This window comes from Paenibacillus sp. tmac-D7 (assembly GCF_006519665.1).
In the GTDB taxonomy this organism is placed as follows: Bacteria; Bacillota; Bacilli; order Paenibacillales; family NBRC-103111; genus Paenibacillus_G; species Paenibacillus_G validus.
Genome location: NZ_VIDW01000037.1, coordinates 1 through 46,933, shown reverse-complemented (window position 1 = coordinate 46,933; position 46,933 = coordinate 1). Strand labels below are relative to the sequence as shown.

Genomic DNA, 46,933 nt, shown 5'->3' with positions numbered 1-46,933 from the left:
CGTCAGCTTCGCGCTGCCCGCCGGAAGTGTCGCCGCGCTGATCGGCGAATCCGGCTCGGGCAAAACGACGCTGGCCCGCGCCTTGTATGGCCTCCTTCCCGCGGAGGCGTTGAAGGGGGAGGCCTGGATCGCCGGCAGGCCTATCTACGGAATCGCGGAAGGGCCGGCGATGAAGCGCTGGACGGATGCGGCCTTCATCTTTCAGGACCCTCGCCAAAGCTTCAATCCGCTGCTTACGCTCGGCGCGCAGTTTTCCGAGGCGATGCGGAGGAATCCGGCGCAGGGCCGCGAAGGGAAGAAGGCGGCGCAGGCTGCCGCTGCCGCCGCGCTGCGCGAGGTACAGCTGGACCCGAAGCTGCTGGGAAGCTACCCGCATGAGCTGAGCGGAGGCATGCTCAGCCGGGCGCTCATCGCGCTTGCGCTGATCAACAGGCCGGGCGTGCTCATTGCCGACGAGCCGACAGGCGCGCTTGACCCGATTGTGAAGCGGGAAATACTGGAGCTGTTGACGGTGAAGGTTCGGGAGCACGGGATGACGCTGCTGCTGATCACCCATGATCTTCAGGCGGCGGAAGCGGTAGCGGACCGCATCCTGACGCTTGCCGGCGGGGAGCTGACCGAAGACCGGCGCGTGGAACGGAAGCTCGGCTAGAGGCATGAAGCTCCTTCCTCCGCCGGGCCGGAGGTGTCCGCCTTTCCTCGCCTGTCCGTTGGAAACGGGGATAGGACAGGCAAAGGGGAAGGCGCGCGCAGCGCGGTTTCTTCCGGCAGTGTGACAGTGCAGGCGGAAGTAAAAGGAAAGGAGTCCGGAAGACGATGCTGGATGTGATCGAGGTAAGTAAGCGCTTTGAGGGGCGCAAGCAGGGCACGGACGCCCTGATGGACGTTTCCCTGTCTGTGGAGCGGGGGGAAATCTTCGCGCTGATCGGGGAAAGCGGCTCGGGCAAGTCGACACTGGCCGAGTTGATCGTGGGTCTGCAGCAGCCGACCCGCGGCGTCGTCCGCTGGCGGGAGGAAGCAGCGGCGGAGCGCGCGCCGGACAGCCAGGCGGCAGGCCGTTGCTCCGAACGGTCTGCGTGTCTGTACGCCGGAAGAGCGGCATCCGCAAACGCGCGGTCCCGGGTGCAGATTGTGTTCCAGAATCCGGATCGATCGATGAATCCGTATTGGAGTGTACAGCGCATTGTCACCGAGCCGCTGCTGCTTAATGGCGTAAACCGGACCGAGGCTGCGGCCAGGGCCAGCGAGCTGCTGGAGCAGGTCCGCCTCCCGCAGGCGCTGCTGGATCGGAAGCCTGCCGAATGCTCGGGCGGCCAGAAGCAGCGCGTCGCGATTGCGCGCGCGCTGGCCTTGTCCCCGCGGTTGTTAATCGCCGACGAGATTACCTCGGCGTTGGACCCCGGGACGGAACGGGAGATTTTGCAGCTGCTTCTTGCGCTAAGAGACGAACGACGGATGTCGATCCTGTATATCACGCACCGGCTGGAGACGATCGGCGGCTTCGCCGATCGTCTGGCGGTCATGAAGGACGGGCGGGTGGTCGAGACAGGGGAGACGGAGAAAGTGCTGGAGGCGCCGAAATCAGCCTATACGAAGCAGTTGCTGGCTGCCTGCTTATACCCGTAGCTGCTTGGGGGCGAAGTACTGCTGCATTTCGCGGCAGAACGACTCCTCAGCCTCGGTAAGCCGGGCGTCCTTGCGGATCACAAAGCCGTTCTTGCGGCGAATCTGGATGGAGGCGACCTGGCTGACGGCGAGCTCGCCCCGCCTCACTTCCTCCCGGATGACGGGATAGGGAAGGAACGCGATGCCGAGTCCGGCCTTGATCGCCTGCAAAATGACCGTGAAATTGCTCATTTGCAAAAAACGCACCTGGACGTTGAAACGCTCCAGATGGGTTTGAATATATTCGCTGATATAAAAGCTTTGCGGCAGCAGGACCGTAGTCTGATGCAGATCGCGGCTGTACAGCAATTTCCGTTCGGTCCACGGATGGCCGGCCGGTATGACGAGCGGAAGCTCGTCTTCGAACAGCTCGTAGGCGTCGAAACGGCTGTATACGGCCTCGTCCTCGGGATAGATGGGGAGGAAGGCGACGTTGGTTTTGCCCTCCAGCAGTGCCCGCTGCAAATCGGTGTAACAACTGGCATAGACCTCCAGAAGCTGCTCCGGAAACGCCTTGTGATAATGCGACAAAATGTCCGGCAGGTAGTAGTTGGCAATGTACTGGCTGATATAGACGGACAGGATGCTTTCCTGCCTTCGAAGGGATTGCTGGACCTTCTCGCCGGCTTCCCTTAGCAGGCGGGTCACTTGTCTAGTGTAATCCAGCACGATTTTCCCCTGCTCCGTCAGCTGTACCTGTCTGCCTTTGCGCTGGAACAGCGGCGCGCGGAACTGCTCCTCCAGCTGCAAAATATGGTGGCTAATCGTAGGCTGCGAGCAGTGAAGCCGCTTGGCCGCCTCCGTAAAGGAACCGCATTCGGCGAGGACCAGAAAGCTTTCCATCCTCTCGATTGTTTTCACAAGTATCCACCTCGTCAAGCATCTTGCGCAGGAACGCTTATTTTCACCACATTATATTTGAAAATGATTCTCATTGTCAACAGCTGTCGAATCATCTATGCTGTCTTCTCCGGCCGCAAACCGAAGCCGCCTGCCAGACCGTCGAACCTGCGGTCTTGAGCGCGCAAAACCGAAAGCGAGCATAACTCGTGCTGGGACAGCTGCGGTCATCTACCGCTTGCTGAAGGATGCTAATTGAATCAAATAATGTGGAAAAACCTCTCGGGAAGCAGTTTGCTTAACCTCAAGCTGCACCGAGAGGTTTTTTATTTGAAAATGTGTCTCAGCTTAAGTTAAAAATCAAGTGAATCCGAGTATCATAACACCCTGTGTCAACGAACACACACTTTCAATTCATGAATGGATTGAAGGGGCTTTTGTGTCAGGAAAATGATGGGGGCAGTATTGTTTCATTATTGAGGGTTAATTTGTGTCAATGGTGTAAGGCGACACGAACATAGATCCTTAATCGTGAAGATGATTCGATGGCCGTTTTTTTGTGTTGCAATATAAAGTATAACTGTATATAGTATAACTATATAGTTTGACGATATATAGTCATGCGATATAAAGTTTTTTACCAGGAGGGTAAGCATGGAAAGAGATAAACACTTGCCGTTGACCGAAACCGTTTATTACATTCTGTTGGCCGTGGTCGAACCGGCGCACGGTTATCTAATCATGCAGAAGGTGGAGGAGCTCAGCGGCGGGCAAGTTCGAATGGCCGCGGGTACCCTGTATGGCGCGATTGAGAATCTGGTAAAGCTGAATTTCATTCAGCCTGTGGCCAGCGAGGACAGCCGCCGCAAGGTGTATGCCATTACCAACAAAGGGTTGGAGATTCTGCTCCTTGACCTTGAGCGAATGAAGCACATGATTGCTGTGACGACAGATCGATTGAAATGAGAATGGAGGAACCGCGAATGAAAAAATATAAGTTCTTTACTAACTTCGACGAAGAAGAAAACTGGTTGAATGACATGGCAAGGCAGGGTTACCGATTCACAAAAAAGACGTCGTTCGGTTATGAATTTGAACCTGAAAAGCCAGAGAATGCAACGATAAAAATGGATTACCGCACCTTTAAAAAGCGGGAGGATTTCGAGGATTACTGTGCTTTATTTGAGGACAGTGGCTGGGAACATATCACGGGAACGAAAAGCTCGGGATATCAATATTTTAAGAAAGCAGACAAACAGGGAAGTGAAGAGATCTTTTCGGATGTCGATTCCAAAGCCGGCCGGTATAAGCGGCTGTCGGATATGTGGGCTGCGTTAGCTTGTTCCTTCATTCCTATACTGGCGGCACTCATTTCTACTGACGCGATCGATCCAGGAGTATTGCTTGATCCGAAATCGCTATATTATACTCCGGGACTATGGGATTTAAACGGAGCGGCTTTCTGGAGGGGCTTTCTCTTCGAAACGCCATTCGCCCTGTTTAGAGGCTTCTTCTGGCTAATCTTTCCGGTTATGATAATGACATATCTGTATTTCGCATTTAAGGCAAATAAACAATATAAGAAAACGCAAGAAGATAAAATCACCCGCAAATAAATACAACCGCCCCGATGCAGATTCATGTCTGCATGAGAGCGGCCTGCTGCCAGGAATAAATCGAGGATTGATTAAGCTATAGATTATGGTAGTTTTATGAAAGGAGGGAATAAAGATACTCCTTGTAGAAAAAAATGGACTATATGTAGACCGCAAAGTGAAAGTTCTCTCAGCACAAGTTAGAAGTTGTCGACTTGTTAGAACAATAATACCTGCAGCAGACGTCAGGTGGTGCCAACGAAGGCAACGAGCTTTTGGGGGTGATTAAACCGTTGGATCTCACCAACCTCAGAGATAATCGTTGCCGCGATTTTTCTCCGATACCGGGGATGGATTGGATAATCAGCATCTATTTGCTTTTCGAGGGTCGATAGATGCTCAACAAATGATATCTATCCTCGAAGATACTTACATGCTCGATGATAAACTCCTTGGTCTCAGGACTGTATGTATATTCCCTCTATAATCCTATTTTTCAAAATAACAAGCATATTGCCAAAATTAGTATTATGATGAGAGTTAATCCAGAAGTGATCATGTCTAAACGGGCTTTGATCGATCTGATAAATAATAAACCTGGAACTGGTGTGTTTTTATCATCGGGCTTTTTTATATTGCGATTTTGCAAAGCAGCCAACAACCAGAATTATTACAAGCATTGGGTAGATCATATATTCTGCTTTCGTATGGTAAAACTATTTTTAATTGTTTTAGATAGTGAAATCATTATGTTGTAACCAATTATTAAATAGGATACTGTTATTTTTAAACATAATTATTACCTACATAGAGTTTGCTGAATGTTAGAAGAACCTCATATTCACAAGTGTTTTCAGCCCTATTTGTCGAATTCATGTGCAAGGAAATCGGATGTGCTCCTGCTTGATACACGTGCACACCCGTCGGCGTGTCGTATCCGACGGAATTGAATCTACTGAACGAAGCGCGTGAGAGCTTCGGGGCATCATCGATAATTTGCATGCACCGTCTGTTGGTTATGCGCGCAAACCAAGAACGTATTGTCAGAAATACAAAATTGCAAGCGTTAACAATTTTAATTGGGAGTAGGGGATTTAATGAAAACCATCAAAATTGCTGTAATACCCGGCGATGGGATTGGTCAAGAAGTAGTGCCTCCTGCAATGGATGTTTTGAATACGGTAGCAGAGGTGCATGGAGGATTGAAATTTGGATTTACTGAGTTTCCTTGGAATTGTGAGTACTATGTAAAAAATGGGATAATGATGCCGGATGATGGATTGAAAGCGCTCTCTGATTTTGATGCCGTATTTCTGGGGGCAGTCGGCAATCCAGAACTTGTTCCTGATCACATTTCATTATGGGGACTTTTAATTAAAATACGCCGTGAGTTTCAGCAAGTTATTAATATTCGCCCAGCTAAATATTTTAAGGGATTGCAATCTCCACTGCTCAATCCAAACGATTTCGATTTAATTGTGGTAAGGGAGAATAGTGAAGGAGAATATAGTGAAATAGGCGGCCGAATACACCAAGGTGAGGACGAGATAACGATTCAAAATGCTGTTTTCACTCGTAAAGGGGTGGAGAGAGCGATGCGTTATGCTTTTGAACTGGCTATGAAAAGAAAAGGACATGTAACAAGCGCTACCAAGTCTAACGGTATTTTTCATTCAATGCCGTATTGGGATAGTGTTTTTAATGAAATCAAAGATGATTATCCGAATATTGCCACTGCGTCTTATCATATTGACGCCTTAACTGCATTTTTTGTTTCTCGTCCCCAAATCTTTGATGTTATTGTAGCAAGTAACTTATTCGGTGATATCTTGACTGATGTGGGTGGAGCAATCATGGGTAGTATTGGTATTGCTCCGGCTGCCAATATAAATTTAAACGGAAAGTTTCCTTCCATGTTTGAACCTGTCCATGGTTCCGCCCCTGACATTTGTGGCAAGGGCATTGCCAATCCAGTGGGCCAGATATGGACAGCCAAATTGATGTTAGACCATTTTGGAGAGATAGAAATGGGAAATACATTACTGGAAGTAATTGAAGGAGTCATCAGGGATGGCATTAGTACTCCGGACATTGGTGGAAAATGTAAGACAGTTGAAGTATCCGAGGAAATATGCAGAAGATTAAAAACAATATAAAAAAATACTTGAAGTTGTTTTAATAAATGAAACTTGGACGTTGTTTAAGGTTTCTAAAAGGTATAAATTGTAATTGTAATTAAATTGATAATGAAAAGGAGAAAGATGATTTATGGCTATCCGTAGTGGAATAGATTACATTAATGGTTTAAGAGATGGTCGTGAAGTTTGGATAGGAGGGGAACGAGTCAAAGACGTCACTACCCACCCTGCATTAAAACATGGAGTCGAATCCATTGCAAACTTGTATGACATGCAACATGATCCGAAATATCGGGATATTTTGACCTATGAGTCACCGGTTACTGGTGAGAGAGTAGGTATGTCCTTTTTAGCACCCAAAAGTGTTGAAGACTTAATTCGTCGCCGTAATGCATGCCGATTATGGGCAGATGCCACACATGGAATGATGGGAAGAAGTCCTGATTTCCTAAATACTACGTTAATGGTCTTAGCCTCATATCCTGAATATTTTAATCAGTGTGACCCGCGTTTTGGCCAAAATATTGTTGAGTACTATCAATATGTTCGCGAAAATGATCTTTCATTAACCCATGCTATTGTCGACCCTCAAATCGATCGTTCAAAACAACCTCACGAACAGGCTGATCCTTATACTTATCTTGGAGTCGTACGCGAAACGTCCGATGGATTGATATTACGCGGAGCCAAAATGTTGGCAACCCTTGCTCCGTATACAGATGAAGTCATAGTTTATCCGTTCCCTAACTTACGAAAGGGGGATGAAAAATATGCAGCGGCTTTCGCAATTCCGCTAAACACATCAGGCCTGAAGATTATTTGCAGAGAACCGTTAGACCTTAGTCGTGGTCTAATTGATCACCCATTAGGGGGAAGATTCGATGAAATGGACGCCGTCCTGATCTTCGATGATGTGTTAGTGCCTTGGGAACGCGTTTTTCTTAAAGGTAATGTTGATTTAAGCACTCGTATGCAAATTGCGCTTCATCTTCCAACTTTCACTGCTCACCAGACAAGTATTCGCGCCTTAGCAAAGACCGACTTTTTACTCGGGATAGCATTTTTGATTGCGGAATATATTGACATCAAAGATTTTCTGCATGTGCAAGAAAAACTCGGTGAAATGATAACCATGCGTGAAACGATTAATGCTTGTATACGGGCTTCCGAATCCGACGCGGTGTATTTAAAAAACGGTTTAATCAGACCGAGTGATCAGGCCTTACAAGCGGTAAGAATTTGGTTTCCGAAATTTTATCCCCGAATGATTGAAATATTACAGTTAATAGGTGCAGGTGGACTGATGATGACGCCATCACAACATGATTTAACAGGTATCATGTCGGAAGATATCAAAAAGTATTACCGTGGAGCTCATGTCAGCGCTGAAGATCGAATCGGTTTGTTTAAATTGGCTTGGGACCTTGTCGGTGACGGATTTGGATCACGTCAATTATTATATGAGCGTTACTATGCAGGCGATCCGGTCCGTTTAACAGCCCGTTCCTATTTGACTTACGACAGGGAACCCTATATGGATATTGTTCGGGACTTTTTGGATGAAACGCGTCAATTGCAATATCGTCGAGAATCTAATCTTAGAGCCGCAAAGTAATTCATTTCATAGGAAACGAACCGCTGAAATTTCCACTATAAACAGGTAAAGGAATGAAAAAACATGAGTACGGTATGGACGAATTTATCAGGACTTGAATTTTCGCAACGGTATGTAAATGCAGAAGGGATTCGTACCCGAGTCATTGAGGCCGGGAACGGAGAGGGAGATCCCCTTATTTTTTTACATGGCACCGGAGGTCACGCCGAAGCTTACAGTCGAAATATTAAAGAACATGCGAAACATTTTAAAGTTTATGTCATTGACTTTGTTGGACATGGGTATTCAGATAAACCGGATGTGCCTTATACCATTCCGGTATATGCGGATCATGTATTGAAATTTATGGATGCTTTAGGCATTCAAAAGGCGCATCTTTCGGGTGAATCTCTGGGCGGATGGGTAAGTGCGTGGCTAGCGATTCATCATCCGCATCGCGTTGCCAAGTTGGTTTTAAATACGGCGGGTGGGCTTATTGCAGATCCTAAAGTCATGGAACGTTTGAGAACGCTTACAAGACAAGCGGTTGAACAACCAACCCGGGAGTTTATAAAAATTAGATTGGAATTTTTAATGCTCAGTAAGACGAGTGTTACAGATGAATTGATTGATATCCGCTACGAAATATATTCCCAGCCGGAAATGCGTGAAGCTGTTGAAAATATATTAGTGCTGCAGGAGATGGAAGTTAGGGTTAAGAATATGCTCTCTGAGGAGGATTTAGCAAAAATAACAGCGCCGACATTTGTTATTTGGACTTCCCACGATCCGACGGCAGGAATCGAAGTAGGAGAACGTTTTGCCAAGGCTATTCCTAATGCCCGAATGAAGGTAATTGAAAACGCGGGACATTGGCCGCAATATGAACAAGCAAATGAATTCAATGAACTTCATATTAACTTTTTGAATGAAGGTGATAGGTAATGGCACATATTGTTGGTGGATATGCAGCTTCCCACAGTCCGTTAATGTTAACCTCATTTGGTAAAGCCGATCAGGACAAAGCTAACCTGGTTTTGAGCGGTTTCAATTATATTAAACAACAATTGGATGAGCAAAAGCCGGATGTCATTATCGTCATCTCAGACGATCATTTCAAATCTTTCTTCTTGGATAATATGCCTATGTTCTGTATCGGCGTTCATACCTGTAAGGGACACGGTGACTTTGGATTGCCGCAAACGGAAATCCCGGTTGATCAACAACTGGCCAATGATATTCTCAATACGGCCATAGTAGAAGGTTTTGATCTCAGTTATTCGTTTGAACTACAGCTTGATCACGGGCATATTCAACCGCTTTATTATGTTCGTCCTGAGTTTGATATTCCGATCGTCCCTATCGTGACCAATTGTTGTGCTCCACCACTGCCAACATTGAGAAGATGTTATCAATTAGGACAAATGATCCGAAAAGCGCTGGACAAATACTCCAATGAAAAACGGATCGCCATTATAGCCTCAGGCGCACTTTCACATTGGCCGCCTATCCCTAAAATCGATGTGAACGCAAATGATGAGGATAGTCTTCGGATGAAGAATATCATGATCAATGGAAAAACCACCTCAACAGAAGATGAAGAATTCAGAAAGAGCCGGGTAGTGAAGATTGCTTCTGGGCGTGTAAATCAAAGTTGGGATGAACAGATTTTGAATCGGATATTGGGAAATAAAATTGAGGATTTACTCTCAATGAGTTACGAAGAAATTGAAACAAACGGCGGTAACGGGGGACAGGAAATTCGGAACTGGATTACGTTAATGGGCATCATGGGGGGATATCAAGCTAAAGTTATAGAGTATCAGCCCGTTGCGGAATGGATCACAGGCATGGGGATTGTTGAGTTTATGGATGGCGCCCATTCGCAAAGCTAACTCTCTTTCATTTTAGGGGGATGTTATGTTGTCTACAGTTTCCAATGCTTTGCAAATTTTGAAGTTATTCCAAAACCAAAAAAATATGTTGTCCCTCACAAGTATTTCTAAAGAAATGGGTCTTAACAAAAGTACGAGTTATCGACTATTGTCCACGCTTGTCGAGGCTGGTTTCGTATATCAAGATCCGAAAAGCCGCCTTTATGGGCTCGGTTCCATGAGCTTTGAACTTGGAGGGCTGTTTCTTTCCCGCATTGATGTTCATAACGCTTCGAGAGGAAGAATAGAGGAGCTTTCGCAAATTACAAAAGAAACGGTTCATCTGGCTATTCTGGATCAAAACGAAATCCTTTTTTTAAATAAAATTAATTCTCCAACGTCAACGGCAATAAACACCAGGGTGGGCCTGAGAGTACCCGGGCATATAACTGGTTTAGGAAAGGTTCTGTTGGCTTTTCAGAATCAAACCAGAATGGAGGAAAGTATTCTAACGAAAGGCGTAACCGGAAAAAATAAAGAGGCTTTATTGCAAGATCTAACTTTAACCCGCAAAAGAGGTTATGCCATTGATAATGAAGGATACCAGGAAGGTGTAACCTGTATTGCGGTTCCAATTTGGGATTATACCAGGACCATCACTGCAGCAATCAGTATATCAGGGCCAAGTTTTCGCATGAATAAGGATTTAAACTGGTTAGTCATGAAAACATTGGAAGTAGGACAGCAAATTTCTGTAGAAATGGGATATTAAAGAGTAGCCTGATTGTAAGTCAAGGCAATGATTAATAAGTAGAAGTCAAAAGAATGAGGTGTTTTATAAATGAAATTTGTACAGCTTGAAAAACAAATCACGTGGCCGACTGAAGATTTTAGCAGAATACCGAGAAAGGTATTTGTTGAACCAGAACTTTTTGATATGGAGATGGAACGAATCTTTCAGGGATCAACTTGGAATCTTGTGGGTCATGTCTCGGAGATTCCTCAACCTGGGGACTTTAAGACAGGCTATTTAGGAAACATACCCATTATAGTGGTAAGAGATAATAAAAGTCCCCGTGTTATTAATGTATTAGTAAATACTTGCGCTCACCGTGGGGCCGAAGTGGAAAGAAGACCGTGTGGCAATGCTAAACAATTTTCATGTCTTTATCATAAATGGACATATAACCTTTCGGGCGAAATGATTGGGGCTCCATTTAAGGAAGATATCCCCCCAAATATAGAAAAAGAGGAGATGACATTAAAAAAATTAAATGTAGCCCAATTTCATGGTCTCATTTTCGCTTCTTTTCAACAAAATATGGTAAGTATAGATGAATATTTAGGGGATATTGGAGACGGCATTCGTAAAGGGCTAGGCGATAAGCCGCTTATCCCTATTGGAAATCAAAAAGTTGTTTATAACTGCAACTGGAAGCTATATTCCGAAAATGTAATTGACGGTTATCACACTGGATATTTGCATGCGGCTTTTAGAATGTTAAGGATGTTTAGTGCCGGAGGCGTCGGAACTACATCCAATTATGGAAGTGGGCAATTTAGTTATAAAACTCTGCCACTTGAAAAAAATGATGTGCTCAATGATTTATCGATACTAGAGAAAACCAATGAGACCAGCTTTATCATGAATTTTTTCCCTACTTCTGTGGTTTCAACGCATTTAGAAACCATTGGTATTCGATATGTGATCCCTCATAGTATAGATAAAACACTGGTATATTTTCAGTATTTTATGTGCGAAACGGATTCTCCTGAAAAAAAAGATTTGCGAATTAAACAAGCAAGTAATGTTCTCGGACCGCTAGGTTTGATTAGTTTGGAGGATGCTGCCGCCTTGGAGGCAATTCAAAAATCAGCGGTATCCGGAGGCCACAACATTATTTTAAAACCAAGTGACGGAGGAATCCCTATTCACTCTGAAGTAATGGTCAGAAATTTTTGGAAGCAATATCACGAATTAATGGGTTTATGAGTCAGGCAGTTTAAAGGAAAGGGATGATTTTAGTATGAAAGGAATTGTATTAGATTCCAGTAAAAAAGAGGCAATAATCAATCTAATATATGAATATGCTATGGCTGTGGATGATGGCGAATTAAAGAAATGGCCCGATTTTTTCTCAGAAAACGGTTCTTATTATGTGTATCCTAGAGACAATTACGAAAGTGGACTGCCAATAGCTTTAATAATGGATGATAATAAAAGCAAGATTAAGGATCGGGTAACTATAATAGAAAAAATATGGACATATAATATCCAGTACCAAAGACATATCATCTCCAATATCATTGTTAAAGAATCAGCGGATCGCCAGGTTAGAGCGTATTCTAACTTTGTCATTCATTTAACCGATAGGGAAGGGAATACGGACTGGAAATTGATCGGGAAGTATGTGGATACCATCGTTTTTGAGGATGAATCCCCAAAAATTGAAAAAAGGGAAGTCATTTTGGATACGTTTACGTTACCGAATTATTTCGTAAATCCATTGTGAGTACAATATGGCAAACGCAGTCGATGGTAAAGGAGGCCAACCATGATTGATTCAAAACAATTCAGAAATACAATGGGTAAGTTTGCTACGGGTATTACGATCATAACAACGGTTGAAAACTCGAAAGTTCATGGAATGACCGCGAATGCATTTGTATCTGTGTCGTTGGATCCCCCCTTAGTATGCGTATGTATTGATCATAAAGCGAAGATGGATGAATTATTGTCGAAAACAAAGAGGTATGGAATCAGCATTCTTGCGGAGAATCAACAACAAATATCACAGCATTTTGCAGGTCGCCCAATGGAAATAGCTCCATCTTTTATATGGGAAAAGGATTTGCCTTTTATCGAACATTCTATTGCCAACATGGCATGTATGGTTGTAGATAAACATATTGCCGGTGATCATACCTTATATATTGGTGAAGTCAAATGGTTGTCTAATTCCGATGAGGGGAAGCCGTTGCTTTATTATGGTGGTAAATACCGTTTAATCTCTTGAAATAACAGTCTAATGATTTAAAAAAAGGGGGTATTAACTTTTGGATTATGGATTAGATGGAAAGATCGTACTAATTACAGGCGGAGCAAATGGGATTGGAGCGGAAACGGCCAAAATATTCGCTGAAGAAGGGGCAAAAGTGATTGTCACTTTTTTATCAAGCTCCCAATCAGCTCAACAATTGGTACAAGAATCTTATGAAAAAAAGTACAGATATCCTATGCAGGCTAAATGTTTAAATGTGAACGATATGGAATCAGTCAAAAAATTAATATCGGATATTGAAAGCGAATCGGGAGCAATAGATGTTCTTGTTAATAACGCAGTCGCTCCTGGATGGTCGGATTTCGATATCATCTCAAGTGAACCTACAAAATTTACTGAGATGGTCCATACCACATTGAATGGTACCTATTACTGTACAGCCCAAGTAGTTCCCCAAATGAGAAAGAAGGGTTGGGGGCGAATTGTTAATATCTCTTCCAGTGTCGCATTAAATGGACGTAACGGTGCTTCTCACTATGGGGCTGCGAAGGCAGGAGTTATTGGTTTAACAAAGGGTCTATCTAAAGAACTTGCTCAGTACGGTATATTAATAAACGCTGTCGTGCCGGGACTAGTAGAGACAGCTAAGGCGAAATTTGAATTAAACCCAGTATATCGTAACGATATGGCGGAAAGAAACCCTACTAGGAGAAATGCAGCACCAAGTGATATTGCGGGCGTCATTCTCTTTGCTGGTTCAAATGCCAATACGTTTATGAACGGCGCGCTTTTAACTGTAGATGGGGGAATGTTTTGAATAAAATTTTGACCTTCGAAACCTATCATCTTATTCTGTTCGGACATACAAAAATTGGGGAGGTGTTACATATGTCAAGAAAACATTATTTGATTTCTATCTTTTTACTTTTGCTACTACTTGGGGCTTCCGGATGCGGTAATACGAAATCAAGCTCAACCGTCCAGAATGAACCATCAAATACGAATAGTTCAGATTCAATAAACATAGGGGTTCTTGTAGCCGAGACAGGGGCATCTTCATCTATGGGAAAACCGGGTTCTGAAGCTGTTAAATTAATTGATGATCAATTAAAGAAAAACGGCGGGATGATTAATGGAAAGAAAGTAGAAATTCATTTACAGGATTTTAAATCTGATGATCCCACTGCCATTTTAAAATTAAAAGATTTAATTTCAAAGGAAAAGATTGTTGCTGTAGTCGGTGCTACTAACCTGAGCGCCAGTTCTGCCGTTAGTACTGAAGCGGAAAAAAACAAAATTCCCATGGTGTCTTTAGCATCGTTGCCAAACGGCTATGGGCATTACATTTTCGGAGTAGTCCAGAAAGATATAGTTATACAATCTGTCATCGTGGATTATCTTAAGAAAAATAATATAAAATCAGTTGCTTTTATGCATGCCCGTGATGGATTTGGACAAAATGGCTTGAAATCATTTCAAGAGTTAGGAAAAGAAAATAATATAGACGTAGTAGCAGTTGAAAATTTTGAGGTTTTGGCATCAGATATGACCGTTCAACTGACCAAAATTAAAGCTAAAAATCCTGACGCCATCATTGTTTGGACGCGTCCGCCGGCATCGGGAGTTATAGCTAAAAATTACAAGCAATTAGGATTATCTATTCCAATGATCCAAAGTCATGCAACGGCTAATCAGACATTTTTAGATCAGGTCGGGACGGACGGTGAAGGACAACTGGTTGTGGGAAGTAAACTTAATACAATTAATCAGTTCCCCGATTCAAAGCAAATCAAAATATCAAAAGATTTCTCTGAAGCATTCTCTAAAAAATACAATTATGAACCCAATGTTTTTAGCGGATATGCTTATGATGGAGTTCAATTAGTTTTGGATGCTATTTCTAAAGGAAATGATACACCTGAGAAGATCCGTGATTATTTTGAAAATGGAATTCATAATTATCCTGGTATCACCGGAACAATATCATTCAGTAAAGATGATCACAGTCAAGTTGCTCCGGATGGGTTAGCTTTGTTCCGAATTCAAAACCAAAAATGGACGTTAGTCAAGTAAAAAGTTAAATTCGTTATCTCCAGTATAGTAAACAGATCTTATCCAATGGGGGATATCCCCATTGGATAAGATACATACACGGAAAGAGGGTTTAGGAAAATGCCCGAACAAATTGTTCAATTTACTATCACCGGGATACTTACTGGAAGCATTTATGCCCTTGTGGCTATAGGACTGGTTACTTTTTATAATGTGACTGGAATCCTAAATTTAGCTCAGGGTGATTTTGTTATGTTAGGGGGTATGATATTCGTTTCCATTTACAAATTAGGTTTGCCTTTACTGCCAGCGGCCGTGCTATCTATCATTTTAATAGCAATCATCGGAATATTTATAGAAAGAACTGCAATTTACACTGCCCGGAATTCACCTATAATCATTTTAATATCGATAACTGTTGGGTTAGGGATCTTTCTTCACGGATTGGCACTGATTATCTGGGGAACGTCTCCTCAATCCACTTCTTCCTTTATAGGAAGTGTACCAATTCGAATTTACGGCGCTGTATTGCCTCCACAGGGGATCTTGGTCATCATTTCTTTATTATTGCTTTTATTGGTTCTTTATATATTTTTTGAAAAAACAATACTGGGAACCTCATTAAAGGCGTGTATGATTAACCCGGAAGCTTCACAACTGGTGGGTATTAATGTTCGAAATATGTCAATGCTTTCTTTTACGATAAGTGCGGCAATTGGAGCTATTGGGGGAATCATAGTTGCCCCTATTTCAGGTATTACTTATGACATGGGGCTGATGTTAAGCGTAAAAGGATTTATGGCCATGGTTATTGGAGGTATGACTAATGTTTTTGGAGCGGTTGTCGGAGGACTTATCCTGGGATTGTTTGAATCTTTTACTGCCGGGATGATATCGACGATCTATAGTGACGCTATCAGTTTTGTCATACTTATTTTGTTCCTATTTTTATTACCCAACGGATTGTTTGCCAAATCAAAAGGAAAACGAGTCTAAAAGGAAGGTAATCATATGGATATCCGCAAGATTCTTTATAATGGCCGTTGGAAAAGTTTAATGACAATGCTTGCTTTAATTCTTATTGCTCCCTTCTTGTTTTCTTCTTCTTATTTATTGACTGTATTAATTTTAATCGGGATTTATAGTATTGTGACCCTTGGATTAAGTTTATTAACGGGCTACGCGGGACAGCTTTCACTTGGTCAGGCAGGTTTTTTTGCGATAGGCGCTTATACATCCGGTATTTTAACAACTGCATATGGAATATCCCCCTGGATTGCAATCATAATAGCGATGATTGTTACAGCAATTTTTGCATATTTGATGGGAATTCCAACATTAAAATTAAAAGAATATTTCTTTTCTTTGGCAACCATGGCTTTTAATATGATTGTGTTTATTTTAATTGTAGGCATGTATAATTTTACAGGAGGGGCTCAGGGGCTAATAGGAATACCGAAATTATCTGTTATTAACTTCCCCCTGGAGGGATTGTCCTATTATTTTCTTGTCTGGTCGATTGTTTTTGTGGTTACTTTATTTTCCATGAATATTATTCAATCTCATGTAGGCAGAATATTGCGTGGTATTCACAGCAGCGAAATAGCCACTTCAACGCAAGGGATAAACGTTGCAAAATATAAATTGCATATCTTTGTGATTAGCGCAGTGTTCGCTTCTTTGGCCGGAAGTCTATATGCGCATTTCTTTAATTTTATTTCTCCATTTTCTTTTCAGGTTAGTGTTTCGATCCAATTTCTTATTATGCTCTTTGTTGGTGGGGCGCGTTCTTCTTGGGGGGCCATCTTGGGGGCTTCTATCATGACCTTATTGGTTGAATTGATAGATTGGATTGTTTCTTCCTTTATGAACGGGGGAGGAGAGTTGGGGCTTCTGATATACGGGTTCATGTATATTCTTGTATTAATATTGATGCCAAGTGGGTTGGTTTCAATTATTACCAAAGTAACAGATAAATTGAAAACGAGATTTCAGACTCTTTTTTATAAAAAGGAGGAGGTAACAATTGGGGAAGAGCATATTGGAGATTGATGATCTAACAAAAAGATTTGGCGGCATACTGGCTGTCAATGATATCTCTTTTAATATAAATGAAGGGGAAATAGTTGCTGTCATTGGACCGAACGGGGCTGGAAAAACAACGTTGTTTAATATGATTTCCAATGTTATTATGCCTACCCAAGGGGAAGTCCGGTTTAAAGGAGAGAAGATTAGTGCAAGAAAAATTCATACCTTAGCCAAATTGGGAATGACAAGAACGTTTCAAAATTTACTTATATTTGAGAATATGTCGGTTTTAGAAAATGTTATGTTAGGGACACATATAAAATTAAACACAACTATATTGACTGCAGGATTCCGACTGCCAAGTGTGAAAAAAGATGAGGAAATGTCTTTTTATATGGCTTCAGAAGCCTTGGAATTGGTTGGTTTAAAAAGCAGAATGTATGAGAGAGCGGAAACACTTCCTTACGGTCTTCAGAAATTGTTGGAAATCGCAAGAGCGATTGTTTCAAATCCAACACTGGTTTTATTAGATGAACCCATGGCAGGTCTAAACGATAGTGAAAAGAATAAAATTACTCAGGTTATCTTAAATATGAGAAAAAAGGGGTATTCTTTTTTATTCATAGAACATGACATGAGGGTTGTCATGGAAATGGCGGACCGGATTATCGTAATGGATTTTGGAAATAAAATTGCTGAAGGCAGTCCTGAGGAAATACAAAAAGACCCCAAAGTAATTCAAGCTTATTTGGGAGAGGAGGTATTCTAATTGCTTGAGGTGAAAGAACTTGTAACCTATCACGGCTCTATTCGAACGATTGATTCGATCAGCTTCCATGTGAATACCGGTGAAATTGTATCCATAATTGGCGCCAATGGTGTTGGGAAAAGTACATTATTAGGAACACTGGCGGGGTTATATAGACCAAGTCAGGGCGAGATTTTACTTGATGGTGAATCCATATTCAGTCTCCCTGCCTATAAGATCGTAAGGCAAGGAATCAGCCTTGTCCCACAAGGAAGGCAAATTTTTTCCAGCTTATCTGTCCGTAAAAATCTTGTATTAGGTATGTATCATAACTATCAAAAAACGAAAAAAAACTTAATGAAATCAAAAATAGATAAAATGCTAGAAATTTTCCCCTCTCTTAAAAAACATCTTAATAATATGGGGGGAAACTTAAGTGGTGGGGAACAACAGATGCTTGCTATTGCAAGAGGATTGATGTCGGATCCAAAGATTATTTTGTTAGATGAACCCTCGATAGGCCTTGCACCAATAATTGTTCGTGAAATACTTGAAATTCTACAAAGTGTGAGAGATGAATTTGGAATGACCGTTATTCTCGTTGAACAAAATGTGAAGGCCGCTCTCAAAATAAGCGACCGTGCATATATAATGGATAAAGGCAAATTTGTATTAAGTGGTCATTCATACGAGTTAATAAATAATCCTATGATTCAATCTACCTATCTGGGTCTCAAAACATAGCATAAGAGAGGTGCACGAAATGGTTGATGCAATACGATTGGCTATTAGCAAGGATTAATTGAACTATCTTGAAAATAACTTATAACGTAAGTTCAAAAAAGACAGCACGAAACTAGGCGCAGCTTAAACGGTTTTTAATGGTTAATAAAAAGCGTATTGCGCTTATGCGGCATACGCTTTTTATTTTTTTGATTTTAGGACGACATTCGGCTACTGAATTAAAAAGATAAGTTTGTGTCGTCCGACGGGGCGGGTGTTGGTGTGGGTAATTGACGGAATGAAAAAATTATTCAACAAGCAACAAGAGTCATACTAACTTTATTCCATGACATATTCACAAAACCCGTATTTTGTACATATGTTTATAGTTCGATAAAACCCCTTGTATGTTAACCTGTCGGACGACACAAACATTATCCCATAAACGACACAAACATTGTCCGATTTCCCTCTTTTTCTTTTTGCAAAAAAGCAAAACAACACCTTTACCGTATTATCCAATTACAATAGGTGTTGTTGTTTTTCTCTACATGAGAAGTTTTTTCACGAAACCAATAGAATTCGATTTGACCTTCTGACGAACTAAGACACTTCCTTTGTAACGGAAGTGTCTTATTTATTGAATGCTACTAATTCTTTGTTGTATAATTTATGGCTTTATCCCTTTTATAATAGCCGAAACAATATAATTCTCCACATTCGCTCCTGGAACCCAATCTTTAATAAATGACTTGTTTACCTTAAACGAGTATGAGGCTACAGCATGATTCCGCGGCAGCCTCATTATGTCGTGCTCTTGCTTTCTGAGAAGCGATTGTCCATTGATAAAAAATGTTGGTTAAACTTTTTCATTAAATCCCTTTGTTTCTACATCCAAATAATTAACTATAGACTAACTCTTTTTTGCTTAGACCAAGCATCTCTGCTGTTGAAGTATGAATTTCGTGCAGAAGCTCTGGATTTTCCATTAGTGACACGCCATAAGAAGGAATCATTTCTTTAATTTTCGGTTCCCACTCTTTCATATGTTGCGGGAAGCATTTTTTTATTACCTCAAGCATAACGTGAACAGCAGTAGAAGCACCTGGAGAAGCACCTAGTAATGCTGCAATCGAGCCATCGGCGGCACTAATAACTTCCGTTCCAAATTGAAGTGTACCTTTGCCGCCAGCTTCAGTATCTTTGATAACTTGCACACGTTGGCCCGCTACTACTAAATCCCAATCCTCGCTTTTGGCGTTCGGGATAAACTCTCGTAACTCTTCCATGCGCTTTTCTTTCGATAACATTACTTGCTCGATCAGGTATTTTGTCAATGACATGTTTTTTGCACCTGCCGACAACATAGTTACGAGATTATCCGGTTTTACGGAAGTTACCAAATCAAACATGGAACCGGTTTTTAAAAACTTTGGTGAGAAGCCGGCAAACGGTCCAAATAGCAACGATTTTTTATTGTCGATAAATCTTGTGTCAAGATGCGGTACAGACATTGGTGGAGCTCCAACCTTAGCTTTGCCGTATACTTTTGCATGATGCTGCGCTACAACTTCCGGATTATTACACACCATGAATATTCCGCTTACCGGGAATCCTCCAATATGTTTTCCTTCAGGAATACCGGATTTTTGCAGTAAATGCAGGCTTCCTCCCCCGCCTCCGATAAAGACGAATTTTGCAGTATGGCGTTCGACGTTACCGCTATCGAGATTCCGCACTTTCAATTCCCACAAGCCGTCGCTAGTACGTTTAATATCATTAACACTATGTTTGTAGTTTATATCAACGTTTTTGCTCTTTAAGTGGTCAAACAAAATGCGCGTTAAAGCACCAAAGTTGACATCAGTTCCAGAGTCGATTTTTGTTGCCGCTATAGGTTCATTCGATGGACGGTTTTGCATAATAAGCGGAATCCATTCCATCAGTTTTCCAGGGTCATCGGAAAATTCCATCCCTTGAAACAGAGGATTATTTGACATCGCTTCAAAACGTTTCTTTAAAAACGTTACATTTTGTTCCCCTTGTACCATACTCATATGAGGCAATGGCATGATAAAGTCCTGTGGATTATGTATCAGCTTGCTGCTTACAAGATAAGACCAGAACTGCATTGAAACCTGAAACTGTTCATTAATTTTGATAGCTTTACTAATATCTACAGATCCATCCGGTTTTTCGACCGTGTAGTTAAGCTCGCACAGTGCCGCATGCCCCGTTCCCGCATTATTCCATTCGTTAGAGCTTTCCTCTCCTGATTTTGAGAGCTTCTCAAATACTGTAATTTCCCAGTCCGGTACTAATTCTTTCAGAAGTGTCCCCAAAGTCGCACTCATGATTCCGGCACCAATTAAGATAACGTCTGTTTTAGTTTCTCTGTTGCTCATTTTTACCTTCCTTATACATTTAAAATTCGCAGAAAGGATGTAGGCGCTCCTGCTTAGGAGTCACACCAAGCCAAGGCGCGACCTAGTCATACACCTTTTCTGTCTCGATTATAATCTTATAGATTAAAATATTTATATACTATTATATGATAGTTATAAGGTATACGACAAGAAGTGCGGCAAAGAAACCTTACCGGATAATCCTTATAGCGTGCAAATCAGCTTCCACTATAGCTAGTTTTTATAAAAATAGGTGTTACATTGTATTTGCACATATGTCTTGGCCTTCTTCTTATATTGTTATACACAAATATTAGTGCTATTTTGATTTAGTAAAAAAATAAGTGCCAGATCCCTATTTGGGATTTGTAAAATAAAAAGGACTAGATAATCTAGTCCAATCCAATCAATACTATAACGGTCCAAATAGCAACGATTTTTTATTTTCGATAAATCTTGTGTCAAGATGCGGAACAGACACACCATAAATATTCCGCTTACCGGGAATCCTCCAAATATGTTTTCCTTCAGGAATACCGGATTTTTGCAGGGGTACCCTTTCGTAACATCAATGCATCGGATTCATCGACGCATGGTTGACGACGACGCGGCGGATGAAGAACGCCGTGGCCAGACCGATCAGCGTCACAATCATCGCGAACAAGAACACGTTCTGGGAGCCTAACGTCATCGCGTTGGCCATCTCGGTCAGCTCGGTCGGCGCGGGGGAGTCGTGCAAATAATTCTCCATGCCGCTCATAAGGATACTGATCGCGATCGCCGTGCCGATCGCGCCTGCGACCTGCTGCAGCGTGTTCATGACCGCCGTGCCATGCGGATACAGCTCCGGTGGCAGCTGGTTCAGGCCGTTCGTCTGCGCCGGCATCCACACCATGGAGATGCCGACCATTAGGCCGATATGCAGGGCGACAATGAAACCGACCGAAGACGCCGGCGTAATGCCGGAGAAAAACCATAACATCGCTGCAACGACGACGAGGCCGGGAATGACGAGCCACTTCGGCCCATATTTGTCGAACAAACGCCCCATGTGCGGCGACAGGATGCCGTTCAGCGCGCTGCCCGGCAGCAGCATGAGCCCGGCGGCGAACGCGGAAAGTCTCATGCCGTTCTGCAGATACATCGGCAGAATAATCATGCTCGACAAAATAATCATCATACACGACAGCACCATAAGCAGCCCCACTAAGAACATCGGGTACTTGAAGACGCGCAGGTTCATCATCGGCTCGCGCATAAACGTCTGCCGCAACGTGAACAGCGCGAGCGCTACCAGCCCGATAACGATCGATGTGACCACGATCGCGCTGGTCCAGCCTTCTTCGCCTTCGCCCGCCTTGCTGAAGCCGAAGACGACGCCGCCAAAGCCGATCGTGGACAATGTGACGGACAGCAGATCGATGCGGGGCTTCGTAACGTCGGTGACGTTTTCCAAATACTTCAGCCCTATCAACAGCCCTATGACCAAAAACGGCAGCGAGAGCCAAAAGATGTAGTGCCATGTTAAATATTCGATCAGGAGACCCGCCACGGTCGGGCCGGTCGCCGGCGCGAACATAATGACGAGACCGACAAAGCCCATCGCAGCCCCGCGCTTCTCCGGCGGATAGACGACGAGAATCGTATTGAACATGAGCGGGATCAACAAGCCCATACCGGCCGCCTGCAGTACGCGAGCGACCATCAGCATTTCGAAATTGAACGCGAGCGCCGCGATCAATGTGCCGATGATCGAGCTCACGAGCGAGCCGATGAACAGCTGTCTCGTCGTAAACCATTGCAGCAGCAGCCCGGTCATCGGCATCAGAATACCGAGCGTCAGCAGGAACCCTGTCGTCAACCACTGAGCGGTCGCGGCAGAAATTCGGAACACGTCCATTAAATTACTGATCGCGATGTTGAGCGCCGTCTCGCTGAACATGCCGACGAAGCCGCATATGAGCAGCGACGCCATGATGGCCCGCGTATTGTATTGTTTCTTCATCGCTCCCACTTCCTCATCAGAAAAATGTCTATTTGTACGAGACCCTGTATTCGGTCCGCTCTCTGCTACAATAGTATTTGAAGTTACCCACGTCAATACCCGGAACATAAAATTTGTAAATCGAAAGAGAGTTGTTTGCGCGTTCCGTCAAGGATGGCATCGGGTGCTCGGCGCCTCGTCCGTGCCAGAAGCGGAGCTTGATCCCATCCCCTTCGGCTACGACGATCGCCGGGAAGTCGTGGCCCCGCTTACCGTTGACCTCGACGGGACTTAGTTACCGCGTAAAAAAACCGACCTCTCTTGCTTCCAGAAGAGGTCGGTCGTGTCAATTTCCTTACGGTGTTTAGGAATTTGCTCGTACAAGTTGGCTAAGAGCCTCGTGAATTGGCGTTAGCGGCCGACCAAGCAGCTTTTCGAAATCGGTGCTTTCGACATCCAATGTGCCTTCACGAATTCCTTGTTGGATCCCGACAAGAATCGGGATGACGAAGTCCGGTACACCAACATTTTTCATGATGTCGGCATAGGCGGCATCATCGACTTGCTGCACGGGAACTTCCTTATCCAGTACAGAGCTAAGAGCATACACCAATTGTTCCTGCGTGAGCGGCTTGCCGGACAACTCGTAAGTCTTATTCTCATGTCCGTTTCCTGTAAGAACGGTTGCTGCTGCATCCGCATAATCTTGCTGGAGGGCCCAGCCTACCTTTCCAGAACCCGCGGACGTCACCCAAGGCGCTCCTGCCAGTACGCCTTGAATGCTCGAAATTTCATTCTCCAGATACCAATTATTCCGCAGGAATGCGTAAGGAATTCCTGTTTTCAGAATGGCCTTTTCCGTGGCTTGATGCGGCGGAGCCATGAGATTCTTGCTTTCGCTTGCATTCGCGATGCTCGTATATGCAATGAAACCGACTTTCGCACGGGCAGCGGCTTCTACTGCATTCGTATGTTGACGAATTCGGGTGTCATTGTCCCCGTCAGCGGAAATGATCAAGATCCGATCAATCCCCGCGAAGGCGGCATCCAAAGTTTCCGGACGATCAAAGTCTCCTTGCCGAACATCGACGCCTTTCGCGCGAAAGTCTTCCGCTTTCTCCGGATTGCGAACACTGATAGCTAGTTGGTTCGCCGGTACGGTTTTCAATAACGTGTTCACTACTTTCGTTCCCAGTTTCCCTGTTGCACCAGTCACTAAAATTTTCATCGCTGTTTCCTCCATTTTTTTTGTAATCACTACTGTTATAACAATTACTATTACAACAAGTGCATATAATAAAAGCTCTGATGGGAGCTTTTATTTGAACTTTTCGATTAGTTGGTCTAACGTCGTTTGTGCCAGCCTTTGTTCCATCACGGATTGGGCGTCTCTCAATTCCGCTTGAAGGACTTGCTCGATATTCCGCCCAACCGGGCAATCGAAATTTGGGTTATCGTGAATGCGAAACAGTTGATTCTCCTCTGTCGCGTTCACGGCACGATAAACATCAAGAAGCGTAGTCCGGTCGGAATCCTTAAGCAAGGTAGCGCCCCCTACGCCTGGGCGAACGTCCACTAACCCCGCCTTTTTTAACATCCCCATAATTCTCCGGATTACCACGGGATTCGTATTAACGCTCCTCGCGATAAAGTCCCCGGTGCAATCCTTCGGGCTGACGGCAATTAGGGAAAGGGTATGCACTGCAATCGAAAAGCGCGTACTGATTTGCTTCACTTGTATCACCACCGTTGTAACCATTATAGTTACCACAAGATATAATGTCAATATGTGAGGTTCTCTTCCTATAGAACCTTGAATCCGGTCTATTTTATTGAATATTAACGGTAACCAGCAGCATTCGCCGGTTTGCCTGCATCCTGCACTTCTACGAGATACCGCCAACAGTCTGGCTGTGAGCCGTCAAGATCATAAAAACCATATACTTGCGCGAGCTTACCGCTTGAAACAGAGTCACCGTTCCATCGGGCAACTTCCGGATCTCCAGCTAGCGCGGCAACGGCGCGCCCTACAAAACGAGGCGATTCCGAGATGATGAAATGAGGTTCCTTCACAGTGGTGTCACGCCAGTTTTCTTCCTTAACACCATAGTGTTCAAGCATGATTTCAGAACGCATCCAACCCGGAGTCACTGCTACTGCGGTGCATTTGTATGGTGAAAGTTCATGGGCTAAAGACTGAGCCATACGAATGACAGACGTCTTGGCTAGATCATAGAACAGTGATAAACGGTAGTTTTTATCGTTGTATTCTGCCGTGCCGTCCGTTATCTCAATGACCAGTCCATTCTTGTTTTGGATTAACAGGGGTATTGCAAAGTGGCTTGTAATAATATGCGTGTCAATCGCAAGCCGAAGCATGCGAAGCCCCCGCTCAAGGGAATGCTCCCACACGGGCACGTTCCACTGTGCCAAATATTCAGCCCCCCACACATCGTTGACCAGGATGTCCAGTCTCCCCTGTTCATTCTCAATGCGAGCAATAAGAGCCTGAACCTGATAAGGATCCAGATGATCCACTTGAACCGCTATTCCTCGACCACCCGCATTACTTACAAGTTCAGCGGTTTCTTCAATAGTTTCAGGACGATTGTACTCGGAGCGTCGTGTTCGTGTCGTGCGTCCTGTCACATAAACAGTGGCCCCTGCTGCTCCCAATTCGATAGCTATTCCTCTACCAGCGCCGCGTGTTGCACCTGCCACCAAAGCCACTTTTCCATTTAGAGGTTTCATGATCTGTCACTCCTTTCGTTGATCTACCGACCATTATAAACCTTAAATATGCCAACTTATGTCATATTATAAACAGCGAAGGTATCTTTTCAACTATGCTGCTGCCCTTTAGCGTAACGAGACCGCCAATACATGCCGGCAGCCTAGGGATTGCTGAATTGATTACGTTTTCAGTGAGGTTGGAAAACGGAATAGAACGCGATAAAAGCCATTGCAGAACAGGAAAAAAGAGACTCCGGAGAGTCTCTTTTTTCTTTGGTCCAAGTCATGAGGTGCTGAATGGATAGGACAGAAAGTTACACCCTTAAACTATCGCCTGATGGTTTTGTATAAGTTTAAAAGGGAGCATTTATCAAACACGGAATTCCTGCCAAGTTCGATCACTTCTGCTGCTTGCCGGGCTCCAAGAATCGGATCGAGAAAAGAATGAACCTTTCGCTTCATTTCCTCTGAACTTAACTTCATTTCGGGGTCCCCGGGTGAGTCCGTAACCATCTCGCTTGCTATTCCATGTGAAGTAGTCTTGACTTCGATCCTTGTAGGCCATTTTTCAGGATAATACGAAAGTAAAGTGGAATCTCCAATAACATGAACTTTATCCATAAACGATCGAATTTCCTCGGAATTAAGGATTTCATTGCGGGAAATATCATATAATCCAGCAGGATGATACGCTGCTACCGCTAACTGATAGGGTGCGCTTGATAGAGATGAGAGTCTATTGGTCGGTCGGTTCTTAATCATTGATACAAACGGAAGGGGAACAAATAAGTTAACCTCCTTGATGTCATCCAGTGAAATCCCCTGATCTAGCAATTTGGTAAATCCATAAATCGAAGGAATTACTTGTTTTGCCGAGCAAAACGGTTTCATGCTGATCCTCTTTAGGATTCCATCCTGGCCAAGATCCTCAACTATAGCCGCAGTATCCGCTTCGATCCCGTATGTTTGTTCAAACCAATTCCCCTCCAGCATTTGCGAACTTCCAGTAAATCCTTTCGCTGCAATTAAAGATGCCATACACCCGGATCTCGCTGCATAACCAAGAGTAAACCAGCGAAATGGCATTTCACTCCCCCTGCTTATTCCACCGGTCGATAAATTGAGGGCGAGAGCAAGGGCATGGACCGTTTCCTTTTCCGATAATCCAAGTATTCGGGCACTCGTTGCTGCAGTTCCAAAGGCTGCGCAAAAATAAGTTGGCCAAATCCCCCGGTACAGCAGCTCCGTACCCTTAATTGCTTTTCCTAATCTTGTCATGAGATCATACCCTGCAATTACCGCATCCGTAAAGGTTGTAAGCGAAAAGTCTACCTTTAAATTAGAACATAGGGTCAATGCCGTAGGGATAATCACGGAGCCCGGGGTGATACAGGAAGCAAGATGGATATCATCAATCTCTGATAAACGCGTAATCGCGCAGTTCACTATGACTTGGTTCAAAACATCATCTTGAAGCACCCCCCGAAAAATGGGATGCTCTTCATTTAATTTCTTGCCTAATTGTTCTCCCTCAGGAGTAGCCTGACCACAAATCCACGCTGTCACGGTATCTAGGATATGGGCAGAAAGCTCGCTCCTTTCGGTAGAGAACTGTGCATGAACCACATATTCAGCAAGAGAATGTAATTTTGTCATGAAAGCACCTCACTGCCCTACCGACGACCACAAGATTTCATTTCCATTTTCTGTTACCAGCATCATAGACGATAGCAATACGTTATTATCTTTGTTGTCTGTCAGTCCAGCGTGCAGGGAGTAGACAGTTCCTGCTTCAACTTTATTTTCTGAACGGGATGCATGTAGCGACGGTGCTTCTACTATTGATAATCCAATGCTGTGTCCAAATCCAATTTGAATCAGCGGATGAAGTTGATAGGGCTGAACCATTTCCTCTGCTTGATGGACCAAATCCCCGACTTTCGCACCTGGCTTTAATGACTGGGTTAAGAATTGTAGTAATTCAGCAGCTCGAAGATCAATGGGGCTAGCTTGCTGTGATAATGTCACCATCGCTTCCACCCAATATCCAAGACATTCGACTGCCACATAGCTAACCAGGCGATCGTTACGCACATCAGACAGCGTCTCAAAAGGCTCTAAGGTTTTCCCGTGATTCGTGCTGTATAACACTCTCACGTCATGGGCTCCCAGATATCTGGCGACACGTTCCGCTTCCACAGCTGTTGTAACCACACTGCCGCCTCTGCGCTGAATCTCCTTCATCGCTTCCACCACGGAATTTAAGATCCCGCTGGCTTCACGCATCACACTAATCTCACGGGGGCGTTTATGTCGTAACAATTGATCAAAGGGGATATCCATGTCCTTTAATGAATTTCCCTGGCATCCAGCCGCAATTTCTGTATATACGGTATGCCTCATCTCCGCCTTCCCGCAAATTCCTATGACGGGCTGCCCATCTTCTGCGACTTCGCTAACGAACAGCTCAATCTCCCCGGTGATGTTTTGTGCCGGTTTAATATCATCAGTCCAGGTCAACACACTGACAGAAGGAATATCCCGAGAACCTGCAACTTTGGCCAGTAAACGGGGTTTTCCATGAACCGGAATCAGTACAATTGCCCAACTGTGTTTGGGTATATAGTTAGTGATATAGCATAACCTGGCATAGTCCCGGCAGTCACTATACACAATAAGACCATTGATTTCATTCTGTCTCATCATTTCTTGAATGGATTGCAATCGCTCATTAAATTCATCCCGTGGCAGTCGTTCCTGATCCCACGCGGTCGATCCATGTAAAACAACAGGATGCATGGTTTGCAAAGCAAATCCTCCTTATTATGATTTGGGCTGCCAGTTTTGCAGGCGTGCTTCCACTAAACGAATCAATTGTGTGAGGATCAGTCCAAAGAGAACCACAAGAACGAGAGATACAAAGAGGTTCGCGGTTTGCAGTCGTGACCCGTAATAACTGATACGAAAGCCGAGGCCAGAGTTCGAGCTAAACATTTCACCGACAATCACGCCAATCAACGATCTTTCTACACCGATTCGACAACCGGTAACAATCATGGGTAAGGCGGAAGGAAGAGATATTTTCAGTAACATTTGCCGATTCGTCGCCCCAAAAGAACGCGCAGCGCGAATAAGAATCGGGTTTGTTCCCTTGGCACCGGCGAATGTATTAATGGTAATGGGGATAACCGCCATTAAGAATCCCATCATGACAACCGTTTTAAAACCAAGACCAAGCCACATAACAAATAATGGATAGAACGCAATCAATGGGGTTGAATAAAAGAACCAAAGAAACGGATCAGCGACATATTCGATGTGACGATACCAGCCCATCACCAGACCGCATAAAATACCAATAACTGCAGATATCCCAAAGGCAATGATGAACTCTATGGCTGTTACCTGGAAATCTGCCCAAATTGCCCCCTTAGTCGTCTGCTCAATAGCTGACGAAAGTATTTGCGAAGGGCTGCTAACCAGAAAGGTATTGATCCACCCCAATGCTGAGGCCATTTGCCATACGGCAACCACCAAGATCATGCCAGTGAACCCAAGAATCAATTGTTCGCTTTTATGGTACCATCTAAACCATTTTGATGTTTGTGAATTTCTCATGCCCCTTGTTGCTCCTCTCGGTATGGAGTCAACTTTTGCTCAAGTCGCTGGAAGGCGCTCGTCCCGAGAAATCCTAGACCAGCTACAATAAGAATTAAGAAAAACAACCGATCTGTTTGCATGGCATTCCCAGCTGTAGATATCATGTAACCAAGACCAGCCATTGCTACATACATCTCCCCGATTACAACACCAAGGATTCCACGACCCCATCCAAGGCGGATTCCCGTCAATATAGCCGGCAAGGCTCCCGGAAGAAACACTTTCGTAAATAATTGCCATTCCGTAGCTCCGTAAGAGCGTGCGGCGCGTATTAATATTCGATCTACCTGACGGATTCCGGTTATGGTATTGATTAAGACAGGAAATAAAGCCCCAATGAAGACAACAAATATCTTACTTCCCATCCCCACTCCAAACCAAATGACAAATAAAGGGATCATCGCCATACGTGGTGTCGCATATAGTGCCATGAGCATAGGGTCAAAAAGCCCACCTATTATCCGGTAATGACCCATAAGTAATCCCAGTGCCACCCCTACGAGAACAGCAAGTATAAACCCGGTGACTAATTCGACCAATGAAATATAAGCAGAATAGTAGAAATCACCAGTCACTAACAATTTAATTCCTGCACCAGCCACATGGCTTGGTTGACTAATATACTGCGGATCAACCAGGCGCAGTGCGGCTACAAACTCCCAGGACAGAAGGAATACAAGAACCGAACCGATTCCCCACTTCACTCGTGATGTAATATTACGAAGCATCCCCTTTGCGGCAGGTTGTACAGGAGCAGCAGATGCAATTTCCGTTTTCAACCCCATTCCATGACCTCCTTAACTCCAACCGGCTGATGCCGTCACTTCGTCTTGAAGCAGTTCCCAGATACGTCTCCGAAGTCTTGCGTATTCAGTAGTTTCTTTAACCTCCAAACCTCTGGGGCGGGGCAGTTTGACATCAATAATTTCCTTGACTGTTCCTGGTCTTGCGCTCATGACCACAATCTTATCGGCCAAATAAATGGATTCATCGATACCATGAGTGACGAAAAATACGGTTTTCCGATTCTCATCCCAAATCTTTAATAGTTCATTCTGCATAATCTCCCGTGTCTGTGCATCAAGAGCTCCGAAGGGCTCATCCATGAGCAGGATATCGGGATCTACAGCCAGGGCTCGCGCAATTCCCACTCGCTGCCGCATACCGCCGGATAATTGATGGGGAAAATGGTCTTTAAACTGTGCAAGTCCGGTCAGCTTTAGGAAGCGGTCGGCCGCTGATTGCAATTTTTCCTTCTTTTCCCCCTGAAGCTCCAGTCCGAACCAGATGTTCTGCTCAATCGTACGCCATGGCAGCAAGGCAAATTCTTGAAATACCAGCGCACGGTCTTTCCCGGGTTTGGTCACAGGCTTGCCGTCAATCAGGATTTCTCCGCCCGTATGGGGGAGTAGGCCATCAATCGAGAGCAGTAAAGTACTCTTTCCACATCCACTGGGCCCGACAATGGTAACAAACTCTCCCTTTTCCACGTCAAGACTAACACCGGAAAGGGCAAGGAAATCCTTGCCCGTTTTATGGTTTTTATAAGTAATCTCGACATTCCGAATACTTAAATACGCCATTGCTTAAAGCCTCCCGTCTTTTTTATTTCAGCCATTGATCTGCTGAGTTTAAAAACGTATTGTCGAGCCATTGATCGTCAGGCCAAGCTTTGTCGGCATCCCCCATGGCAACGGTAATCTTCCAAAAAAATTCGATACCTTTCGGATCAATTTTCCCCTTTTTATCGAAGCCCGGCATCATATCCTCCAGTGCCTTAGAAGCATACTTTTCGTCGAATTGTAGAGTATCAGCCAACACCTTCGCAGCCTCTTGAGGATTTTTCTCCATATAATCCACTCCCTTAACCATAGCACGTAAAAAAGCCTTAATGGTTTCCGGGTTTTTCTTTATAAAGTCTTTATTGGCATAAACAACATGTTGCGGCCAGGTTGGTGTCAGATCTTTTCTCTCGCTCAACAGAAGGTTCCAGCCCTTATCGGCGGCCATAAATTTATACGGATTATCGAGAGTTGATGCATCAATCTGTCCGGACTGCATCGCTGCAAGTGCGTTAGCCGATCCACCTACTTGCAGGATTTGCACGTCCTTTTCCGGATCGAGTCCAGCCTGGCGGACAGCATACCGGGTCAAAGCATCGGTTAGTGAGCCATAAGTAGAAACACCAAAACGTTTCCCCTTGATATCCTTCATCGACTTCATGTTGGGACTGTACCAATCAAAAGGAGCCTGGTTAAACCCGCCCCAAAAAGCAGCAAATTGTTGGTTTGACTTGATGGAGTTGACGATTCCAGTTAATGAAGCTACGTTAATATCAACGGAGTTGCCCGCCAATGCCTGAATAACACCGGCATCTCCCTTAAATTCAGCAATGCTTACATTCAACCCTTCCTCTTTAAAGAATCCCTTTTGGTCCGCTAAATAGATCGGTAGAAAAGTAGCCCCCCTCAGCGGCAGCCCAATTTTAATGTCCGCCTTTTCCGGTTTTCCGGCTGTACTCTTGGCCGTATCTCCACCACTCGGGCCGGCTCCCGCATTACCGCAACCTGTAAGCGCAAACATAATTAGAAACAGGGAAATTGACACTGTTATGGTCTTATTGAACCCGTTTAAACATTTCAACGACTTTCACCTCCATATTTTCTTTTATTTCCCTTCACCGTATGACACTCTGTATTTTTCCAGCGTCTTTCCGCGCAATCCCGCCAAATAATCCAAAATCCCCTCATTGCTGATAAATTTACCAGGATCATACATGTCATAATGTATCATGTCTTCAATATCTCTGCGCACACCCTTCTTTGCTTCAACAGCCGGGAAGCCAACCGGGATAATCAGATAAATCGTGTAGATATCAGGAATGTTCAGGATTCTGCGATACGGTTCCTGAATATGAATGGTTATCCATTGAGTTCCGAGTCCCAGTGACGCAGCAGCCAGGTGCATGATCTGGCAGCAATTCGCAAGACCATCGGTGAGATGGGACTGGTCGCGTCCAAAAGTGTGACCAGCCATGACCGTTCCCCACTGACGTCGCCCATCTCCAATGACCACGATGAGTTCCGGTGCATCTGCCCATTTAGCACGACTTTTGATGTGCTCAATTTGTTCATACGGATCGCCTTTCAAGTGGAAGGAGGGGTGACGAAGCTCAGGAATGCGTTGTTGTTCCATCCAATACGCATAGTCAATATTGACTTCCTTATAGGCCTCCTGAATCGCCAGTTTGGTCTCTCGATCACGGACCACAATAAATTCCCATGGTTGTGAGTTAGCCCCTGACATTGCCCAATGTCCTGCTTCGATAATCTTCTCTACAGACCCTTCAGGCAGCGGATCAGATTTCAAACTGCGAACACTGCTCCGTGTTTTCACAAGATCGAGTAACAGGTCATAATCTTTGTGATTCAAAGCTTCTGTCATGAATACCACTCCTTATAAGGTAAGTTTCATTTTTTCCAAACGTTTATCTTACACAGCAATAATATCCAGTGAAGGTTTCCTCTTTGTTAAAACCTGTGATCCGGTGGAAGTAATCAGTACGGGCTCACCACATAGCAGGTAACCAGTTTCCGGAATATATTGATTGGGGTGAATGACGAAGAACATCCCCTCCTGCAGCACGGTGTGGTTCGCTTCACTCACATCACCTGGTTGAAAAGAACTTAATCCCAACCCATGGCCGCGGACCCGCATATAGGGAGGCCTGCAATATTGTCCATATCCTGCCTCTTCAAGCGGCTCATTGATCGCTTGAACCACATTTGATAATTTCTCTCCGGGTTTCGCTATGGCGATTCCCCTCTCCAAAGCAGTGACGAGCAAATGATAACTCTCGAGCAATGGGTCACGGTTCTGATCTCCCAGTACCACACTGCGGCAGATTTGTGTGAACTGGCCTTCGTAACTTGGTGAAATTTCAGCCAGTATAATATCTCCCTTTTCCAACCTGTGCCGTCCTGGCGGACGTACCGCGTGATTATGAGACGAAGCACTCATGAGAAAAAAGTTATCGTCTGCTCCGAGGGATTTCATAAAACTTTCAATTTCACCGGCCAGTTGATAGTCATACATTCCAGGCCTTGCGATCTCTAGCATTTTTTCATATCCTCGTTCAGCGATCCAGGTTGCCTTTCTAGCTTTTATCAATTCGCTTTCCGTTTTGCATGCAGTGAAATCAACAAAATGTTCATCTAACAGATGGAGTCGATTTTTGAAATAAGAGGACAATTCACAATAGCTGGATTGCCTAATGCTTGTAAGCCCAATAAAACCGATCTTGTCGGGCCCTGCTTTGGCCAATTCCATGAATCCTTTAAAGGTATTGATTAGATCATCCGTTGGCAGAATGGTTGATACATTCGAATTCGTTTTCGCTCGTTCGGCATCCCAGAATGGCGTTGTGATCAGGGTTGTTAACCCGTTAGATTGCAGTAAAACCATGCTCTCTCCAATGGACTTAAATCCAGTAAGCAGAAAAACCAGGTTGGGTTCTAGAAATGAATGAATCCCATCAAAGTAAGCCACAAGATAATCAAGGTCCAAATCTTTCATTTTGGTTAAGAACGCTTGTGCACGCGAATGATCAGCCATCTATGCATTCCTCTCCTGACGCAAGAGATTGGTCTGCTCCATATCTATGGCTAAATCATCAGCATTTAACACAACGCCATATTCCTCTTTGGCTGCTTTTAGGGAAACCAATCCTTCCCTTACATCCCAACGTACTTTTTCCGGATCTCTTTCCAGTGGGTTACCCCAGCCTCCTCCTCCAGAGGTACGGATGATGACCTGCGTTTCAGGTGGAACGGTATGGCGTGCCACATCCACACTAGCCCATTCTTCTTCATGTGGCAGTTTCAGCAAATAATCAGAGATGGCGCCGCTTTTCCCCCCCCATAATCCCCACGGTGGAACGTTACGGCGTCGGGCCTGGGAGAGGCTCCATTGAACTTCCACCAGGTTTCGTACTTTTACGTCCAATCCGCAACCTCCGCGATTCTTGCCGGGACCAGCGGAATCCATCCGCAAACTGCGCTCTTCGACGATCACAGGTGCTTTGAGTTCAATACTTTCAATGGGTGCGTTGCGCACATCTCCCTGGCATACGGAGACGGAAGCCGATTCTCCATCTTCATGCGGTCTTCCTCCCCAACCACCACCTTCGATGCTCTGCAGCACAAAACGTTTGCCGGTACGAGGATCGGCTCCGAAGCAGGTAATTGACCCTCCCAAATTCCCCATATGTGCAGCAGGGATCTGGTCCGGCAAGGCAGGTGCCAAAGCGGTCAGAACGGTGTCAATCACGGTGGGAAGAATAATACTCCACTTCGCCATGGGTGCAGGGTATTTCGCCATCATCACATTGCCTTCCGGAATGATTACCTTAAGCGCTCCGAAGGAACCCTCATTAACCGGATCCAATGGTGCGGTCAATCCTTTATAAGCTACCATAGCACCCGCCAAAGTACGTCCATTGATCGCTCCCTTGCGCTGTTCAGAGCATCCAGATAAATCGATGGTCATTTCTTCCCCACTGACCGTAACACGGGCATGGATACGAACAGGCTCATCCAAGTTAAATCCATCGTCGTCCATGAAGGATTCCGCTTCATAGACCCCATCCGGGATTTTGGCCACAATTTTTCTGCATTTCTCTTCGGTTTTGGCAAAAATCGCCTCTACATATTGCAGAAAGGTTTCATGTCCATATTTTGCAATCAGTTCATCCAATCTTCTCTCGGCCAATCTACATGCGGCAATTTGCGCTCTCATATCGCCCAATGAGGATTCTGGAAAACGAATGTTGTCCTTGAGAATTTGCAATAGGGTTGGATTCACTTCACCGGACTCATAAATTTTCAGCTGATCGAGCTGCAGCCCTTCCATCCAGGGATCGGTGATCCTGACTCCTCCGCCAAATCCTGTGCTTAAGCCTCCTACATCCATCCAATGAGCCCTTACCATGGCAAAGCAGACGAGCTCACCCTTAAAGAAAAACGGAGTATAAATAACAATGTTATTCAGGTGCTGCCCCGCAACAGCCTGATGGTTCGTAATCAGAACATCTCCGGGTTTAAATCCTTCTTCCCCGTATTTCTTCATTCCATCCTTAATAATTACGCCTAGGTCAGCGACAAAATGGGATACCCCACCCAGATTTTGTGAAATCAGCCGACCTTGCTTATCGATCAAAGCACAGCAATAATCTTTCACCTCATAGACCATCATGTTGTAGGATGCGCGTTGCAAATCAGCCGACATTTCATTGGAAATCGCCGGTAAAGCATTTCCGATGACTTCTAAGGTTACAGGATCCAATGTCTTCATCAGTAAATTACTCATTTTTGATTCCTCCCAGCGAAACAATTAATTCACCTGTGTCACTAACTTTGCAAACATCTCCTTCGTAGATAACCGTTGTGGAAGCGTATTCTTGAATCAATGCAGGACCTGAAAATTCATATCCAGGCGGCAAGCTTTCCCTGTCATATACCGGGCAATGAAACGCTTGACTCAAATCATCAAAATAGACAGGACGGTATAACGGTTGTGGATTACTATTGCGCTTCTGTAATGCTGGAAATTGTGGTTTGCTTCTCTCGCCGGTTACCGTCAAGCGGATGTTGACCATTTCGACCGGCTCATTCGCTGCCTTGTGTCCGAATCTCTTATCATGAATGTCATCATATGCGGTGCGGATTGCGGCAATATCGCCCTTACGTAATGTTTCTTCATCTATTGGAACCAATAGGGTAAACTCTTGGCCTACATAACGGATATCGAGATACGCCTGGTAATCCACTTCTTTTGCAGAAATGGATTCCTCATCCAACAGTTGCCGTGCTTCCTCCACCATTTCATGGTGAATAGTTAACAGTGCATTAAAATCCACCTCTTCCAGCTGACGGAAATAAGTACGAACAAAGTCATGCTTTTGATCCGTAAGCAGCATCCCAATCGCCGAGAAGTGGGCAGGGAATCGTGGGATAATCACCTTTGGGATATGCAGTTCACGTGCTACCGCAACAGCACTGAGTGGTCCCGCACCACCGGAAGCGACTAACACGAACTCCCGCGGATCGTACCCCTTTTCCACAGACACTTCCCTTACCGCTAAAGACATATTGTTGATGGCAATTTGAAAGATGGCGTTCGCTGCACGAATAGTATCGATATGAAGCGGTTCGGCAATTTGGGTCTGCAGGCCTTTCATGGCTGACTCTTTATCTAGCGGCATATCTCCTCCGAGAAAGTCAGCGGCGCCAATACGTCCCAAGATCACATTCGCATCCGTGAACGTTGGTTCCGTTCCACCCTTACCGTAACAGATCGGTGCAGGATCTGAACCTGCACTTTGTGGTCCAACTTTCAACGTACCTACTTCATCAATCCAAGCGATACTTCCACCACCTGTACCTACCTCAACCACATCCACTACCGGAATCATCACGGGTTGGCCGCTTGCACTTCCGCCAATGTAGTACATTTCGGTCATGCTGGCTTCCCCGTCTTTAATCAAGCTGGCTTTAGCTGTTGTCCCCCCCATATCAAAAGCAATCACATTGGTATAACCTAGCGATTTCCCAATTTCCGCAGAAGCAATGATTCCGCCCACCGGACCGGATTCCATCATATTTACCGGCTTTGCACCCGCCGTTTGAGGGGACATAATCCCTCCATTGGACTGCATAATGGATAGGGACCCCTTGAAACCGCTATCATTTGTTTTCGCGTGAAGCTCATTGATGTAACGACTTACCTTCGGTCCAACATAAGAGTTCAACACCGTGGTGGAAGTTCTCTCGTACTCGCGGTATTCACGCAGGATTTCATGGGAAAGCGATACGTAACAATTAGGTAAGTTCTCCCGAAGTATTTCACCTACCATTTTCTCATGTGCTGGATTTGCATAGGAGTGCAGAAAACAAACCGCGATGGCCTCAATCCCTTGTTCCTTCAATTGTTCACAAAGCGCTTTTATCTCTCCTCTATCAATCGGAGTTAACTCTTCCCCATTGGCAAGCATACGTCCCGACACTTCAAAGGTAAGGTGCCTTGGCACTACCGGACGAGGACGGTGAAAAAATAGATTGTAAGCCTCTGGCCGGCTGCCTCTTCCGATGCTGTAAACATCCCGTGTTCCTTTTGTCGTCAGCAGCGCTGTCCTGGCACCTGTTTTTTCAATCACTGTGTTAATAGCAATGGTCGATCCGTGGACGATATTATCGGTATGGCTGATATCTACACCGCTCTTATCGATGCAATCCAGAATCCCCTGGACCAGGTCAAAATAGGTAGTCGGTCTTTTTGCGTGAAACAATTCTCCGGAGCTTTCATCGAAGGCAATAAGATCGGTAAAGGTCCCGCCAATGTCCACACCTAAGTAAATACTCATAGAGCTTTCTCCTTTTGTGTTTGATTATTTGTATAATTTTTTATTATAATAATATTGCGACAATTTGATTATATAGGGATACTTATATGTAAAACAATACATTTTTTGACTATAACCCATAACCTATAGATTATTAGTTTGACCAGGGAAAGGATGACTAATTTTGCTTGAATCTTCCATACATCGTCTCAGAATCTTTAAATCTGTCATTGAATCTGGCGGCTTCAATGCAGCCGCCAGAAAACTAAATATCTCCCAACCCGCCATTACAGCTCATATTCAGTCCCTGGAGCAAGAACTAGGAAAGAAACTGTTTACCCGTGAACCCGGCCGAAAAGCATCGCTTACGGAAGCCGGTGAGATTTTTTATTCCTATGCGTTGGAAATTACCTCAAAGACGAATCTGGTAGAAAAACATTTACAAAAGTTGCAAGGGGAACAAAGAGAAGTCACTGTTGCCGTCCAACGTAGTATTGCTAACAACTTATTCCCGTCCTATTTGGCTACATTTTCCAGAACCCATCCTGACTTCCGCATTATTATGTACAGCCATACTCAGGAAATGATTATCCATCAGTTGATGGAGGGAAAAGCAGATTTGGGTTTATTGATGACATTGGGAAAAATAGAGGGATTATATTCCGAGATTCTTACTTATGAAAATATCGAATTAGTGGTAGGCCCAAGCCATGAATTGGCCTCGAGGAACAGCATTCAACCGGTGGAACTAGAGAAGTATTCTTTTGTCGGCGGGGTGAATACTTCCAGTCATTCCAGGATGATCAATGAATCCCTAAAGAAGATAGGCATTCAGCAATATAATGTCGTACTGCAACTAGAGGATTACCGAACATTAGTTGAGGTGGTTAAACGAGGAATCGGGATTGCAGCAACCCCTGGTTTCGGCATTCAAAAGGAACTGGAAGATGGAGAACTAATTCGCCTGCCCCTTGATTGCGAACCAGCCAAAATAGAGATCAGATTGATTTATAATCCTGACTTGAAAATGTCCGATGAAACTCGATTATTTATGGTGTTTCTGAGAAGAGAAATGAGTGCGTTATAGAGACGGATGCGGATAATTTAGGGGTATCTCTTCAAAAAGTTACTAGGTACGTGCGAGATTATGTAATCAGAATTCAGAAGTCATCTGTGATTGCTCATGCTGGAAAGTCTTGCTAACCGATTTTCCGCCCACCTTGATCTTGCCGCTGGTCGGTTGAAGCAAATCTGCCATAATTCGCAAAAGCGTTGTTTTACCGCAACCGGAAGGACCCAGGAGGGAGACGAACTCTCCCTTTCTGATGTCCAAACTTACCTCTTTTAGGGCTAAGACATCAGATACACCCGATGCATAACGCATGCTCACCTGATCCAACTCAATCTCAGGAATCTTAGTTAGACTCATATTTCGCGTTCTGGGATTTTTCTTATGGAATCTATAATATTGTCATGTTTAATAACATAATATTCCCATTGCGATCACGTTGTCATTAGACAATATGTAAAATACTTAAGTTGTTGATTCGGCTTTTAGCGATTTTCTGCGGTTTACCAAATAGATCCCTACTACGATGAGGGCCGATCCCAGGAACAAGGTAAAACTGATTTTTTCATCCAAATACAGGATACCGGCGGCAATCGAAACAAGAGGCACTCCAAATGTATAAGCGGACGCCACGGTCGCATCACCCGAATGGATCAGTTTTAACCAAAGCATCCACGATACCATGATACCGATTACTGATGTATAAAGCAGACTGACCCCAAAGGAAATCGTCCATTCGATGGCCGACCAGTTTTCGAAAAACAAACCCGCCACAATCAGAACCAGTCCCCCGAAAGTAAACTGAGCGGCCAATAACCAAGGGATATCTACGGTATCCTGCACATTTTTCAAATACACCGTACCAATCGCCCATGCACATGCGGAAGCCAGACCCATGCAAATTCCTGTAACGGAGATTTCCCCGTTAGATATTCCCGCCATACTGATCACGATAACGCCAAGAAATCCCAGCATTAATCCTGCTAACTTTAAGGGAGAAAGCGATTCTTTGAGCCAGTATTTCGCAAGAATTCCGACAATAATGGGCTGCAAATAAATCAATACAGCGGCCAATCCCGATGTCAAATAAGCGACAGCAAACGTTTGCAGGCCGATAAATAATACCACGTTGAAAAACGCAGATATGCCGAATATCTTCCCATTCTTTCGAAAATCCGCTTTCCCTCCTCGATTAAGGGCGATCGCCAGGAGAAATAGACCTCCTAGTATCGTGCGAATACCGGAGAAAAGAATGGGAGGAACGTACTCCAAACCAATTTTAATAACAGAAAAGGCGGTTCCCCAAATTAAGATCAACAACACCGAATACAGGACCGTTGTCCGAATGCGAATCACCCCCTTCTTTTACGAAACCAAATAAGTCTGCTACATCCTGCTTGTTTTCTTGATGAGGCGCGCTATGCCTTAAACTTTAAAATGGTATCATTTAGCTCCTGCGACAATTCGCTAAGCTGCACGGTTGAAGTCGAGATGTCTTCCATCGCGTGGATTTGTTCGGTAGTGGCCTCCGTGACCTTCTGGGAGTGACCCGAAGTAATTTGGGCGTAGTGCGACAGCTGGTTAACCGTGGCTGTCACTTCCTCAGCACCCGCGGACATCTGCTCCGCAGTGGAGGTGACCTCCAGAATCTGCTTGCGCACGGATTCGATACTGTGCGTGATGGAATGGAAACGCTGCTCCATCACAGTCATCTCCTGCTTCCCGTTCTCTACTTCCATCTTGCCTTGGCGGGTTTCCAGTGTAACATGATCCGATTGGGCTTGTATTTCCTGCACGAGTTGGCTGATTTTCTGCACAGATTGTCCTGATTGTTCGGCCAGCTTGCGAATTTCGCCGGCCACGACCGCAAACCCCCTCCCTACTTCACCCGCACGGGCCGCTTCAATGGAGGCGTTCAGGGATAGCAGATTGGTCTGTCCGGCCAGGTCGGATATCAGGGCTCCAATCCCGTTTATCAGATTGATTTGCTCGTTTTGCCGGGTGACGGCGGTTTGAATTTGCTCCATCGATTGATAGATCACATCCATTTGTGAGGCCAGTTCATTCATTGTACGCTGTCCGGCCAGGGCTTCCTCATACACCTCTGTCGAAGAATCAGATACCAGCCCGGAAGATTCAGCAATTTGAAAAATACCACTCGACATTTGCTCAACGGCCGTCAGCGTTTCCTCTACAGCAGACTGCTGGGTCAGAGTCGCCGAATTGACGATCTTCATCGATTCTGTGATCTGACGGCTCTGTCCGGCGGTACTGGCTGCGCTCCTTGCCAAGGAGGAGGAGGCTTTCTCCACAGCTTCGGAAACCGTCTGTACTTTCCGGATAATCGGTCGAATATTGGCGAGCAGCAAATTGACGGAGCGTCCCAGCTCGCCCAAGTCGTCCCGGACATTCAAGGAGATTTCCCGGGTCAAATCCCCGCCGTTTTCGGCCAGTTCGTGAATCTTTTGACGCAGTACATTGACCGGAACGGTGATAGAGGCAAACAAAGCATACATATTGAGGGAAACCGCAATGAGCACACTGGCTGCAGCCACCATATTCCAGTGGACAACCTTGGTCGATTGGTTCGTCAAATGCTGATTGTATACACCATTGATATTAACAACCATAAACAGAATCATAATGCCGAGACAAGTGACCAGAACATTCAAGGTCAATTTGAATTTTAATGACACAGATCTGTAGCGGGTATTTACCGGAACAAGACTGACCCATCTCTCAAGAGTAACCACCAAAAAAGCAAAGAAAGAGATGGAGTAAATCGAGATGATGGGGAGAGCCAACAGAACAGAAAACCAATACTCTTGGCGGTTAATAAAATCTTGCCCCAGTAACGCTGAATGAGGAACTACAAGGCTATAAACGAGGACGCCCGCGACAAAAAATTTAGGGATGAAAGCGATGCTTTTCTGGGCCGGCTCCAATTGGTCGGGATGTTGATGCTCCATATAGGCCGAGATCCGCCTGATTTGTCGACGGAGAACAATAACAACGGTTCCGATGTTCACAGCTATAAAAATGATGAGGGGCGGGTGAAGCAAAATGAGACCCACTTCGGAAATACTTTCGAGCGCTTCATAGTAGTACAGGCCGACTATCCAGATAAGCGGCGCAAGTATAAAGAAAGTTAAAACAATCGTCATCAGCTTGGATGAGTATTTCATAGTAGCGGGTTGATCCTCCTTGTGCTTAAAACTTATGGATTTGAACATGGGTGAGAATAATAGCCGCACGGGGATCAAGCTCTCAAAAGAACGACAACGTTCACTCGGATGACTTAATATCGTGCGAACACTTCATGAAAAGAGGTCAACCAGGTGGTCTGATTGACCTCATAACATGGATTGGAGACGGAAAGTTGCATAACACCTGATATAAGGCTCAAACGGAATACTTTTCCATGTTTTCTTGGGCAAAGTCGGGCCACCCTGCTCTGCGATTTGCTTTCGAAGCCATTATCCTCTCCTCGGGACTTGCCAAATGTTGGTCCCAATACTTGATTCGGGGTATTACGATTTTTTTAAACCAAAAAGAAGGAATAAGCGATGCCAGGAAACAGAGTACGATACTCGGCATCTTTGGGGCATCACTTGGTTTCAGTTCATAGAAAGGCATGTACGGATCCTTATGATGATCCGAATGCGTTGTGATTTCTACCGCTCCGGCCCGTACGAAGAATGTATCATGTTCCCAAGTATGGCGGCTCTCAAAGGGTTTACCTTCGATCCGAATCAATCCATAATGCTGTGTATAGTTAAATGCTTCAATAGTGAGTTTTGCAATAAACAACGTAATGATAACAACGACTAAACCAGTCAGACCAGCCATCCAATAGAAATATCCTATTACAGTTGCAAGCATCAAAACAGCCCATAGAATTCGACTACTCCAATGCCATATCGAATGCCCTTTTCTCCGGAGACGTTCCCGCTCAATCTTAAACCCTTCCTTATACCTTCCCCATGTAGCACGGAACACAAAGTGATAAACCGTTTCCCCCCGGTAAGGGGTATCCGAATCCTTGGGAGTCCCTACATGAACATGGTGAACATGAATATGAGCTATATCACTATTGGGATCACCAAAGAAAGTACCTCCAATACTGTTTAATGCGCGGGGAAACCAGTGTCTTCGATGCATAAGCTCATGTAATATCGGCAGATTGGGAAATGCACTAAGCAGGGCAACGGATAGAATTGAACCGCCGTATAAAACCAGCTCCGACAAATTCGGCAGCGAACCAAATCCAATTTGCAAGCGCCATGCAAAGACACCATAAAGAACTATGGTTAGAGGCACATGCAAGTACAATGCAAGATCAGCGATCCAGGGATACTTTAAATTTCGAATATTCGTATCCTCACCCAAAATCATGTCACCGATAAGAACAGCCACAAGCACTCCGAGTGACCCCAGCCACACCCAATGACCACCGAGAAGCAGACCCGCTATCCCCAACATCACATAAAAATTGGCGATGTAATACCTGACATGATCTAACACAGATCATTCCCCTTTCTATCAAATAAATGTCTTCTCAAGTTGAAATCCCCCGAAGAATATCCTGAAGCCAGAAATTTATCAATCAGAATGATGCATTTTTTTCTCCACATGATATCGATCCAGAAATTTGTCAAAAAAGATATGTTCTCCAGTAACGCCACCTTCATTTAGCTTACTTATTGCTGCGTCAATCATTCCGGGAGGGCCACACAGATAGGCTTTACTATTCGCAACTCGAATTTCCGGAAGATCTTTGATGTGTTCGGTGACAAGTCCGCGGGCACCTGACCAATCACTATCGGCCGGCTCTTCCGACAATACCGGAACGAAATGGAAAGGCGCATTCCAAGATGAGCTGAATTCGTCAATTACTTCAAGACAGTACAGATCTCGCTGCGTACGTGCCCCGAACAAAAATAACACCGGAATGTTTCCTCCCATCTTGAAGATTTTCTCCAAAATCGCTTTTAACGGTGCCAAGCCACTACCGCCAGCAATGCAGACAATCGATTGATCGGAAGGACGGAGATAGAAAGACCCGTAGGGACCGGTAATACTCACTTTGACGCCTGTTCGGTCCGCAGCGTGCAACCAGCCGGTCATTTCCCCATTCACCACATGACGAATAAAAAAACTGATTGTTGTCTGTCCCTGCTCGTTCGGAGCATCTGCAAACGAATAGGATCGGGGTTCACTTAGGCTTGGTACCGACAGATCCGCATATTGTCCAGCTTCGTAAATGATGCTTTCGTCCAGTTCAATCGTGATTTTCAGTATATCGTGTGTCAACTGTTCGCTTTTGCGAATCACACCGCAAATCGATTTTACGGTATGTTGTGGGCCTTCCAAAGGACGGTCAAGTGCAACCGTAAGATCACTTTTGACCATTGCTTGACAGGCAAGGATATAACCCTGTTCCATTTCTTCCCTGCTTAACGTGTAGGAAAAGTCCATAATCGCTTTAACTTTCCCTTCAACTAAAAGGCATTTACAAGTGGCACAAGTCCCAACCCTGCAGTCATGCGGGAAAGGCACCCCTGCGGACAAGGCAGCTTGCAATAATGTATCTTTGGGCTGCACCGAAAAACGCTCACCGCTTGGTTGCAGATTGACGAATAACGGTCCTCGTGATTTTTTGAATAAATTAGATAGTAGATTCGCCATTCTAATCTCCTTTTTTTTATGTTGATGCGTAAAACAGACAGATCAGGATGAAATCTGTCTGTAATTACCGAGCATCAACAGGTCGTAACACAAGAGCGAATCGCAATCACTTCATATAACGTATGCCGTGATGTTCAATATAGTCTGCCAAACTCAACTCGGTAAACTCTCGACCGATTCCGCTTTGTTTAATCCCGCCGAAAGGCATCCGGACGTCAAGCGATTCCAAACTGTGACTGTTAATAAACGTGCTGCCTGCTTCGATCTGGCGGGCGACTTTGACAGCACGGTTTACATCTGATGACCAAACCGAAGAACATAGACCAAATTCGCTATCATTGGCCATCTCAATAGCTTGATCCAAGGATTGATAAGGGATTAAAGGAATCACGGGCCCAAACTGTTCACAACATGCCAATTTTGCTGAGTGATTGATGTCACGCACAACAGTCGGAAGCAGGTAGTAACCGTTATCCCATTCTTCCGGTTGCAGCTTTTGCCCCAATTCCCGGACTACAGCATTGCTTGCTTTGGTATGCTGAATCAAATCTTTTACAAAATTATACTGACCACGATTGACCACCGGCCCCATGGTTGAACGTTCATCCAATCCATGCCCAACTTTAATTTCATCAACGACCTGGCACATCATATCGAAAAATTTGTCATACATACCCTGAGACACATAAACCCGCTTTACCGAAAAGCATATTTGTCCCGATCTAGTAAAAATCCCCTTCACCAGCCTCGGCATGATCTCGGCTGGATTTACATCGTCCAAAATGATAGCCGGATCATTCCCCCCGAGCTCCAAAGTAATGTTTTTGATTGTGGACCCGGCATCAGCCATCACATGTTTTGCCGTTTCCGTACCACCGGTGAAAGAAATTTTCCTCACCAGCGGATGATGAGTGAGAGTCGCGCCAACATCTCCGTCCCCATTCACAACATTGATCACTCCAGGAGGCAAGACGGAGGCCATTTTCTTCAAAGCCTGCGTAATCGCTGCCGGTGCAAACGGTGACGGCTTCACCACCAACGTGTTCCCGGTTACCAGCGCAGGTGCAAGTTTCATCATGGTCAGAACGATCGGAAAGTTCCAAGGAACGATGGCAACCACAACACCCCTCGGGATTTTCTCGATTTCAATCCGGCAGTTTTCATCTTCAATCACTTCTGGAACGAGATAAGATTCGGCAATTCCCGCAGTAAACTGGGCTGCTCCTACTCCAAAACCAAAATCCATTTGAGATTCACCCAATAATCCTCCATGCTCTCTCGTCAATAAAGGACTCAACTCTGGAATTGATTGTTCCAATGCTTTAGCAGCTGCAAACACGGCTTGAATCCTTTCACTCAAATCGAGTCTTCGCCAGGACAGGAATGCATGGTGAGCGGCAATAACCGCATTATTGGCGTCTTGAACACTTCCTCTCGCGACTCTGGCTACCAAATGATTGAGACGTCCGGGGTCATATATTTCGAAATAATCATGGGTTGACACTCCGGAATTATTAATCCACAAATCGACTTGCTCCGTTGGCATGTTCAACCGATTTCCTCCTCCAGCTGAATTCTTAAATATTTTCCAGAATATCCCCAAAGGTATTCCACCTGCTTTTTTGCTAGTTTAGGCCGGAAACACGCAAGACCGGTTTGATTGTATTGCCTTTTTTGGAGTCTTCCGCAGCTTGATTAATTTCATCAAAAGCGTAGATCGTAATGAGTTTGTCATACGGGAACAGTCCTTGTTTATACAACTCAATCAATTCGGGAATAAAAAGCTGCGGTACTGAGCTCCCCATCGTAACCCCTGCAATGGTTTTTTCTGAAATGAGGCCGAAGTGATCCAATTCCACATTTGTCCCGAATGGTGGTGCACCTACAACCGCCGTCGTTCCGAGCGGTTTGATGCTGTCAACCGCCTGTCTTAAAACTTGCGGAACACCACTGGTTTCGACCGCATACTTTACGCCTCCATTAGAAATCTCCGTGACCTTTTGAACAACATTATCGACATCTTTACTGTTTATTGTATGTGTGGCTCCAAGTTCTTTCGCTAATTCTAAGCGGTCATTATTAATGTCGATTGCAATAATGGTTGTGCAACCTTTGACTTTCGCCGCCATTAAGGCGCTTAATCCGACAGCTCCACAACCGAAAACAGCCAGGCTTGAACCAGGTTCCGGTTGCAGTTTATTGAGCACCGCACCACTGCCGGCCGAGATACCGCATCCAAGCGGAGCAAGGATTTCTAACGGGACATCTTTAGGGACTTTAATAACGTTTCGGTAATGGATGACCGTATATTCTGAAAAAGAGGATTGCCCGAAAAACGTGGAGATTTCCTGGCCGCTTTGTTCAATCCGTTTCGTACCATCCGGCATGATTCCACCAAAGTTCAACATGGCAAAATGCACACATCCGGCAGGTTTACCTTGTAGACAAGCATCACATCTTCCACAAGAGCTATAAGATAACACGACATGGTCCCCTGGCTCAATTCCTTGCACCGATGACCCGACTCGTTCCACCACGCCCGCACCTTCATGCCCCAAAACGATCGGTAACGGACAAGGAATAAAACCATCTTTGACACTCAGGTCGGTATGACACATACCGACAGCAGTAATTCGAACCAATACCTCCTCCGCCTTCGGCTCATGCAGCGTAACTTGTTCCATACTAAATTCGCCTTGATTGCGTGTTACCATAGCTTTTGTTTGCATACATACCT

Annotated in this window: 43 protein-coding genes and 1 pseudogene; 19 read left to right on the top strand and 25 right to left on the bottom strand. The window is 44.7% G+C overall.

What is annotated here, in order from left to right; all coding sequences use genetic code 11:
- Together FKP33_RS20680 and FKP33_RS20675 are read left to right on the top strand one after the other, a co-directional pair.
- On the top strand, positions 1–652 hold a 652-nt coding region (locus FKP33_RS20680), incomplete at its 5' end, for an ABC transporter ATP-binding protein (protein WP_141336249.1).
- Between the two features lie 164 nt (positions 653–816).
- Positions 817–1,626 (top strand): ABC transporter ATP-binding protein, encoded by an 810-nt coding sequence (locus FKP33_RS20675; RefSeq protein WP_141336248.1) that lies wholly within the window; start codon positions 817–819, stop codon positions 1,624–1,626.
- On the opposite strand, the gene FKP33_RS20670 is transcribed toward FKP33_RS20675, so the two are convergent.
- Positions 1,615–2,526 (bottom strand): LysR family transcriptional regulator, encoded by a 912-nt coding sequence (locus FKP33_RS20670; protein ID WP_236595889.1) that lies wholly within the window; start codon positions 2,524–2,526, stop codon positions 1,615–1,617. The genes FKP33_RS20675 and FKP33_RS20670 overlap by 12 nt on opposite strands.
- 633 nt (positions 2,527–3,159) lie before the next feature.
- Here FKP33_RS20670 and FKP33_RS20665 point away from each other — a divergent pair.
- Positions 3,160–3,471 (top strand): PadR family transcriptional regulator, encoded by a 312-nt coding sequence (locus tag FKP33_RS20665; RefSeq protein ID WP_054796201.1) that lies wholly within the window; start codon positions 3,160–3,162, stop codon positions 3,469–3,471.
- A gap of 17 nt (positions 3,472–3,488) precedes the next feature.
- Entirely contained in the window at positions 3,489–4,121 is a 633-nt protein-coding gene (locus FKP33_RS20660) for a DUF2812 domain-containing protein (protein WP_141336247.1), read from the top strand.
- A 233-nt stretch (positions 4,122–4,354) separates the two neighbouring features.
- On the opposite strand, the pseudogene FKP33_RS27795 reads toward FKP33_RS20660, so the two are convergent.
- A pseudogene (locus FKP33_RS27795) lies at positions 4,355–4,513 on the bottom strand (transposase); the annotation flags it as partial.
- A gap of 684 nt (positions 4,514–5,197) precedes the next feature.
- On the opposite strand from FKP33_RS27795, the gene FKP33_RS20650 reads away from it, so the two are divergent.
- The 14 genes from FKP33_RS20650 (at position 5,198) to FKP33_RS20585 (ending at position 18,280) form a co-directional block, all read left to right on the top strand.
- Positions 5,198–6,256, top strand: coding sequence for a tartrate dehydrogenase (locus FKP33_RS20650; RefSeq protein WP_141336246.1), 1,059 nt, complete (start codon positions 5,198–5,200; stop codon positions 6,254–6,256).
- Positions 6,257–6,368: 112 nt separating this feature from the next.
- Positions 6,369–7,853 carry a 4-hydroxyphenylacetate 3-monooxygenase, oxygenase component gene (hpaB, locus tag FKP33_RS20645; RefSeq protein ID WP_127610799.1) on the top strand — a complete coding sequence of 495 codons (1,485 nt, stop codon included), beginning with the start codon at positions 6,369–6,371 and terminating at the stop codon, positions 7,851–7,853.
- A 63-nt stretch (positions 7,854–7,916) separates the two neighbouring features.
- Complete coding sequence (locus FKP33_RS20640; protein ID WP_141336245.1) at positions 7,917–8,777, top strand: alpha/beta fold hydrolase; 861 nt, start codon at positions 7,917–7,919, stop codon at positions 8,775–8,777.
- Complete coding sequence (locus FKP33_RS20635; RefSeq protein ID WP_127610801.1) at positions 8,777–9,727, top strand: DODA-type extradiol aromatic ring-opening family dioxygenase; 951 nt, start codon at positions 8,777–8,779, stop codon at positions 9,725–9,727. Before FKP33_RS20640 ends, FKP33_RS20635 begins: the two co-directional genes overlap by 1 nt.
- 25 nt (positions 9,728–9,752) lie before the next feature.
- Positions 9,753–10,478 carry an IclR family transcriptional regulator gene (locus FKP33_RS20630; protein WP_141336244.1) on the top strand — a complete coding sequence of 242 codons (726 nt, stop codon included), beginning with the start codon at positions 9,753–9,755 and terminating at the stop codon, positions 10,476–10,478.
- Positions 10,479–10,547: 69 nt separating this feature from the next.
- Positions 10,548–11,699, top strand: a complete 1,152-nt coding sequence (locus FKP33_RS20625; protein ID WP_127610728.1) for an aromatic ring-hydroxylating oxygenase subunit alpha — start codon at positions 10,548–10,550, stop codon at positions 11,697–11,699.
- Positions 11,700–11,733: 34 nt separating this feature from the next.
- Positions 11,734–12,219, top strand: a complete 486-nt coding sequence (locus FKP33_RS20620) for an aromatic-ring-hydroxylating dioxygenase subunit beta (protein WP_127610726.1) — start codon at positions 11,734–11,736, stop codon at positions 12,217–12,219.
- A gap of 42 nt (positions 12,220–12,261) precedes the next feature.
- Positions 12,262–12,723 carry a flavin reductase family protein gene (locus FKP33_RS20615; protein WP_219996681.1) on the top strand — a complete coding sequence of 154 codons (462 nt, stop codon included), beginning with the start codon at positions 12,262–12,264 and terminating at the stop codon, positions 12,721–12,723.
- 40 nt (positions 12,724–12,763) lie between these two features.
- Entirely contained in the window at positions 12,764–13,525 is a 762-nt protein-coding gene (locus FKP33_RS20610) for an SDR family NAD(P)-dependent oxidoreductase (protein ID WP_127610724.1), read from the top strand.
- Positions 13,526–13,596: 71 nt separating this feature from the next.
- The gene (locus FKP33_RS20605) at positions 13,597–14,781 is read left to right on the top strand and encodes an ABC transporter substrate-binding protein (protein WP_141336243.1); all 1,185 of its coding nucleotides are present in this window, start codon (positions 13,597–13,599) and stop codon (positions 14,779–14,781) included.
- Between the two features lie 99 nt (positions 14,782–14,880).
- Complete coding sequence (locus FKP33_RS20600; RefSeq protein ID WP_141336242.1) at positions 14,881–15,756, top strand: branched-chain amino acid ABC transporter permease; 876 nt, start codon at positions 14,881–14,883, stop codon at positions 15,754–15,756.
- A gap of 15 nt (positions 15,757–15,771) precedes the next feature.
- Complete coding sequence (locus FKP33_RS20595) at positions 15,772–16,812, top strand: branched-chain amino acid ABC transporter permease (protein WP_141336241.1); 1,041 nt, start codon at positions 15,772–15,774, stop codon at positions 16,810–16,812.
- Positions 16,787–17,557 carry an ABC transporter ATP-binding protein gene (locus FKP33_RS20590; RefSeq protein WP_127610716.1) on the top strand — a complete coding sequence of 257 codons (771 nt, stop codon included), beginning with the start codon at positions 16,787–16,789 and terminating at the stop codon, positions 17,555–17,557. Before FKP33_RS20595 ends, FKP33_RS20590 begins: the two co-directional genes overlap by 26 nt.
- A 9-nt stretch (positions 17,558–17,566) precedes the next feature.
- Positions 17,567–18,280, top strand: coding sequence for an ABC transporter ATP-binding protein (locus tag FKP33_RS20585; RefSeq protein ID WP_258313508.1), 714 nt, complete (start codon positions 17,567–17,569; stop codon positions 18,278–18,280).
- 881 nt (positions 18,281–19,161) lie between these two features.
- On the opposite strand, the gene FKP33_RS20575 is transcribed toward FKP33_RS20585, so the two are convergent.
- The 16 genes from FKP33_RS20575 to FKP33_RS20500 all read right to left on the bottom strand — a co-directional run bounded on the left by FKP33_RS20575 (position 19,162) and on the right by FKP33_RS20500 (position 37,460).
- Entirely contained in the window at positions 19,162–20,679 is a 1,518-nt protein-coding gene (locus tag FKP33_RS20575; RefSeq protein WP_258313507.1) for a malate:quinone oxidoreductase, read from the bottom strand.
- 397 nt (positions 20,680–21,076) lie between these two features.
- Positions 21,077–21,145 carry a malate:quinone oxidoreductase gene (locus FKP33_RS28610; protein WP_373423932.1) on the bottom strand — a complete coding sequence of 23 codons (69 nt, stop codon included), beginning with the start codon at positions 21,143–21,145 and terminating at the stop codon, positions 21,077–21,079.
- An 87-nt stretch (positions 21,146–21,232) separates the two neighbouring features.
- Positions 21,233–22,669: a DHA2 family efflux MFS transporter permease subunit gene (locus FKP33_RS20565; RefSeq protein WP_141336238.1), complete on the bottom strand. Its 1,437-nt coding sequence runs from the start codon at positions 22,667–22,669 to the stop codon at positions 21,233–21,235.
- Between the two features lie 343 nt (positions 22,670–23,012).
- Positions 23,013–23,876 carry an SDR family oxidoreductase gene (locus tag FKP33_RS20560; RefSeq protein ID WP_141336237.1) on the bottom strand — a complete coding sequence of 288 codons (864 nt, stop codon included), beginning with the start codon at positions 23,874–23,876 and terminating at the stop codon, positions 23,013–23,015.
- Between the two features lie 90 nt (positions 23,877–23,966).
- Positions 23,967–24,383 (bottom strand): Rrf2 family transcriptional regulator, encoded by a 417-nt coding sequence (locus FKP33_RS20555; protein ID WP_141336236.1) that lies wholly within the window; start codon positions 24,381–24,383, stop codon positions 23,967–23,969.
- Between the two features lie 104 nt (positions 24,384–24,487).
- Positions 24,488–25,399, bottom strand: a complete 912-nt coding sequence (locus FKP33_RS20550) for an SDR family oxidoreductase (RefSeq protein WP_141336235.1) — start codon at positions 25,397–25,399, stop codon at positions 24,488–24,490.
- A 309-nt stretch (positions 25,400–25,708) separates the two neighbouring features.
- Positions 25,709–27,037: an MmgE/PrpD family protein gene (locus tag FKP33_RS20545; RefSeq protein ID WP_141336234.1), complete on the bottom strand. Its 1,329-nt coding sequence runs from the start codon at positions 27,035–27,037 to the stop codon at positions 25,709–25,711.
- A 9-nt stretch (positions 27,038–27,046) separates the two neighbouring features.
- Entirely contained in the window at positions 27,047–28,180 is a 1,134-nt protein-coding gene (locus FKP33_RS20540; protein ID WP_258313506.1) for a M24 family metallopeptidase, read from the bottom strand.
- Positions 28,181–28,204: 24 nt separating this feature from the next.
- Positions 28,205–28,999: an ABC transporter permease gene (locus FKP33_RS20535; protein WP_054796221.1), complete on the bottom strand. Its 795-nt coding sequence runs from the start codon at positions 28,997–28,999 to the stop codon at positions 28,205–28,207.
- Positions 28,996–29,826: an ABC transporter permease gene (locus tag FKP33_RS20530; protein WP_127609818.1), complete on the bottom strand. Its 831-nt coding sequence runs from the start codon at positions 29,824–29,826 to the stop codon at positions 28,996–28,998. The genes FKP33_RS20535 and FKP33_RS20530 overlap by 4 nt, the downstream gene beginning before the upstream one ends.
- A 12-nt stretch (positions 29,827–29,838) precedes the next feature.
- The gene (locus FKP33_RS20525; protein WP_141336232.1) at positions 29,839–30,624 is read right to left on the bottom strand and encodes an ABC transporter ATP-binding protein; all 786 of its coding nucleotides are present in this window, start codon (positions 30,622–30,624) and stop codon (positions 29,839–29,841) included.
- Positions 30,625–30,646: 22 nt separating this feature from the next.
- Positions 30,647–31,684, bottom strand: coding sequence for an ABC transporter substrate-binding protein (locus FKP33_RS20520; RefSeq protein ID WP_127609822.1), 1,038 nt, complete (start codon positions 31,682–31,684; stop codon positions 30,647–30,649).
- A gap of 24 nt (positions 31,685–31,708) precedes the next feature.
- Positions 31,709–32,485, bottom strand: coding sequence for a nitroreductase family protein (locus tag FKP33_RS20515; protein ID WP_141336230.1), 777 nt, complete (start codon positions 32,483–32,485; stop codon positions 31,709–31,711).
- A gap of 48 nt (positions 32,486–32,533) precedes the next feature.
- Positions 32,534–33,655 carry a M24 family metallopeptidase gene (locus FKP33_RS20510; protein WP_127609826.1) on the bottom strand — a complete coding sequence of 374 codons (1,122 nt, stop codon included), beginning with the start codon at positions 33,653–33,655 and terminating at the stop codon, positions 32,534–32,536.
- A complete protein-coding gene (locus FKP33_RS20505; protein ID WP_141336229.1) occupies positions 33,656–35,407 on the bottom strand; it encodes a hydantoinase B/oxoprolinase family protein in 1,752 nt (583 codons plus the stop codon).
- Positions 35,400–37,460, bottom strand: coding sequence for a hydantoinase/oxoprolinase family protein (locus tag FKP33_RS20500; protein ID WP_141336228.1), 2,061 nt, complete (start codon positions 37,458–37,460; stop codon positions 35,400–35,402). Before FKP33_RS20500 ends, FKP33_RS20505 begins: the two co-directional genes overlap by 8 nt.
- 163 nt (positions 37,461–37,623) lie before the next feature.
- Between FKP33_RS20500 and FKP33_RS20495 the strand changes: the two genes are divergently transcribed.
- Positions 37,624–38,526, top strand: coding sequence for a LysR family transcriptional regulator (locus FKP33_RS20495; RefSeq protein WP_141336227.1), 903 nt, complete (start codon positions 37,624–37,626; stop codon positions 38,524–38,526).
- A gap of 66 nt (positions 38,527–38,592) precedes the next feature.
- On the opposite strand, the gene FKP33_RS20490 is transcribed toward FKP33_RS20495, so the two are convergent.
- From FKP33_RS20490 to FKP33_RS20460, 7 genes are all read right to left on the bottom strand, one after another.
- Positions 38,593–38,868: an ATP-binding cassette domain-containing protein gene (locus tag FKP33_RS20490; protein WP_141336226.1), complete on the bottom strand. Its 276-nt coding sequence runs from the start codon at positions 38,866–38,868 to the stop codon at positions 38,593–38,595.
- 105 nt (positions 38,869–38,973) lie between these two features.
- On the bottom strand, positions 38,974–39,864 hold the full coding sequence (locus FKP33_RS20485) for a DMT family transporter (protein ID WP_141336225.1): 891 nt from the start codon (positions 39,862–39,864) through the stop codon (positions 38,974–38,976).
- Between the two features lie 62 nt (positions 39,865–39,926).
- Positions 39,927–41,693, bottom strand: coding sequence for a methyl-accepting chemotaxis protein (locus tag FKP33_RS20480; RefSeq protein WP_181410229.1), 1,767 nt, complete (start codon positions 41,691–41,693; stop codon positions 39,927–39,929).
- Positions 41,694–41,910: 217 nt separating this feature from the next.
- A complete protein-coding gene (locus FKP33_RS20475; RefSeq protein ID WP_141336223.1) occupies positions 41,911–43,032 on the bottom strand; it encodes an alkane 1-monooxygenase in 1,122 nt (373 codons plus the stop codon).
- A 78-nt stretch (positions 43,033–43,110) separates the two neighbouring features.
- Positions 43,111–44,196 carry a 2Fe-2S iron-sulfur cluster-binding protein gene (locus FKP33_RS20470; RefSeq protein WP_141336222.1) on the bottom strand — a complete coding sequence of 362 codons (1,086 nt, stop codon included), beginning with the start codon at positions 44,194–44,196 and terminating at the stop codon, positions 43,111–43,113.
- 106 nt (positions 44,197–44,302) lie between these two features.
- Entirely contained in the window at positions 44,303–45,742 is a 1,440-nt protein-coding gene (locus FKP33_RS20465; RefSeq protein WP_141336251.1) for an aldehyde dehydrogenase family protein, read from the bottom strand.
- Between the two features lie 79 nt (positions 45,743–45,821).
- Positions 45,822–46,933, bottom strand: a 1,112-nt coding sequence (locus FKP33_RS20460) for an NAD(P)-dependent alcohol dehydrogenase (RefSeq protein WP_306439374.1), incomplete at its 5' end; no start/stop codon positions are given.

Coding starts and splice junctions, on each gene's coding strand:
- FKP33_RS20530 (WP_127609818.1), bottom strand. CDS start 29,826: ATGGGGTTGAAAACGGAAATTGCATCTGCTGCTCCTGTACAACCTGCC.
- FKP33_RS20465 (WP_141336251.1), bottom strand. CDS start 45,742: ATGCCAACGGAGCAAGTCGATTTGTGGATTAATAATTCCGGAGTGTCA.
- FKP33_RS20545 (WP_141336234.1), bottom strand. CDS start 27,037: ATGACAAAATTACATTCTCTTGCTGAATATGTGGTTCATGCACAGTTC.
- FKP33_RS20505 (WP_141336229.1), bottom strand. CDS start 35,407: ATGAGTAATTTACTGATGAAGACATTGGATCCTGTAACCTTAGAAGTC.
- FKP33_RS20490 (WP_141336226.1), bottom strand. CDS start 38,868: ATGAGTCTAACTAAGATTCCTGAGATTGAGTTGGATCAGGTGAGCATG.
- FKP33_RS20595 (WP_141336241.1), top strand. CDS start 15,772: ATGGATATCCGCAAGATTCTTTATAATGGCCGTTGGAAAAGTTTAATG.
- FKP33_RS20500 (WP_141336228.1), bottom strand. CDS start 37,460: ATGAGTATTTACTTAGGTGTGGACATTGGCGGGACCTTTACCGATCTT.
- FKP33_RS20600 (WP_141336242.1), top strand. CDS start 14,881: ATGCCCGAACAAATTGTTCAATTTACTATCACCGGGATACTTACTGGA.
- FKP33_RS20605 (WP_141336243.1), top strand. CDS start 13,597: ATGTCAAGAAAACATTATTTGATTTCTATCTTTTTACTTTTGCTACTA.
- FKP33_RS20625 (WP_127610728.1), top strand. CDS start 10,548: ATGAAATTTGTACAGCTTGAAAAACAAATCACGTGGCCGACTGAAGAT.
- FKP33_RS20620 (WP_127610726.1), top strand. CDS start 11,734: ATGAAAGGAATTGTATTAGATTCCAGTAAAAAAGAGGCAATAATCAAT.
- hpaB (WP_127610799.1), top strand. CDS start 6,369: ATGGCTATCCGTAGTGGAATAGATTACATTAATGGTTTAAGAGATGGT.
- FKP33_RS20565 (WP_141336238.1), bottom strand. CDS start 22,669: ATGAAGAAACAATACAATACGCGGGCCATCATGGCGTCGCTGCTCATA.
- FKP33_RS20535 (WP_054796221.1), bottom strand. CDS start 28,999: ATGAGAAATTCACAAACATCAAAATGGTTTAGATGGTACCATAAAAGC.
- FKP33_RS20540 (WP_258313506.1), bottom strand. CDS start 28,180: ATGCATCCTGTTGTTTTACATGGATCGACCGCGTGGGATCAGGAACGA.
- FKP33_RS20560 (WP_141336237.1), bottom strand. CDS start 23,876: ATGAAAATTTTAGTGACTGGTGCAACAGGGAAACTGGGAACGAAAGTA.
- FKP33_RS20675 (WP_141336248.1), top strand. CDS start 817: ATGCTGGATGTGATCGAGGTAAGTAAGCGCTTTGAGGGGCGCAAGCAG.
- FKP33_RS20510 (WP_127609826.1), bottom strand. CDS start 33,655: ATGGCTGATCATTCGCGTGCACAAGCGTTCTTAACCAAAATGAAAGAT.
- FKP33_RS20650 (WP_141336246.1), top strand. CDS start 5,198: ATGAAAACCATCAAAATTGCTGTAATACCCGGCGATGGGATTGGTCAA.
- FKP33_RS20550 (WP_141336235.1), bottom strand. CDS start 25,399: ATGAAACCTCTAAATGGAAAAGTGGCTTTGGTGGCAGGTGCAACACGC.
- FKP33_RS20525 (WP_141336232.1), bottom strand. CDS start 30,624: ATGGCGTATTTAAGTATTCGGAATGTCGAGATTACTTATAAAAACCAT.
- FKP33_RS20480 (WP_181410229.1), bottom strand. CDS start 41,693: ATGAAATACTCATCCAAGCTGATGACGATTGTTTTAACTTTCTTTATA.
- FKP33_RS20615 (WP_219996681.1), top strand. CDS start 12,262: ATGATTGATTCAAAACAATTCAGAAATACAATGGGTAAGTTTGCTACG.
- FKP33_RS20660 (WP_141336247.1), top strand. CDS start 3,489: ATGAAAAAATATAAGTTCTTTACTAACTTCGACGAAGAAGAAAACTGG.
- FKP33_RS20665 (WP_054796201.1), top strand. CDS start 3,160: ATGGAAAGAGATAAACACTTGCCGTTGACCGAAACCGTTTATTACATT.
- FKP33_RS20630 (WP_141336244.1), top strand. CDS start 9,753: ATGTTGTCTACAGTTTCCAATGCTTTGCAAATTTTGAAGTTATTCCAA.
- FKP33_RS20515 (WP_141336230.1), bottom strand. CDS start 32,485: ATGACAGAAGCTTTGAATCACAAAGATTATGACCTGTTACTCGATCTT.
- FKP33_RS20635 (WP_127610801.1), top strand. CDS start 8,777: ATGGCACATATTGTTGGTGGATATGCAGCTTCCCACAGTCCGTTAATG.
- FKP33_RS20470 (WP_141336222.1), bottom strand. CDS start 44,196: ATGGCGAATCTACTATCTAATTTATTCAAAAAATCACGAGGACCGTTA.
- FKP33_RS20640 (WP_141336245.1), top strand. CDS start 7,917: ATGAGTACGGTATGGACGAATTTATCAGGACTTGAATTTTCGCAACGG.